Genomic DNA, 51,506 nt, shown 5'->3' with positions numbered 1-51,506 from the left:
GATCCCGGCGCCGATCCACAGCAGCCCCTTGTGCTCCCGGACGCCCTGCCAGATCCCCCCCGAGCAGGGCCAGGCCGGCGGCGACGCCGCTCGCGCGCAGCACCGAGCCGGTCTCCGCGGACGGCGGGGCACCTGCCAGAACGTGCCCCAGCAGCAGCCCCAGCCCGAATCCCGCGGGTGCGGCGGCCAGCAGCGGCACCAGGTGCTGCCCGGCGGCCAGCCGCAGCGTCCGGCGGCGGGTGCTGCCGCGCAGCTTCAGCAGGGCGACGTCGCCGCGCCGGTCACCGGCGGTGTGGCGGCCGGCGAGCCCGAGCGCGAACCAGCACAGGATCACCGCCTGCAGGACGCCGGTGAGCACGCCGCGGCGGATCGCGGCCCGGTCGGCGGCGATGCGGGCGAGCAGGTCCTGGGTCGGCGCGACCAGGTAGTAGCCGCCGGAGCGCAGGGTGTATTCGGCGCGCCGCAGCCGCTCGTCGAGGTCGCCGCCGGCGAGTGCCTGCGCCGGGACGGTCGTCGTGTAGTCGAACGTCGGGTCGGCGAACCGGCTGCTGGCGAACGTGTCTGCGGCGACGAAGAACGGGTCTGCGGCGACGGACCGGTCGCGGCGGAAGAGCGGGTTGGCCCAGTAGAGGCCGGCGGGGTCCGCGAGCTCGTAGCGGCCGACGACGCGCAGCCGCTCCTGCGGCGCGCCGGGCTGGGTGCTCAGCAGCACCGTGTCGCCGATGCGGAGGTTGTACGCCGCGGCGGTGGCGCCGCTGACGACGGTCTCACCGGCCGCCTGCGGGCAGCTGCCCTCGACGCGCATGTGCTCGCACGCGCCGTCGCGGTATGCGGCGACGACGCTCGCCCCGCCGCTGCCATACGACATGGACACGGCGATGCCGAGGACGGGCGCGGCGTCGCGGACGGTCAGGAGCCGCTCCACACCGGCGCGGAACGTGGTGAGCGCGACGGTCGCGTCGCCGTCCGTGTCGCTCTGCCTGCGCACCGACAGCATGCGCTGGGTGGCGGGCGCGACCGCGACGTCGGCGGCGACGGCGCGGCGCTCGGCGGCGGCCGCATACCAGGGACCGGCGGCCGCGGCGGTGACGAGCAGGAGCGCGAGCGCGAACACGGTCCACGCCTGCGCGGTGCGCGCCCGCAGCGCACCCAGCACCAAACGGAGCACGGCACCCTCCTCGACCCGGCGCCCGGAGCCTACGCACCGGGCACGAATGAACCTACGTGCCGGGTACGACAGAAAACCACGCGCCGCGGAGCGGCAGAAGACCACGTGCCGCGGAACGGCAGAACACCGCGTGCCTGGTGGGACGGAAACGACGGTGGGCCCCGGCGTCGTGTGCCGGGACCCACCGTTCGTGGCGCCGCTCGCCTCCGCAGTCGATAGGGCAGTACGGAGACTGAGGGCTTGTACTGTCTTGGTTGCCGGTCCGCGACGCGCTCAAACATCGCGTCCTTTATGGACGGTCAGCCCTCCTCGGCGGCGGAGAGAAGCTCGCGCAGCAGCGCGGAGAGCTGCCGGCGGCGCGGCTCGGGCAGCCGCTCGAAGACCTCCCGCTGCTCGGCCAGGCCGACGGCGACGGCCTCGTCGACGAGCACCCGGCCGGCGCCGGTCAGCGTGACCACGAGGCCGCGACGGTCGGCGGGGTCGGGCGAGCGGGCGACGAGCCCGGCCCGCTCGAGGCGGTCGAGGCGGCCGGTCATCCCGCCCGAGGTCAGCATGAGCGACGAGGTCAGCGCCTTCGGCGACAGCTGGAACGGCTCGCCCGACCGGCGCAGCGTCGCGAGCACGTCGAACTCGCCGCGGTTGAGGCCGAGCGCTCCGTACACCCGCTCCTGCCGGTCACCGACGATCTTCGCCAGGCGGTACACGCGACCGAACGCCGCCATCGCCTCGGTCTCCAGCTCCGGTCGCTCGCGGGCCCACTGCTCCACGATCCGGTCGACGTCGTCTGCCACGTCCACCATCCTCGCACATCTTGCTTCTAAGTAGCTTACTGCTAAGCTACTTAGTCATGAGGAACCTAGCCGCGACGACCGCCATCGCCCCCGCGCTGTGGGGCACCACCTACCTCGTCACCACGGAGTTCCTGCCCGACGGCCGTCCGCTGCTCGCCGGGACGCTGCGTGCCCTGCCGGCCGGGCTCCTGCTGGTCGGGGCCGCGGTCACCGCCGCCGGGCGCCGCGGCCTGCCGTCCGGCGCCTGGTGGTGGCGCGCGGCGGTGCTCGGGTTCCTGAACATCGGCCTGTTCTTCGCCCTGCTGTTCGTCGCCGCCTACCGGCTGCCCGGTGGGATCGCGGCCGTGCTCGGCGCGCTCGGCCCGTTCGTCGTGGCGGCGCTCGCGTTCGGGCTGCTCGGCCAGCGTCCCGCGGTGCGCGTCCTGCTCGCCGGCGCCGCGGGCGTGGCCGGCGTGGGGCTGCTGGTGCTGCGCTCCGACGCCGCCCTCGACCCGATCGGCCTGGCCGCCGCGGCCGCCGGCATGGTGTCGATGTCCCTGGGCACGGTGCTGGGTCGCCGCTGGGGCACGCCGCCCGGGCTGCCGGACCGCCGCACGGCACTGCTGGCGCTGACCGGCTGGCAGCTGACCGTCGGCGGCCTCCTGCTCGCCCCGGTGATGCTCGTCGTCGAGGGGTTTCCGCCGGTACTGACGTGGACCAACGCGGCAGGCTTCGGCTACCTCTCGCTGGTCGGCACCGCGGGCGCCTACTTCCTGTGGTTCCGCGGCGTGACGTCCCTCGCGCCCGCCAGGGTCACGCTGCTCGGCCTGCTCAGCCCGGTCGTCGCGGCGGTGGTCGGCTGGCTCGCGCTGGACCAGTCGCTCTCCCCCGGCCAGCTGCTCGGCGCCGTCGCCGTCCTCGCCGCCGTCGTCGTGGGCACCCGCTCGGCGCCCTCCTCCGGTGCGGCCGCCACCCCGACCGGTCCGGACAGCTCGCCGGCGAGCCCCGCCACGCCCGTCACCCGGACCGATCGAGCGGTGCTCGGGCAGCGGCGATCGCTGATGTACCGGTAACCTGGCCCCTCCGATGGGTTCGAGCCGTGTGTACGGGGGGATCGTGTCCGAGGAGATCTGGCGCGCCTGGGCCGGGCGGGCGCTCGCCGCCGTCGCGGTCGTGGGCGCGGCCGTGGCGCTGGTCGGCCTCACCACCGGCGCCTGGGCCACCTGCACGCTGCACGGCCTGAGCACCGCCCGGGGCGACCACGGCACCGACCCGGCCCGGCGCCTCGACGTCGACCTGTTCCCCGACGGCCGGGTCGCGGCCCACGGCGAGTCCTCGATGCTGCGGACGTACGACGACGGGGCGCACGCCGCCGTCCGCTCGGCGCTCGGCCACGCGATCCCCGGCCTGCTGGACGGGTTCGCCATCGCCTGCGTGGTCGCGATCGGGCTGCTGGCGCTCGTCGGCACCGTCCGGCGGCTGCCGGCGCACCTGTGGACGGTCGCCTGCGCGGTCGCCGCGGGGGCGCTCGTGACGGTGGCCGTGCTGCGCTTCGAAACCCTGGCGGCGCTCGCCGCGTTCGCGCCCGGCGTGGCCTCGGACTTCGAGGTCCACGGCACGCCCCTCGCCGGCTGGACCACGGCCGCGCTGGTGGTGTACCTCGTCGCCGCGGCGGCCCACCCGCTGCTGCGCGAGCCCACCGACACCTGACCACCGGCGGCCACCAGCCACCGCGCGTACCCGCCAACGCCTGACCACCGGCGGCCACCCGCCGCCCCACGAGCCAGCCGACCCTGACCACCGGCAGCCACCCGCCACCCCACGAGCCAGCCGACCCTGACCACCGGCAGCCACCCGCCACCGCGCGTACCCACCAACGCCTGACCACCGGCGGCCACCCGCTGGCCCACGGGCTGGCCGACCCTGACCACCGGCGGCCACCCGCCGCCCCACGAGCCGGCAGGCGCTGACCAGCCGGCCTCACCCGCGATGCTTCGCGACACCGCCGGCGTTCACGCCTGGCCGTGCGACTCCACCGGCGTCCGGTCGCCGTCCCGGCCGGCGCGACGGCGGCGGTGGCGTTCGACGGCGAGCCCGCCGACGGTGAGCACCAGCAGCGTCGCGAGGGCCGCCCACATCGGCCAGTGGCCCGGCTGCGATCCGTAGGCGCCGACGGTGACGTACGCGGTGGTCGCCGGCAGGATGCCGACGAGGGTGCCGAGGACGAAGTCGCGCAGCCGCACCGACGTCAGCCCGGCGACGTAGTTGACGGCGGTGAACGGCACGATCGGGATCAGCCTGGCGACCACGATGGTCCGCAGCCCGTTGCCCGCCAGCAGGCTGTCGAGGCGGTCGATGCGGCCGCCGGTCAGCCACCGCACGGAGTCGCGGCCCAGCAACCGCCCGAGGTGGAACGCCGCCACCGCCCCGAGCATCGCGCCGCTGACGACGACCGCGACCCCGGCCGGCACCCCGAAGAGCGCCCCGGCGGCCAGCGTGAAGACCGTCTTCGGCAACGGCGAGAGCGACACCACGGCGTACAACACGCTGAACGCGACCGGCGCCCACCATCCGAGCCCGAGGACGTCCTCCCGCAGCCGCTGCTGGTCGGGCACCCCGATGAGGACCGCCGCCGCCACCACCAACGCCACCAGCGAGAGCAGCCCGGCGACGTGCAGCAGCGCGGCACGAACGGTCATGATCCCATCATGCCTTCACCTGCCGGTCCGCGCTCCGGTGGCGGGGTGAGGGCGGTGCGGAGGAGGTGTTCGGCGGTCGCGGCCAGGGCGGCGTGGTCGAGGGTGTCGTCGAGGACGGTCTGCAGGAGGAGGCCCTGATAGATGGCGATGAAGATCCTGATGACCGAGTCGGCGTCGAGGTCCGGCGGCAGCGCGGCGCCGGCGAGGAGGCGGGCGGGGCGGTCGACGCCGGAGCGGACGAGGTCGCGGATGCGCTCGGAGCGGACGGTCTCGGCCCAGACCTGCAGGGAGAGGCGGAGGGCGTCGCGGGTGGCGGGGTCGCCGAGACCGCGGAGCAGGTCGGTGTACGCGGTGACCGGGTCCTCCTCGCGCAGGCGGCGTTCGCGCTGCTCGTGGCGTTCGGTGACGATGGCGGCGATCATGTCGTCCTTGCTGGTGAAGTACCGGTAGACCAGGCCGGCGCTCACGCCCGACTCGCGGACGATGTCCTGCACGGAGGTGCGGTGGAAGCCTTCGCGGGCGAAGCAGGCGGCGGCCGCGTCGAGGATCTGCCGGCGGCGGGCGGCGAAGTGGGCGTCGTCGACCTTCGGCATCAGCCGGCCACCAGCGCGCGGGCGACGCGGTAGAACTCGGCGGTCGGCTCGGCGGCCTGGCGGGGCGCGGGCAGCAGCAGCGCCGCGGCCGCGCGGGTCGACAGGTCCTCCTCGAGCCGGAGCCCGCGCGCGGCCAGGTAGGCATGGACGGCGGCGGGGTCGAGGCCGAACGTCCAGGGTTCGCCCTGCCGGCGCACCGCGGCGTGCCACTCGGCGGCGCCCGGGAACTGTGCGGTGCCGTCCAGGACGCCGCGGTCGACGTACGTGAAGATGACGGTGCTGCCGGCGGGGCACAGCGTGGCGAGGGCCCGCAGGGTCGCGTCGACGGCCTCGGCGGACAGGTAGTTGGTGACGCCCTCCCAGATCACCACGGTGCGCTTCGACGGGTCGAGGCCGGCGGCGCGCAGGACCGTGGCGAGGTCGTCGGTGATGAGGTCGGCCGGGGCGAACACGACACCCGGCCGGGCGTGGCGGCCGAGGCGGCGCCGCTTCGTGGCCTGGGTCGCGGGGTGGTCCACCTCGAACCACGTGGCGCCGCCGGGGAAGCGGTGGGCGCGGCTGTCGAACCCCGCGCCGAGCAGCACGACCTGGTGGGCGCCGCCGGACAGGGCGGACGCCAGCCAGCGGTCGATGAGCGCGGTGCGGACCACCGCCGAGGCGCGCGGGCCGCCGGACCAGCGCCGGTCGATGTAGCGCACCAGCGCCGCGTGGACCCCCGGCAGGCGGCACAGCCCGACGACGGGCCGGTGCCGCGGGGCGAGGAGCCGCCACGCGAGAGGGTCGTGGAACAGGCTCCCGCCCGGGCGTGCCGACTCCAGGGCCCGGAACCCGGCGACGTGCTCGGCGGTGCGACTGCTGCGGTCGATCACGCCTTCAGAATAATGAACGAACACCCATTTTTGAAGGGATGCCGTAGGCGGCGTCGAGGACCTGCATGGCCGCGCCGGCCGCGATGACGTCGGCGCCGAGGTCGGCGAGCGTGACCGAGACGTCCATCCAGTGGGAGCCGGGGATCGCGGCGCGCGTGGCGGCGCGGTACACCTCGGGAAACCGCAGCAGGTCGGCACCGGCGAGCACGATGTGGTCGACGTCGGTGGTCTGCAGCAGGTTGACGATGCCCGCCGCGAGCACCCGCGCGGCGTCGTCCACGCGCCCGTCCGCGAAGGCCGTGTCGTGCAGGATCTCCAGGCAGCCCGACCGCCCGCAGACGCAGCGCGGCCCGTCGAGCTGGACGACGGTGTGCCCGAACTCGCCCGCGTTGGTGTGCGCGCCCCGGTAGGCGGCGCCGCCGAGCCACAGGCCCGCGCCGACACCGGACTCGACCATGATCAGTGCGCCGTCGCGGAACGCGGGTCCGCGCCGCCACGCTTCGGCGGTCACGCCCGCGGTGACGTCCTTGTCCAGGTGTACGGGCAGCGCGAGCGCCTCCTGCGCGAGCCGGCGCAGCGGCACGTCGTGCCAGTGCCGCAGCCGGTGCGCGCCGCGGACGATGCCGGCGGCGTGGTCGAGCGGCCCGACCATCCCGATGCCGACCCCGACCAGGTCCTGCCCGGCCGGCATGGAGGACCGGAGCGCGTCCAGGAGCTGGCCCGGCGTGAAGTCGGGGGGAAGCGGCACGACCCGCGAGGCGAGGACCGTGCCGGCGAGGTCGGTCAGCACGGTGCGCAGCGTGGTGCGGGCGACGTGCACGCCGACCGCGTGGCGGCTGCCGGGCACGAGCCGGTAGATGCTGGCCGGCTTGCCGACGCCCTGCCGGCGGACCCCGCACACCTCGACGAGGCCCTGCTCGGTGAGCCGGCCGAGGACCTTCGACACGGCCTGCGGAGTCAGCCCGGTCGCCTCGGCGACGCCGGCCCGGTCGAACTCGGCCCGCGTCCTCGCGAGCGCGACGACGAGCGACTCGTTGTAGTCCCGCAGGTGCTCGAGGTGCACGCGATTGGGTGTCGCGCCGGGCGTGTCCATCACCACAGTCTATTACGCAACAGCGTTGCTAAACTGCCCGCATGGACCACCTCACCGCGTCCCGGCGCTGGACGGCGCTGCTCGCCCTCGCGCTCGGCGGCTTCGCCATCGGGCTCACCGAGTTCGTCGCGATGGGGCTCCTGCCGGACATCGCCCGCAACCTGCTGCCGTCGCTCTATGCGCAGTCCAGCGCGAAGGCCGTCGCGCACGGCGGTTGGATGATCACCGTGTACGCCCTGGGCGTGGTCGTCGGCGCGCCCACCATCGCGGCGCTGACCGCGCGGGTGCCACGCAAGCGGCTCGTCGTGGGGCTCCTGGCGCTGTTCGCGGCCGGGACGGTCGCCTCGGCGCTCGCCCCGACGTTCGAGCTGGTGCTGGCCGCCCGGTTCGTCGCGGCACTGCCCCACGGCGCCTACTTCGGCGCCGCCGGCCTGCTCGCCGCCGCCATCATGGGCCCGGGCAACCAGGCGAAGGGCTTCGCGGTCGTCCTCGGCGGCCTCACCGCGGCCAACCTCGTCGGCGTCCCCGCCATCACCAGGCTCGGCCAGACGGCGAGCTGGCGCACCGCGTACATGGTGATCGCCCTCATGTTCGTCCTGACGCTCCTCGCGGTCCTCGCCACCGTGCCCGCGGTCGCCGCCGCCGTCGACGGCTCGCCGCGCGCCGAGCTGGCCGCGTTCCGGGCGCCGCAGGTGTGGCTCGTCGCCGCGGTCGCGGCGCTGGGCTTCGCCGGCTTCTTCGCCATCGACAGCTACATCGCCCCGGTGACCACCCACGTCGCCGGCCTGCCCACCGGCACCGTCCCGTGGGTCCTCGTCGCCGTCGGCCTCGGCATGACCGTCGGCAACGCCGCCGGCGGCTACTTCTCCGACCGCGACCTGCGCCGCAGCATCCTCGGCGGGTTCGTCATGTTCATCGCCGCGATGGTGGTCTTCGCCCTGGTCGCCGGCTCCACCGCGGGCCTGTTCGCCGGCGCCTTCCTCATCGGCGCCACCGGCCTCTTCCTCGGCCCGGCGATGCAGTCGCGGCTGATCAGCGTCGCCCCCACCGCCCAGCTGATGGGCGCCGCGGTCAACCAGTCCGCCATGAACATCGCCAACAGCCTCGGCGCCGCCCTCGGCGGCCTCGTCATCGCCCGCGGCTGGGGCTACCTCGCCCCCGCCTGGGTGGGCATCGCCCTGGGCGTGGTCGGCCTGGGCCTCGCCGCGGTCAGCTTCCTGGTCGAGGACCGCACCACCCGCCGCTCCGCCCCCGCTCCGGAGCCCGCCCTGACCGCCCGCTGACCCGCCCGCCGACCGACCGGGCATCGGTGGCGGTGAGATCCTGCGCACGCTCGCGGATCCGCGCCCGACCGGTACGATCTGAACGTGTTCAAAAACGTGCGGGGCGGGTCGATACTGCTGGCCGGGCTGGTCGGGTCGGTGGTGCTGCGCGGGGCGCTGTGGGTGCTCACGGTGTCCGCCGTGGGGCCGTTGCTGGGGCCGGTCGCCGTCCTCGCCGGTGAGACGGTCGGGCGTGCCGCCGGGACGGCGGTCTGGGCCGGCGACATCGTGGCCTCGGTGCTGTGCGCCGCCGCGACGGGCGTCGCCTGTCACGGGCTGCATGCCGACCGGGCGTGGGCGTTCCGGCTGGGGCGGGGACTGGCGTGGTTCTACGTCGCCGTCAACGCGATCGCCGCCGCGGCCTGCGTTGCGCTGATGCCGGGGTGGGGGCAGCTCGCAGCGCCGTTCGCGCTGTACGCCGTGTCGCTGCTGGTCGCCGTCGCCGCACTCCGCCGGTTGGGGGCGGAGCGTGGCTCAGCGATGGTCGTCGGGATCGCCGCCCTGCGCCGGACGGCCGCCGCCGCGGCGGGCCGCTGAAAAGGCCCGCCGCGCGGCCGCTGCTCCGGTGGGGCGTTGACCGGTCACGCCGCGGAGAGGCGGCGGGCGATGGCGGGGATGACGATGGCGGCGGCGACGAGATGGGTGAGCATCAGGAGGGCCTTCGTGGCCGTGGTGGCGTCGGCGATGGCGTCCGGGACCAGCGACAGCACGGTGAGCACGACGGTGGTGCGGACGAAGGTGCGGCGCGGGTGGCGGGCCTTGTACGACAGGGCGACCGCGAGGACCACGCCGACCAGCGAGAACACCGCGGTGAGGGTGGCGAACCCGGACACGGGGATCGGGGCGCCGCCGACGTTCAGGCTGATGCCAGCGGCGTTGCCGGCGGCGGCGACGGCCGAGGTGGCGGCGCTGGCCACGGCGGTGGCGGCGAGGCCGGTGACGACGAGGGCGGTGGTGGTGCGGGGGCGGGCGGTGGTGGTGAACGTCGCGGACATGATGACCTCCGGTGTGCGGACCGGCCCGGTGCCGGTTCCTGACCACAGGTCGAACGGCGCCCACCCCGGATCGACAGGCCGGCCGAAAATCATGGAGTGAGTTGTCCGGCCACGGCGGCGAGGAGGTCGGCGCCGGTGAAGGGCTTCTCGACCAGGTGGACGCCGGGGTCGAGGATGCCGTTGCTGGTGAGGACGGGCTGGGCGTAGCCGGACATGAACAGCACCCTGGTCTCGGGGCGCTGCCGGCGGAGGCGCTCGGCGAGGACGCGGCCGAGCATGCCGGGCATGACGACGTCGCTGAGCAGGAGATGGATGGGGCCCTCGTGGGCGGCGGCGACCTCGAGCGCGTCGGCGCCGTCGGAGGCGGCGAGCACGGTGTACCCGCCGCGGCCGAGGATGCGGGTGGTCACCTCGCGCAGCGCCTCCTCGTCCTCGGCGACGAGCACCGTCTGGCCCTGGCCGGCGGGACTGCCGGCGCAGGGCTGCTCGCCGGCGTCGAGCGGCTCGGCGTCGCTGGCGGGCAGCAGGATGGTGATGGTCGTGCCGAGGCCCGGTTCGGAGTACAGGCGGACGGTGCCGCCGGCCTGCACGACGATCCCGTAGACGGTGGCCAGGCCAAGGCCGGTCCCGGCGCCGCTGGGCTTGGTCGTGAAGAAGGGCTCGAACGCCTTGTCCTGCACGTCGCGGGGCATGCCGGTGCCGGTGTCGGAGACGCGGAGCCGCACGTACAGGCCGGGCTTGAAGCCGTCGCGGGTCAGCGAGTGATCGCCGTCGACGGTGACGGTGCCGGTGTCGATGGTGAGCCGGCCGCCCTCGGGCATGGCGTCGCGGGCGTTGACGGCGAGGTTGACCAGGACCTGCTCCAGCTGGCCGGGGTCGGCGACGACGGCGGGGAGGTGGTCGGACAGTGCGGTGCCGAGCTCGATGTGCTCGCCGATGGAGCGGGTCAGCATCTGCTCGATCTCGGCGATGACCCGGTTGACGTCCAGCGGCACCGGCCGGACCACCTCCCGCCGGGCGAAGGCCAGCAGCTGGTGGGTGAGCTCGCTGCCGCGCTGGCCGGCCCGCAGGATCTGCTTCGCGTCCTCCTCGAACGGGGTGCCGGCGCCGTCCTCGACGATGAACTCGGCGTAGTTGAGGATGACGGCGAGCAGGTTGTTGAAGTCGTGCGCGACACCGCCGGCGAGCTGCCCGAGGCTCTCCAGGCGCTGGGTGCGCTGCAGGCGGACCTCGTCCATCTGCCGGTCGGCCTCGGCCCGGAGGCGCTCCTGCTCGGCGCGGGCGGCGATCTGCTCGGTGACGTCGCGGATGCCGGCGAGCGTGATGATGCCCTCGTCGGTGGGCAGGACGCTGCGGGTGATGTCGACGGGCACGAGGGTGCCGTCGCGGCGGCGGGCGACCGGGCCGGCCCAGCCGTCGGCGCGCTCCCCCTCCGGCAGCAGGCGGGTGACCGGCACGTCGAGCATGTCGTAGCGGGGCTGACCGAACAGCCGCTCCGCCTGGGTGTTGACCAGGGCGACCCGGTCGCGCTCGTCGACGCCGATGAGCGCGTCGGGCCCCGCGTCGATGACCGCCTGCATCTGGGCCTCGGCGCGTTCGCGCTCGCTGATGTCGCGGGTGGTGGTGGTGACGCCGATGGTGCCGCCGTCGGCCGCCTCGAGGGGGGACACGAGCATCGACACGGTGAAGAGCGAGCCGTCGGCGCGCAGCCGCAGCGTCCGGTACGGGTCGACGCGCCCCCCGGCGGCGACGATCGAGCGGATCTCGGCCTCGTCGGCCTGGCGCGCCGGCGGGATGATGAGGTCCTTCGACCGGCCGAGCATCTGCCCGGCGGTGTAGCCGTAGAGCCGCTCGGCGCCCGGGTTCCAGGACAGGATGATGCCGTCGAGGTTGGTGGAGACGATCGCGTCGTGCGACGACTGGACGATCGAGGCGAGCAGCGACCGGGCCCGGTCCACGCCGGTCGCGGCGCTGAGGTCGTGCAGGACGGCGAAGATGTGGCCCTCGACGACGGAGAGGACGACCTCGGCCGAGAACTGGGTGCCGTCGTGACGGACCGCCCGCAGCGGCTGACCCTGGCGGCGGTCGGGTTGGACGGCCCCGAGGTACGCGCGGACCCGCTCGGTCATCGTCGGCGTGGCGGGCGGCACGAGCACGTCGACGGAGGCACCGACCAGGTCGTCGGTGCCGAACATCGCCCGGGCGGCGGCGTTGGCGAACACGATCCAGCCGTCGCCGTCGGCCACCACGATCGCGTCGGGCGCCACTTCGAGCAGGCCGCTGGCAAGCGTTTCCGTCCATCGCACCTGACCGCCCCCGCACCTCCGCCTATCCACCCAGAGTAAGGTGATCAAAACAGACAGTAGGCGAGTTTCGGAAAGCGGCGACATGAGCGTAGACCCGAACCGGCCTAGCGCGGCCCGCATCTATGACCACTTTCTCGGTGGGACGCACAACTTCGCCGTCGACCGGGAGGTCGCCGAGCGGGCGTACGCGCTGGTCCCGGACCTGCCGCAGGTCGCGCGGGACAACCGGGCGTTCCTGCGCCGGGTGGTGCGGCTCGCCGCGGCCCGCGGGGTGCGGCAGTTCATCGACATCGGCTCCGGCATCCCGACCGAGGGCAACGTGCACGAGGCCGCCCGCGCCGCCGACCCCGGCGCCCGGGTCGTCTACGTCGACGCCGACCCGACCGCGGTGATCCACTCCCGGCAGATCCTCGGCGACGACCCGCTGACCGTGGTGCTGCAGGCCGACCTGCACCAGGCCGGCCGGATCCTCGACGACCCGGCGGTGCGGGCGCTGGTCGACTTCGGCGAGCCGGTCTGCCTATTGTTGGTCGCGATGCTGCACTTCATCCCGGACTCGGCGGACCTGCACGCGGCGCTGCGCCGCTACCGGGACGCCGCCGCCCCGGGCAGCCTCCTCGCGATCACGCACGGCACCGCCGGGTCGCGCACCGACCGGCTCGAGGCTCTCGCCGACCTGTACGTGCGGACCGGCACACCGCTGGTGCTGCGCGACCGCGCCGCGATCCTCGCCCTGTTCGAGGGCTGGGAGCTGGTCGAGCCCGGCCTGGTCCACCTGCCGGCGTGGCGCCCCGACCCGGGCGGCCCGCCGGTCGCGGACCCGGAGGCGTACGCCGGCCTCGGCGCCGTCGGCGTCCGGACGTGATCACCGGCCACATCACGGGCGCGGACCTCGACGCGCACCGGGTGGAGCTCACCGGCTACTGCTACCGCATGCTGGGCTCGCCCTTCGACGCGGAGGACGCGGTGCAGGAGACCATGCTGCGGGCCTGGCGCGCCGCCGGCAGGTTCGACGAGCGGCGGGCGACCCTGCGGACGTGGCTGTACTCGATCGCCACCAACGTGTGCCTGGACGTGCTGCGCGCCGCCGGCCGCCGCGCGCTCGCCGCCGACCTGGCGCCCGCGGCCGTGCCCGGCTCCGGGTTCGGCGCGCCGCTGCCGGAGTCCGCGTTCGTCTCCCCCGTCCCGGACGCCAGGGTGCTGCCCGCCGCCGATCCCGCCGAGCTCGCCGTGCGGCGCGAGACGATCCGGCTCGCGTTCGTGGCGGCCCTGCAGGTCCTGCCGCCGAAGCAGCGCGCGGTGCTCATCCTGCGCGACGTCCTGGCCTGGTCCGCGGCGGAGGTCGCGACGTTGCTGGACTCGACGGTGCCGGCGGTGAACAGCGCCCTGCAGCGCGCGCGGGCCGCGCTGCCGTCCGTCCCGCACCAGCGGCAGCCGGCGGGGCAGCTGGATCAGCGGCTGCTGGACCGGTACGTGCACGCGTTCACCAACCACGACGTCGACGCGCTCGTGTCGCTGCTGCACGAGGACGCGACGATGTCGATGCCGCCGTTCTCGTGGTGGCTGTCGGGCCGGGACGCGATCGCGGCGACGATGCGCGCCTCCGACGCGTGTCGCGGCGACGTGCTGATCCAGGTGCGGGCCAACGGCGGGCCGGCGTTCGGCCAGTACCGCGACGGCCGCCCCTTCGCCCTGCTGCTGCTCACCGGCGGCCCGCTGATCACGTCGTCGGTCGCGTTCCTCGGCCGCGCGGACCTGTTCCCGCTCTTCGACCTGCCGGCCGGCGCCGTCGCCTCCGCTGCCCCGCGGCAACGGCACTAGCCAAGCGCTGCGGGCCGCTCACGCCAGCTTCGACAGGGCCTCGTAGGCGGTCTCCGCCTCGGCCCGCACCTCGGCGCGCACCGCCTCAGGGTCGGCGCCGGCCCGGATCCGGTCGCGGATCTGGGCGTGCAGGGCCCGGTCGACGCCGGCGAGCACGGCCGCCCGCCAGCGCGATCCGCCCAGCGCCCCACCCAGCACATCGGCCAGGGCCTCCTCCGCCAGCTGCGCCAGCAGCCGCGCCCGGGCCTGCAGCGCCGGCGAGTCCTCGACGACCTGCCAGAACGCCCCCGCGTCCGGCGACAGGCCGAGCGTCGGCTCGCCCCGGTCGAGCTCCTCCAGGAACAGCCGCCGGACGGCGCCGACCGGCGACTCGTGCGGGGCGCGGTCCCGCACCGCCGCCGCCAACCGCTGCACGACCTGCTCCTGCCGGTCGAAGAAGAGGTCCTCCTTGGTCGGGAAGTAGTTGAAGGCGGTGTTCACCGACACGCGGGCCGCCTCGGCCACCTCCGCGACCGTCACCCGGTCGAACCCCCTGGCCAGGAACAACGCGAGGGCCGCGTCCGCGATCGCGGCCCTGGTCGCCGCCTTCTTCTCCGCCCGCAACGCCATGACCGGAATTCTAGCGTCACTTAAAATTTGGTGTGACACCAATTTTCGCCGTACGGTGGCGGCATGTTGAACTTCGGGATCTACCCGGGCGGCCTCGGCGCCGACATGGACGGCGTCGTCACCCCCGGCCCGCCGGAGGACGCGGCGCGCATCGACGAGCGGCTCGACGAGCTGCGCCCGCACCTCGTCCGCGGCTACGTGCACTACAGCGACGCCCTCGGCGGCCACCAGGAGGCGCCGCCGCGCCCCGCCCGGCACGCGACCGGCGGGCGGCGGCTCGACCTGGTCGCCTGCTTCCGCGAGCCCGGCGACGACCTCGACGGCTGGCTGGCGTTCCTGCGCGGGCTGGTCCGCGCGCACGGCGGCGTCCTCGCGACGCTGCAGGTCGGCGAGGAGGCCAACCACGACGGCCCGGGCGGCGACGGCGGGTCCCCGCACGCGCGGCGGGCGGTCGTGGAGGGCGTCCTCGCCGCCCGCGACGAGGTGGACCGGCTCGGGCTCGACGTGCTGGTCGGCTGCAACTCCACGCCGGTCTTCGACCCCGCGCAGGAGTTCTGGACCGGCCTGGGGCGGCTCGGCGGCGGCGAGTTCCGCGACGCGCTCGGCTACGTGGGCCTGGACTTCTTTCCTGACGTGTTCCGTCCTGTACCGGCGGACGCCTTCACCGGCGCGGTGACGGCCGTGCTGCGGGGGTTCCGGGACGTCAGCCTCGCCGCCGCGGGCATCCCGGCCACGGTCCCGGTCCACGTGACGGAGCACGGCTGGGCGACGGGCGCCGGCCGGTCGTACGAGCGCCAGGCCGACGTGCTGGAGACCGTTGTGCGAACCGTGGAGGGGCTGGCCGTTCCGCTGAACATCACGACATACGAGCACTTCTCGCTGCGCGACGCCGACTCGGCCAACCCCTCCACGATGTTCCAGTTCGGGCTCGTGCGCTCGGACTACACGCCGAAGCCCGCCTTCGAGCGGTTCCGGGCGCTGATCGCCGGGCGGACGGTCACGGCGACTCGCCCAGGGTGACGGTGAGCTGCTGCTCGGCGCCGTCGCGCTTGACGGTCATCTTGAGCTGATCGCCGGCCTTGGCGGCCTGGATGGCGTTGATGAGGTCGGTCGCGTCCTTGATCTGCGTGCTGCCGATCTTCGTCACGATGTCGCCGGTCTTCATGCCGGCCTTGTCCGCCGGGCCCGCGGCCACGACGCCACCGATCAGGGCGCCGCCGTCGCCGTCGCCGAGCTGCACGCCGAGGTACGGGTGGCTGACCTTCCCGCCCTTCGCGAGCTGGTCGGCGGCGGAGCGGGCCCGGTTGGCGGAGATCGCGAAGCCGACGCCGATGTTGCCGTTGCTGTTCTCGCCGGCGGTGAGGATCGCGGTGTTGATGCCGACGACCTCGCCGGCCAGGTTGACCAGCGCGCCGCCGGAGTTGCCGGGGTTGATCGCCGCGTCGGTCTGGATCGCGTCGGCGATCGACTTCGCGCCCTGCTCGCCCGAGCTGATCGTGCGGTGCAGCGCGCTGACGATGCCGGCGGTCACCGACCCCTGCAGGCCGAGCGGGCTGCCCACGGCGAGGACCGTGTCACCGACCCGGAGGGCGTCGCTGTCGCCGAACTTCGCGGCCGTCAGCCCCGACACGTTCTGCGCCTTGATGACCGCGATGTCGCCGGCGGGGTCCGTGCCGACGACGGTGGCGGTGGCGGTCTTGCCCGTGCTGAACGTGACGGTCAGCTTGGTCGCGCCGGCCACCACGTGGTTGTTGGTGATGATGGTGCCGTCGGTGCTCATGATGACGCCGGACCCCTCGCCCTCGCCGGTCGTGATGTCCACGACGCTGGGCAGGACCGCCTCGGCGACGGCACCGACGGAGCCGCGCTCGAGGTTGGGGGCGGCGTTGCGGGTGATGACGGTGGTGGGCTCGGCGCTGTCGCCGGCGAACTTGGTCGCGACCAGCCCGCCGCCGAACGCCGACACGACCGCGATGACCACGCCCGCCACGATCAGGCCGGCGACCCGTCCCCCGCGCACCGGCTGCTGCGGCCCGTACGCGGGCTGACCCGAGGCGGGGTGACCGGACACCGGGTAGCCCGAGACCGGGTAGCCGGAGACCGGCTGGCTGCCGTACCCGGGATGGCCGTTGTGGGGCTGCTGGCCGGGCGCGGTGACCGCGGGGAACGCCGCCGTGGTCGAGCCGATCCCGGGCGACCCACCGGCCGGGAACGCGCCCGTCCGCTGCGCCGGCCACGTCTGTGCGCCCGGCGCCGGGTGACTCTGCAACGGCGCCGTCTGCTGCGGGTAGCCCGGCAACGGCGCCGTCTGCTGCGGGTGCCCCGGCAATGGCGCCGTGTGCTGCGGGTGCCCCGGCAATGGCGCCGCGTGCTGCGGGTGCCCCGGCAACGGCGCCGTGTGCGCTCCGGCGGCGGGCTGCGGGTGGCCCGGCAGCGGTGTCGTGTGTGCCCCCGCGGCGGGCTGGCCGACCGACGGCGGGAACGGACCCGCCGGCACCTGCCCGGGCGCCCCCGTGCGCGGCTCGCCCCCGACCGGCCTGGCCCAGATCGGCTCAGGCGGCGACGCCTGCGAGGACCCGGCAGGAGGCGACGCCAGCGGCTCAGGAGCCCCGCTGGACGGCGGGAGGTCGGAGGCGCCCGGGGAGCCGTCCGCGCCCGGCGGCTGGCCGGGCGTCGCAGGGCGTGGTGCGGTGGGCGGTGCGCTCCACTGGCGGTCCTCGTCACTCATGATGTCCACCTTGCACACCACACCTCCGCCCAAACTGGACTTCGGCTGGGAACTCGCCGTGAGCCGTCCCCACTCGTGTACGGTCGACCGCCATGACCGATTTCGTCGTCCACCCGATCGGCTGGGTGGAGTCGCCGCTGCGCGACCGCGCCGCCGCCCCGAGGCAGGGCGACGAGGGAGCCCCGGACGCCTGGCTCCGCTTCACCGACGCCGCCGCGCCGGGCCTGCGCGACCTGACCCCCGGCACCGAGGTCCTCCTGCTCACCTGGCTCGACCGCGCCGACCGCACCACCCTGACCGTCCACCCGCGCGGCGACCTGACCCGCCCGGCGACCGGCGTCTTCAGCACCCGCTCCCCCGACCGCCCCAACCCGATCGGCCTGCACCGCGTCACGATCCTCGCCGTCGACGGCACCCGCCTCCACGTCGACGCCCTGAAGGCCCTCGACGGCACCCCGATCCTCGACGTCAAGCCGATCCTGGACCCGGTCGGTGACCGCTGACCCCGTCGACTGGCCGGGGGTCCGCGGCCGCATGCTCGGGCTGACCCCGCCGGCCGGCGACGCCTGGCCGCCGCTCGAACCGCCGCTGACCCCGGCCGAGCTGGCCGCGGTCCAGCACCAGCTCGGCGTGGAGCTGCCGGCGGACTACCGGCGGTTCCTGCTGCACGTCGGCCGCGGCGGCGCCGGACCGGACGGCGGGCTGCACCCGCTGGAGCACGACGCCGACGGCTGGTCGTGGCGCGTCCACACGGACTGGGACCCGAACGACCTGACCACCCTGGCCGAGCCGTTCCCGCTGCGGTCGTCGGACTGGCGCACCGCGGAGGAGCTGCTGGACGACTGCCCCGACTGGGACACGTTCAGCCCGCGTAACGACTACGAAGAAGCGTGGCAGGCGTGGCACGACCGTCATGAGGCCACGATGTACAACCCCCGTCGCACCCACGGGGCGTTCAGCATCGCCAACGACGGCGCGGGAACGCTGCGCTGGCTGATCGTCACCGGGCCGGAGCGCGGGCACGTGTGGCTCGACCACCGGCTGGACGGCCGGGGCATGGCGCCGGCCTGGCTGCCGCACCACCGCCGGGTCACGTTCGGGCAGTGGTACCTGCGCTGGCTCGAGACAGCCGAAGCCGGGTCGAAGGCTACGCGCGCGCCGCGGTGAGCGGCGAAGGGGCGGGTGCCGCGGGGACCGGTCGGCGGGACACGAACAGCAGGCCGAGCGCGGCGAACAGCACCGTCACCACGATCGAGCTCGCGACCGGGGAGAACCAGGCGTCGGCGTGGCCGGTGAACTTCAGGTGGCCGTCGACCAGGAGCGGGGTCGCGATCGCGTTGGTCATGCTGTGCAGGACGACGCCGGGCCAGATGGAGCCCGTCCGGACGCGCAGCTCCCCGTACACCAGGGAAGCGGCGGTCAGACCGGCGAACATCAGCGCGACGAAGAGCGGCATCGACAGGGACGTCACCAGGCGCATGTCGGCGTCCGAGGTCCACACCAGGTAGAGCGGCAGGTGCCAGGCGGCCCACACGACGCCGACGAGCAGGTGCGGGGTGACCCGGCCGGGCAGGCCCAGCGCCATGGCCGTGCGGGTGCCGTACCCCCGGAAGACGAACTCCTCGATCGGGTTCTTCACCACCTGGACGGCGAGCACGGTCAGGAACGCGGCCAGGAGCGGATCGCCGCCGGTCAGCGACAGCGTCACCCCGCCGGCGGCGAGCCCGGCGCCGACCGTGACGACGGTGACCACGGGGTAGAGCGCGGTCGCCGCGCCGAACCAGCGGGCCCGGTGCGGGAAGCGCAGCGTGAGGCCGAGGCCGCCGGCGCCGTCGCGGGAGGCGAAGTACAGCACGAGCGCCGTCACGACCGGGCCGAGGATGAACAGCAGCATGCCGGTCGTGCCGCCGCTGTCGCTGAACGCGGCCTCGTTGGTGAGCGGGGTCCCGCTCGCGCGGTCGGCGGCGACGCCGAGCCACCCGGCGCCGACCACGGCTGCGGCGAAGAGGACGAAGTTGAGCCGGACGCGAGTCATGGGTCCCCCTGCTACGGATCCTGGAGTGTTTCGAGGCATTCGCCGGCCCAGGCGGCGGCCGCCCGGGAGTGGTGGATCCCGGCGAGGATGGTCATCCGGATGTACGGGAAGTCGGGTGTGTCGCCCTCCTCGGCGGTGAGCCGGGCGAGCAGCTGCTCATACTCGGCGCGCTGCGCCTCGGCGGCGTCGCGGGCCCCGCGCAGCAGCTCCCGGCACCGCTCCCGGCCGAGGACGCGCCCGAAGAAGAGCCGCAGCAGCAGCCCGTTTCGCGGCGGGTTCTCCTGCACGGGCTCGTTCAGCAGCTCGATCAGCCGCGCCGTCCCGGAATCGGTGATGACGAACACCGACGAGCGGGCCCGGGTGCCGCCCCGGCGCTGCACGTGTCCCGCCTCCTCGAGGGCCTGCAGCGTCGGATAGATCTGCCCGAAGCTCTCGCTCCAGAAGTGCCCCAGCACGTCCCGGATCGCTTCCCGCAGCGCATACGCCGTCATCGGCTCGACGCTCAGCGCCCCCAGCACCGCCACCTGCGTCTGACTGGATCTGCTCATGACCACCCTCTTATATCTGCCAGATATTTCTAACAGATACATTGACCCAAAGACAAGCGGCACGCCTCCGGGGAGACGTGCCGCTTGAGTGCGGTGCGGTGCGGACGGTCAGGCGGTCCAGTCGGGCCGCAGCGGGTAGGAGGACTCGCCCAGGCGGGTGGTCTTCGTGCCGAGGATCTGGTGCAGCTGGATCTGGTTGCGCTCGAAGGCGAACCGGGAGCCCGCCATGTACAGGCCCCAGACGCGGGCGGTGCCGATGCCGACCTCGTCGACGCAGGCGTCCCAGTGCTCCACGAGGTTGCGGTTCCAGCCCGCGAGCGTGTGGGCGTAGTGCACCCGGAGGTTCTCCTCGTGCTGCACCTCGAAGGCCGCGTCGTGGACGGCGCTGACGAGCTTGCCAGGGCTGGCCAGCTCGCCGTCGGGGAAGACGTACCGGTCGATGAACGCGCCCGGCCGGTGCGAGGTGCGGTTGTCGGAGCGGGTGATGCAGTGGTTGAGCAGCCGGCCGCCGGGCTTGAGCCGGTCGCGCAGCGTCTTGAAGTACACCGGGTAGTTGCGCAGGCCGATGTGCTCGGTGAGGCCGATGGAGCTGACCGCGTCGAAGTGCTCCAGCGGCGCGTCGCGGTAGTCCAGGTGGCGGACCTCGGCGAGGTGGGACAGGCCCTCGCGCTCGATCGCCGCCTGCGCCCACGCGGCCTGCTCGCGCGACAGGGTCACGCCGAGGGCCTTGACGCCGTACTCGCGGGCGGCGTGACGGACCATGCCGCCCCAGCCGCAGCCGACGTCGAGCAGGCGCATCCCGGGCTTGAGCGAGAGCTTGCCGGCGACCAGGTCGTACTTGTTGGACTGGGCCTGCTCGAGCGTGTCGCTCGGCGAGCGGTACACCGCGCAGGTGTAGGTCATCGACGGGCCGAGGACCTTCTCGTAGAAGGCGTTGGAGACGTCGTAGTGGTGGTGGATGGCCTCGGCGTCGCGGCCGCGGCCGTGGCGCAGCCCCTGCAGGGTGCGCTTCCAGTTCGGCACGTGCTCCTGCGGCGGGGGCGGCACCGGGCGCAGCCGGTCCCAGCCGAGGCCGCGCACGAGCCGCAGCGCGTCGGCGGGCGACGGCATCCGCAGCTCGAGGCCGCCCTCGAGGGCCTTGAGCGCCTCGTATGGGTCGCCGGGGTGCACGCCGCGCAGCTCGAGGTCGCCGGACACGTAGGCGCGCGCCATGCCGAGGTCACCGGGGGCGGTGAGCAGGTAGGTGAGGCCGCGTTCGGAGGCGACGTGCAGGCCGATCGGCGCCGTGTCGGGCCCGACGGCGCTGCCGTCGTAGGCGGTGATGCGCACGGCCGGCTCGCCGCTGGTGACGGCGCGGACGATCTCCGCGACGGTGGGCATCGGCGGACGCTGCCGCGGCGCCGATGAACGCTTGTTGGTGATGGTCATCGTCGTCCTACTACCTTGTCGTAGAGGTCGGTCAGTCTGTGGCCGGGGTCGTAGCGGTCCTTGACGGCGCGGTACGCGTCGGCACCGTAGAGCCGGTCGAAGGTCTCGCGGTCGTAGTACGCGTCGGAGTACAGCGACTTGTGGCCGCCGAGCTCGGACACCTTGTCCTCGATGGCCCGGTTGACATCGCCGTCGGCGGCGCCGGGCACGATGGGCACTGTTCCCCAGAAGCCGACGTTCACGTACGCCTCGCCCGCGTGCATCGGGTACAGGGGCCAGGCCGTCCCGGAGCGCAGCCGCAGCGGGCACAGCCAGATCGGTGCCATCGGCACGTTGCCGGCGAACCAGTCCAGGAACTTGCCGGTGAGCGCCAGGGGCAGCTCGACGTCCTGCACGACCCGCTCCCGGTCCGGGTTGCCCCGCAGCCGGTCGATCCTGGCCGCGACGCCGTAGCGGTTCTCCAGCCGCACGATGCGGTGGTAGACGTCGCTGCGGCGCAGCCTGGTGGGCCAGAGCCGGCGCAGCAGGGGCTGCTGCGCGCCGAACGCGGACGAGCACCAGAACCAGTCGGTGTCCCACCGCCACAGGTAGTCGTAGGCGGTGAGGTTGTCGGTCGCCTTGGCGCGCAGCGACTGGTAGTAGATCGACTGGCCGGTGTAGTCGCTGGTCGGTCCGGTGCCGCCGAACCGGCCGAGGACGAGGTAGGACTCCCCCGGCCGGAACACGACGCCGTCCATGACGTCGACGTCCACGCCGTCCCAGCTCCCGGTGCGCATGACCACGCCGACGGCCTCGAGGAGCTCCTCGACGTCGTCGAAGCGGATGTTGCGCAGCTCGACCTGCGGCGCGATGGGCTGCAGCTCGATGCGCAGCCGGGTGGCGTAGCCCAGGCTGCCCAGCGAGTTGGGGAACGCCGCGAACAGCTCGGCGTGCTCGTTGTCGGGTCGGGCGGTGACGATCTCACCGGTGCCGGTGAGGATGTCGAGCTCGATCACCGACTCGTGCGGCAGCCCGTGCCGCCAGGACGTGGCCTCGATGCCGAGGCCGGTGACGGCGCCGCCGAGCGTGATGGTGCGCAGCTGCGGCACGACCAGTGGCATCAGGCCGTGCGGCAGGGTGGCGTCGACGAGGTCCTCGTAGGTGCACATGCCCTGCACGTCGGCGGTGCGGGCGGCCGGGTCGATCTCGATGACCCCGTCGAGGCCGCTGACGTCCAGGCCGGCCGGGCCGGCCGCGGATCTCGGTCGGAACAGGTTCGATGTCTTCTTCGCCAGGCGGACCGGGCTGCCGTCCGGGACCGCAGCGTACGAGGCGCGCAGCACGGCCACCGCCCGCTCGTGCTCCGGTCTCCCCTTCGGGTTGATCCGTCTCACTCGATCACCTCCTTTCCTGTGAAGGTCCCCGTGACCTTGCACATTCCAGGTGCTCAAGAGTTGAAACTTGCACATTCGGCAAGATCATCAAACAGCAGGTGATCAACCTCACGGCACGCGCCGGTAACTTGACGCAGCGGTACCCATCCGCTCAGACGGACCGCAGCAGCAGCTCCTCGATGCCGCGCAGGTGGGCCTCGACGGCGGCGGCGGGCAGCACCGTCGTGTCGGCGAAGAGGGTGAGGTCGAGGGTGCCGGGGACGGCGTTCACGTGCAGGAAGTAGCGGGCGCCGTAGTGCTCGACCCGCTCCCACTTCAGGGTGGTCGCCGGTCGCAGCGCCTCGATCGCCTCGGCGGTCACGGCCCCGCCGGCGGCGACCGGGGTCTGCGCGTCGAACCGGCGGTCGTTGAACGACACCGACAGGTCAACCTCGCCGCCGCGCGCTGCACCGACCGTGGCGAGCAGGTCGTCGAGGGCGGCCGGGTCGTACTGGGCGTGCAGGTAGGCCTGTAGCGACGCCTGCATCGCCCGTCCGATCACCGGCGCCAGGTCGTCGTCGCCGACGTCGATGACGCAGAGCCCGTCCTGCGACGCGGGGCCGACGGCGTCGGCGAGCCCGGGGCGGAACCGGTTGCTGACGATCACCTGCAGCACCGCCTCCCGGGCGCCGGTCTGCCGGGCGAGCTGGACGGCGGCCGCGGCGAGGATGACCGCGGAGGTGCTGACCTGGTGCCGGCCCGCGAGGAGAGGGACGGCGAGGTCGCCTGCGGGCGAGCTGAGCGTGGCGGCCCAGAACGGCGGCTCGTCCGCGGGCCGCTCGCGCTCGGCGGGGAACCGTTGCAGCGGCACGCTTTCCAGGTGCCGGCTCCAGTACCGCAGCGCCTTCTGGCTCTGCCGGCGGCCGGCCGCCGACTGCTGGTGCAGGGCCTGGTCGTAGGGCTGCCGGTCGTCGGCGTCCGCGAGAGGCTCTCCGCGCAGGCACAGCACGACGTCGCGGACGAGCGCGGTGAGCCCGCCGCGGTCGGTGACGAGGTGGCAGATGCCGAACACCGCGTGGGTGACGACGTCGCCGACCCGCACCGCGCCGGCCCGCAGCGGCCACTCGTGCGGGTAGTCGTACGCGGGCGCGGTCAGCCGCTCCTGCAGCGCCTTCGCCGCGGCGGGCGCGGTGTCCGCGGTGGCGTCGACGACGTGGACCTCGATCGTGCCGGCAGCGGCGAGGTCCTGCACCGGCGTGCCGTCGTCACCGGCGCGGACCCGGGTGCGCAGCGACTCGTGCCGCTCCATGACGGTGCGGACGGTGCCGGTGATCCGCGACAGCGGCGTGCCGACGGAGATGCCCTCGCCCTCGAGGTCGGTCACCCAGCTCATGTTGAGCACCGCGTCGTCGGGGACCATCCGCTGGATGGCCCGCCAGATCGCGACCTGTCCCCAGCTCAGCCCGCAGATCCCGCCCCGGCTGCCGCTGAACTCGACCAGCGTTGCTGTCATGCGTCGAAATTCAAGCCCCACGATTCAATCGACGTCAATACATGGCCGTCCCGACTATCGCGCGCGCAGCCCGTCGAAGATCAGGTCGAGGGTCCGGTCCCGCAGGGCGTCGTCCCACTGGTTGCGCTCGGCACCGAGGCAGGCCGCGCTCAGCAGGGCGAGCAGCTCGGGCATCCGCAGGTCCGCCCGTACGCCACCGGCCGCCTGCGCCCGCAGCAGCAGCGCCTCGATCGCGGCGCGCATGTCGCCGCCGGTGCCGCCGAGCCCCTCCTTCGGGTCGAGGCCGGCGCCGGAGACCGCGTCCGCCAGGGCCTTCTTTCGGGCGGACACGTCGACGATGCGGGTGAGGAACGCGAAGAACGCCTCGACCGGGTCGGCGGCGGCGAGCAGCGGGCCGGCGGACTCGGCGAGGCGGCACACCCGCTCCACGACGATGGCCTGCAGCAGGGCCTCGCGGGTCGGGAAGTGCCGGTAGATCGTGCCGAGGCCGACCCCGGCCCGCTCGGCGACGGCCCGCATCGACACGGCGAGGCCGTCCCTGGCCAGGACCTCCTCGGCCGCCTCCAGGACCCGCACCCGGTTGCGCTCGGCGTCGGCTCGCACGTACACCACCCGTCGTTGACAAACGGAACTGTTGTTCCGTATCTTTCGGAACGCGCGTTCCGAATCTGCGATCATACGGGGGTCCGGCATGGGTCACGCAACGTTGGGCGCCTCCGGGCTGCGGGTGTCCGCGGCCGCGCTCGGCACGATGAACTTCGGCACCGGCGGCGGCGTCCGGGGCTGTGACGAGCCGGAGGCCGCCCGGATCGTCGGCGCGTTCCTCGACGCCGGGCACAACCTGATCGACACCGCCGACGCCTACGCGGGCGGCGAGTCCGAGCGGATCGTCGGCCGGGCGATCCGCGGCCGCCGCGACGAGGTCGTGCTCGCCACCAAGGCCGGCATGCCACAAGGTCCGGGCCCGAACGACCGCGGGCTGTCCCGACGGCACCTGACCCGCGCCCTGGAGGCGAGCCTGCGCCGCCTCGGCACCGACCACGTCGACCTCTACCAGTGCCACCAGTGGGACGCCGGCACGCCGGTCGAGGAGACGCTGTCCACGTTGGACGGCTTCGTGCGGGCCGGGAAGGTGCGGTACCTCGGCTGCTCGAACGTCACCGCCGCGCAGCTCACCGAGGCGCACTGGACCGCCCGGGCGCTGCGCGTGACGCCGTTCGTCAGCGTGCAGCCGGAGCTGTCGCTGATCGCCCGCGACGCCCTCGCGGAGCTCCTGCCGGCCGCCGCCGGGCTCGGCGTCGGGGCCCTCGTGTGGTCGCCGCTCGGCGGCGGCGTCCTCACCGGCCGCTACCGGGGCGGGACCGTCGAGGACGGCTCGCGGGTCGCACGGCTGCGGGACATGGGCACCGCGGCGGCGCGCGGCTGGGCCGAGGCGATGCTGCGGCCACGGTACGACTGGCAGGCCGGCCTCGCCGCCGCCGTGGCCACCGGGCTCGGCACCACCCCGGTCGCCGTCGCCGTGGCGTGGGCGAGGCGCCAGCGCGGCGTCACGTCGGTCATCGTCGGCCCGCGCACCGTCGCCCAGCTCGCGGACAACCTCGCCGGCTTCGACCTGGACCTGCCGGCGCCGGCGGTGGCCCGCCTCGACGATCCCGGCGACCCGGCGGACCTGGTGCGGCGGTACTTCGAGATGTGGCGCACCGGCGACGCGTCCACAGTGGACTCGCTGCTGGCGCCGGACTGGACCGACCACGGCCACCCGTCGGTGCGCACCCCCGCCGACGTCGCCGCCGCGGTCCGCGCCATCGACGTCGAGCTCGACACGGTCCTCAGCGACGGCGCCACCGTCACGGCCACCGGCCGGGTCGGCGACACCCCGCTCGCGTGGGTCTTCCGCACGGACGCCGGCCGGCTGGCCTCCCTGCGGACCTACCGCGGTCTGTAGTTCAATGGCCCGGTGAGCAGAGACTGGGTCGAGTGGCATGAGTTCTACACGACGCCCGGATCGTCGCTGGGCCGCCGCCTCGAGGTGGTCCGGCGGGACCTGCGCCGGGCGCTGAGCGCCGCGCCGGCGCCCGGTCCGGGCCGAAGCGGCGAAGCCCATCGGGCCGGACCGGGCGAGAGCGTGGACGGGACCCTGCGGATCGTCAGCATCTGCGCCGGCGACGGCCGCGACGTCCTGCCCGTCATCGCCGAGCACGACCGCAGGGTCAGCGCGCTGCTGGTGGAGCTCGACCCCACGCTCGCCGCCCGGGCCCGCGAGACCGCCGACGACCTGCTGCTGTCCGATGTGGACGTCCGCATGGCCGACGCGGGTGACGCCCGGACCTACGCCGGCGTCCAGCCCGCGCACATCCTGCTGACCTGCGGCGTCTTCGGCAACGTCGACGCGGCCGACGCGCGGCGCACCGTCGCCGCGCTGCCCGCGCTGCTCGTCCCCGGCGGCATCGTCATCTGGACCCGGGCCGGCGACGCGAGCCTGGAGCTGCGGTCGCTGTTCGCCGAGCACGGGTTCACGGAGCTGTCCTTCACCGCCCCCGACGACGCTCCCTTCCGGGTCGGCATGCACCGGCTCGCCGGCCCGGTCCGCCCCGGCCCGCTCACCGGGCGGCTCTTCACGTTCCGGTGATCTCCGTGAGCCAGTCGCGCCAGGCCTTCTCGAGGGCGGCCGGGTCGGCGCCGCCGAAGTGGTGGACCGCGACCGCGTCGACGCCGCCGAACGCGGACCGGCCGAAGCAGCGGATCAGCGCGTCGCCGGTGCGGATGCCGACGAAGTGCCGGTGCCGGTAGTCCAGCACGCCCTGGACCCGCCCCACGTGCGGGAGGCTGAGGTCGACCGGGCCGCCCTCCGGGGTCGCGTCGGTGCCGAGCGCCGCCCGCACCGAGGCGAACCCGGCGTCGGCGGGGGCGTCGACCGTGACGTAGGTGACGGGCCGGCCGCGGAAGTGGAGCATGAACTGCCCGAACGTGTGCAGGTAGAAGTCGGTGTGCTGGCTGGCGCCGTCGTACTGCTGCTCCCAGTCGTCGACGAAGATGCCGCTGTGCACGTAGCGCCACGTCGACCCGCCGCCGGGCGCCGCCGCCACGACGTGCTCCAGCTGGTTGAACCAGCCGTCGGGCCCGTCCATGCGGCTCACGAGCCGGTGCGGCGGATCCCAGACCGTCACCGTGCCGCCGAACGCCGCGGCGCCGCCTTCGCGGTGCTCGTACTCCATCGGCCACAGCCAGCCCGCGGTGCCGTCGGCGAACCCGTCGAACACCGCGACCTGGTCCACCGGCAGCGCGCCCTCGCGCACGATCTCGAACTCCCTGCCCATCCCCCGATCCTAGGTTTCCGGGCATTCACCCGGTGCGGACTCGCCCGGTCCGGGCCCTTCACCGGACGCGGCCCCGCACCGTGCGGTTTCACCTGGTGCGGTCCCGCCTGGCGTGGGGCTTTCACCTGGGCCGGGCGAGTCGGCGCGCGGTCGCGGCGGGCGACGGTGGGCGCATGACGGTGAAGGATCTGGCCACCCTCACGCCGAGCGGCTACCCGGCGGTGTCCCTGCTGATGCCGACCCACCGCACGCCGCCCGCCAACCAGCAGGACCCGATCCGGCTGCGCAACCTCCTCACGGAGACCCGCCGCCGCCTGGAGGCCGACGAGGCGGTCCCGCACGACGTCGCCACCGCCGTGTACGACGAGATCGCGGAGGCCGCCGCGCACGTCGACCTGCGGCAGGTCGGTGAGGGGCTGGCGCTGTTCGCCTCGCCGGGACAGGTGCACGTCCGCCTCCTCGACACCCCCGTCAACGAGCGCGTCGTCGTCGCCGAGACCTACGAGATCCGCGACGTCGTCGCCGACGCGGCCCGCCGCCACCGGTACTGGGCGCTGGTCCTGTCCGAGCAGCCGACCCGCCTGTGGAGCGGCGACGGCGCCAACCTGGTGGAGGTGACGACGCACGGCTTCCCGTTCACGCACGAGGGCCCCGGCGGTGCGCTCGGCCTGCCCCGCGACTACGGCCAGCGGCCCAGCGCGCACCGCGACGAGCGGCACCGGCAGTTCTTCCGCGACATCGCCACCGCCCTCACCCAGGTCGACGCCCTCGACACGCGGCCCGTGTTCGTCCTGGGCGTGGACCGCTACCTGGCGTTCTTCGCCGAGGAGTGGCACGCCCAGATCGCCGGCACCGTCCCCGGCAACTACGACCGCTCCGGCCCGCACGAGCTGCACAAGGTGCTCGCCTCGCACCTGGCCGCCTACCACGCCTTCGAGCAGATCGCGGCGCTGGAGCACCTCGACGTCGCCCGCGGCGCGCACCGCGTCGCCGCCGGCCTGCCCGAGGTGTGGCAGCTGGCCCGCCAGGGCCGCGGCGCGCACCTGCTCGTCGAGGAGAGCTACCACAGCCCCGCCTGGATTCACGGCGACCACCTGCACCCCGCCGAGCAGCAGCCGAGCCAGGGCCCGGCCGGCACCCTCGTCGACGACGCCGTCGACGACGTGGTCGAGCTCGTCGCCCGCCAGTCCGGCGAGGTCACCTTCGTCGGCGACGGCAGCCTCGCCACCGACGGGCGCATCGCCCTGATCCTGCGCTACTGACCGGGCCCCGCCCGCGTCACAGCCGGAGCTGGGCGACGAACGCTGCGGCGGACTCGAGGTCGCCGCGGCGCTCGGCGAAGAAGCCGATGAAGGCGAGCTGGAAGCAGGCGCCGAGGAGCAGGCCGGCGACCGCCTCCAGGTCCGCGTCCGCGGAGACCCGGCCGAGCCGCTGCTCGGCGCGCAGGTAGTCGACGAGCCCGTCGTTGGCGCGGTGCGGGCCGAGGTTCTGGGCGCGGAGCTGGTCGCGGTGCGCGTTGAGGATCGCCGGGTCGGAGAATATCGACGTGAACATCGGCAGGCCGTCGCGGTAGAACCCGATCGCGACGGTGGCGAGCTCCGTGAGCGTGTCGCGGACCGTGCCCGTGCCGGCCCGCTCGGGCAGCGTGAGCAGCATCGGGATGAACTGCGGCCCGCGCTCGTGCAGCACCGCGACCATCAGGTCGACCTTGTCGCGGAAGTGCTTGTAGAGCGTCGCCTCGGAGTAGCCGGCCGCGCGGGCGATCTCCTTGGTGGTGGCGTTGGCCAGCCCCCGGCTCCGCAGCACCGACGCCGCCGCGTCCAGGATCACGTCTCGCGTGGCCAATCCCGCTCCTTGACAAGTTCGTGAGCACTCACCCACCATGATAAAGGTTAGTGAGTGCTCACTTACCAGGGAGGGCAGCCATGAAGCTGACCGTGTTCGGCGCGACGGGCGGGATCGGGCGACAGCTTCTCGAGCAGGGCCTGCGCCAGGGGCACGAGATGACCGCCGTCGTCCGCCGCGAGCTCGACCTGCCGGGCGTGACCGTGGTCAGGGCGGCGCTCGACGACGCGCCGGCCCTCGAGGCCGCGGTCGCCGGGCGCGACGCGGTGCTCTCCGCGCTCGGCCACCGCAAGGGCGGCTCCGTCACCGTCCAGGCCGACGGAGCCCGGGCCGCGGTCGCCGCGATGCGCGCCACGGGCGTGCGCCGGATCGTGTCCGTCGACGCCGACGGCCGCTTCACCGGCCCTGGCGACAGCTTCCTCATGCGCGCGGTGGCCAAGCCGGTCGTCCAGCGCGTCCTGCGGGACAACTTCGCCGACCTCGCCGAGGCGGAGCGCGTCCTGCGCGCCGGCGACCTCGACTGGACCCTGATCAGCCCGCCCCGCCTCACGGACGGCGGCCACCGTCCATACAGGACGGCGCTGGACCGCAGCCTCCGCGGCGGCCGGACCATCTCCCGCGCCGACGTCGCCGACGCCGTGCTCAAGTCCGCCGCCGACCCCACCCACGTCCACCACCGGGTCAGCGTCGCCTACTGAACCGCGCCGCGGCGCGCAACGCCTTCCGGAGTGCGGAAACACGACCTGCGGCCCGGACCCGGCGCGCACCGGAACCGGGCCGGACACCCGCGGCCGCCCCAAGGAGGCAAGGCGACCGCGAACGTCACCGCTCAACCGGGAAGTCCCTCGTCGACCCGGACACGGAGGTCGTGCATCCCGGATCAGGCGCGCACCGGATCCGGGCCGGACACCCACGGTCGCCCCCAAGAAGGCCAGGAGGCGTCGGGTGTCCCGCATGCCCAGGAGTCCCTCGTCAACCTGGGCAGCTCGCAGTGCCGGTCGCGGAGCCGGGTGCGGCTGGAGTGCCGCACCCGGTTCCGGCCGGGTCGGTCAGGAGACGCCGAGGCTGCCGAAGTCGACCTGGCCGTAGTACTGGCTGATGTAGACGTTCGTGAGGCGGGGGTTGCGGTAGTTGAGGGCCTTGTCGTAGGTGAACGGGACCAGGACGGCCTCGTCCATGACGATCTTGTTGATCTGGGACCAGATCTGGGCGGCCTTCTTCGCGTCGGGCTCGGCCTTGGCCTGGTCGATGAGGCTGTTGACCTCGGGGTTGTTGAGCTCGGGGTAATTGTTGTTGCCGCTGGGCAGGATCAGGCGGCCGTCGACGAGCACCGCGAGGAAGCCGGAGGCGGTCGGGAAGTCGGCGCCCCAGCCGGCCATCATGAGGCCGTAGCCCTTGGCGTGCGTGTTGGACGGCGAGCCGATGGTGGAGCGGAAGTACAGCGAGGCGTCGGTCGGGTCGAGACGGGCGTTGATGCCGACGTTCTTCAGCGCGGCCTGCAGCGCCTCGGCCGTCTTCGGCTCCTTGCCCGCGTTACGGGTGGCGATGACCGTGTCGAAGCCGTTCGGCTTGCCACACGCGGCCAGCTCTTCCTTGGCCTTGTCGACCTGCGGCTTGCCCGACTTGGTGTTGAACGGGTCCAGCGCCGCGTCGTGACCCGCGATGTTCGGCGGGAGCATGTTGGTGGCGATGTCACCGCCGGCGTCCGCGCCGCCGCGGGCGGTCTGCATGCTGATCTTGTCGGTGGCGTACTGCACGGCCTTGCGGCAGTGGATGTTGTCGAAGGGCGGGACCTTCGTGTTGATGGCGAAGTAGCGGATGAAGCCGGTGGTCGGCGCGTCCGCGTTCTTCTTCACCTCCGGGTTGAGCAGGATCTTCGGCTGCGAGCCCTGCTGGACGCCGGTCTGCGCGAGGTCGAGGTCGATGTCACCGGCGATCAGCTGGTTGTCGATCTCCTCGACGGCGATGCCGAAGGTGACCTCGATGCGGTCCGGCAGCGCCTTGCGGACCGAGTCGGTCTTCGGGTCCCACTGGTCGTTGCGGACGAGGACGGCCTTCTTGCCCTGGTCGTACGACTCGAACTTGTACGGGCCCGAGGAGACGGGACGGTTGCCGTACTGCTCGCCGTTGTCCTTGGCCTTCGGCACGGGGGCGGCGCCCGGCATCGCGAGCAGGTACGGGAAGTCGCTCAGCGGCTCCTTGAGCGTGAACACGATGGTCTTGTCGTCGGGGGTCTGCACCGACTTCAGGCCCAGCTTGTCGGGGTCGGTGTCCTTGTACGGGCCGGGGTACTTCTGGCCCTGGTCGAGCACGTCGACCAGGTAGGTCGGGCCGCCGGACAGGACGTCCTGCGCGAAGACGCGCTCGACGCCGTACTTGACGTCCTTCGACGTGATCGGCGTGCCGTCCTCGAACTTCAGCCCGTCGCGCAGGGTGAAGGTGTACTTCTTGCCGCCGTCCTCGATCTTCGGCAGCTCCGTGGCCAGGTCGGGGGTGAGCACGAGGCCGTCCTCGCCGGGCTTGGCCTGGTTGGTCAGCAGGGTCCGGACGAAGAACCCCTTCATGAAGTTCCAGACGTTCGCGTAGTACGTCCGCACCGGATCGTACGAGTCGGGGCTGTCGTGGTTGGTGACCTTGAGCGTGCCGCCCTTCTTGTCCGAGGGGTTGACCACCCCGGTCAATGCGGCGTTGAAGCCCGCGGCACCTTTCTGACCGGCGCCCTTGCTGGTATCGTCGCTGCTTGGACCGCCTCCGCAGGCGGACAGCACGAGCGACGCGGTGACCGCTCCGGCCACCAGCGCACCTGTTCTGATATTCACGTGTGTTGAACCTTCCCGGATGCCACGACTGTGCGGTCGTGGAGGGTGTTTCGGCACACGGGCAGCACGCATCGCCAGGCGTCCACGATGGACCCTCTACTGTGGACGGGCACGGGCATGCACCGCGCCCACCATGTGGGTCGTCGAGTCGTCTGTACGGGGTTACGAATCTGCTCGCGTAACGGCGATGTGCGTCGCCGTTCATTGAGCAAAGACCTCGGGCACGGCGAAGCGGTTGCGGTGGGCCAGGTCACGCTTTGGTCAAGCAGCGCCGCGCCGGCTCAGTCGAGGAGCGCGATGTTCGCCGACTCCTCCGGGTCGGGGTCCTCGACGGCGAGAAACGCGGCGAGGACCTCGACCGCGACGTCGGGCGCGAGCCGCTTGAGGCTCATCGCGAGGACGTTGGCGTCGTTCCAGAGCCGGGCGCCCCGGGCGATCCACGGGTCCCAGGCGAGCGCGGCGCGGACGCCGGGCACCTTGTTGGCGGCGATCGCCGTGCCGGTGCCGGTCCAGCACATGACGACGCCGAGGTCGGCGCGGCCCTCGACGACGGCGCGGCCGACGGCGGTGCCGAGGTCGGGCCAGGGCGCCCCGGGCACGGCGACGTCCAGCACCTCGTGCTGCTGGGCGAGGTGCTGGACGACGGCCGTGGTGGTCTCGTTGGAGTCGTCTGCGGCGAAGGCGATACGCACGCCTTCAAACCTAACCGTCAGTCGTCCAGGTCGCCGCCCGATGAGCCGGCTTCCAGGGACGACATCATCGACTTGGCCGCGGTGACGAAGTCGGCGCGGACCTTGTCGGGGGTGAGCGTGGTGCCGGCCGGCGCGGTGATGTTCAGGCTGAGGTAGAGGTTGCCGTCGTACAGGTCGAGCTCGTACAGCAGGGCCTTGTCGGCGGTGGTGTACATCGCGAACGCCTTGGTGCCGATGCCGGACACGTCCGCGACGGTCGCGCCCGCCGCGACGCTGGCGTCGGCGGCCTTCTTCACCGAGTCGTAGTGGGTGCGCACGTCCGACTCCGTCGACGGCACGTCGATCATGACGGTCAGGGTGCCGGCCGTCTCGTACGTGACGACGCAGCCCGGGTAGGTGCGGCCGAACGCCTTGGTCTCCTTCGGTTTCTGGTCCTTGACGGTGCCGAACGAGGACAGGCCCTGGGCGGCGGAGACGGTCGCGCAGGCGTCGGCGGGCTTGGCGTAGGTGGTGGAGTCGGCAAAGAAGTACAGGGCCACGCCGCCGCCGCAACACAGCAGCAGCAGCGAGCCCGCGATGATTCCGAGGATGAGGAAGACTTTCTTCACGCGGTGATGCTGGTGTACGGCTCAGCGAAGATCAGTCGCGTAGCGGCCAATGTCGTCAACCCGCCTCTGGGAGCCGGCGCGCAGCCGCTGCGTGAGGGCGACGCACACCAGGACCACCACCGCGGCAGCGACCGCGCCGGCCGGCACGGCCTCGTGCAGCAGCAGCGCCGACCACGCGAGCGTCAGCACCGGCTGCGACAGCTGCAGCTGGCCGATCTTCGCCACCCCGCCCCGGGCGAGCCCCGAGTACCAGGCGAAGAAGCCCAGGAACATCGAGATCACGGTGACGTACGCGAAGCCGGCCCAGGCGCCCGCGGACGCGTGCGGCAGCTGCCGCCAGGCGGAGACCGCGGTCACGGCGACGGTGCACGGCAGCGACAGGACGAGCGCCCAGCAGATCGTGCGGGCGCCGCCGAGGTCGCGGGCGAGGGCGCCGCCTTCGGCGTAGCCGAGCCCGCACAGGGTGACGGCGGCGAGGAGGAACAGGTCGGCGGGGCCGACCGAGCCGCGCACCGCGCCGCTGGCGACGAGGAACACGAGCACGGCGGCGAGCCCGGCGCCGCCGGCGACCCAGAACGCGGGCGTGGGACGTTCGCCGCTGCGGAGGACGGCGAAGCCGGCGGTGATCGCGGGCAGGAGGGCGATGACCACGGCGCCGTGCGAGGCGGTGCTGGTGACCAGGGCGAGGGACGTGAAGAGCGGGAACCCGACGACGACCCCGAGCGCGACCACGGCGAGCCGCCGCCACTGCGCGGCGGTGGGGCGTGGCGCGCGGGTGACAGCCAGGTACGCCAGGGCCAGGAGCCCGGCGCCGACGGCCCGGCCGAACGCGACGAACCACGGGTCGAGATCGCCGACGGCGACCCTGGTGGCGGGCAGCGACATGCTGAACGACAGGACGCCCAGCAGCCCCAGGACCACGCCCGTTACCGTCCCGGCGGGAGTAACGCTACTCTTGTCTCTCATGAATGACGATAACGCAGCCGTCCGCGTTATCCAAGATCTCCGGGTGCAGGCGGCCACGCAGGCCCCGGGGTCGCGGCTGCCGACGGTGCGCGAGCTCAGCGCCCGTCACCAGGCGTCGCCGGTGACCGTGACCCGGGCGATCCGCGCGCTGACCGCCGAGGGCGTCCTGGACGCGCAGCCGGGCCGCGGCACGTTCGTCGCGCGCCGCCCGCGCGCCGCGCAGGAGCAGGACCTCGGCTGGCAGTCGATCGCGCTCGGCGCCCGGCCGCCCGGCGAGGACGCGATGCAGGCGCTGCTGGCCGTGCCGCGCCCCGGCATGATCCCGCTGTCCAGCGGCTATCTCGACGCGGACCTGCAGCCGGTGGCGGCGCTCGGCGCGGCCCTCGCCCGGGCGGCCCGGCAGCCGGCGGCGTGGCAGCGCGGGCCGGTCGAGGGCCGGGAGGACCTGCGGGCCTGGTTCGCCCGGACGGCCGGCGGCGAGCTGCGGGCCGACGACATGAACATCTGCCCCGGCGGGCAGTCGGCGCTGTCGACCGCGTTCCGTGCGCTGTGCGCGCCCGGCGACCCGATCCTGGTGGAGGCGCCGACGTATCTCGGTGCGCTCGCCGCCGCGCGGGCCGCCGGGCTGCGGGTCGTGCCGGTGCCGGCCGACGCCGAGGGCGTGCGCCCCGACCTGCTCGAGGCCGCCTTCCGGCGCACGGGCGCGCGGCTCTTCTACTGCCAGCCGCTGTACGCGAACCCGCACGGCGCCACCCTCGCGGCGGCCCGTCGCCCGGACGTGATGGCGGCGGTCCGCCGGGCCGGCGCGTTCCTGCTGGAGGACGACTACGCCCGGGACCTCGCGATCGACGGCGACCCGCCGCGCCCGCTCGTCGCCGACGACCCGCACGGGCACGTGGTGTACCTGCGGTCGCTGACGAAGTCCGCGGCGCCCGGGCTGCGGGTGGCGGCGATCGGTGCCCGCGGGGCGGCCGGCGCGCGGCTGCGGGCGGCGCGGGTCCTCGACGACTTCTTCGTCGCCGGCCCGCTGCAGCAGGCGGCCCTGGACCTGGTGACGTCGCCGGCGTGGCCGCGGCACCTGAAGGCGCTGCGCACGGAGCTGCGGGCGAGGCGCGAAGCGCTGACGGAGGCCCTCGCGGTGCACGTACCGACGCTGCGGACGCCCCTCGTGCCGGCCGGTGGCCTGCACGTCTGGGCACGGCTCCCGCAGGGCATGGACGACGTGGCGGTCACCAACGAGGCGGCGGCCCGGCAGGTGGTGGTGTTCCCCGGGCGGCCGTGGTTCGCGGCCGAGCCCGACGGCGCCTACCTGCGGCTGACGTTCGCCGCGGCGCCGCCGGACCAGCTGCGCGAAGGTGTCCGCAGACTGCAAGGGGCCGCCGGATGAACCGGCGGCCCCCGCAGTGGACGGTGTGACTAGTTGATGGTGATGACGAGCAGGGTCGGGTTCAGGTTCCTGACGTTGATGTAGTTGTTCGTCAGCGTCAGGTTGTTGAACGTGACCGCGCCCCGGGCGGGACCCTGGCCGGCCTCCGGCAGCTCGTTCGCCCAGATCGCGTAGCCGGACTTCGCGTCGAACGCGTCACCGGAGCGCTGGGCGCCGGAGATCGACACGTTCGTGAAGATGGTGTCCGTGATCGGGTTCTGCGGGGAGCTGCCGACGTAGTTCGTCTGGAACATGATGCCGGAGTAGGTCGGGTCGATGATGTCCACGTCGTTGACCCGGATGCCCTGGAACACCTTGGATGCGGAGAACACCCAGATGGCTCCGAAGACCTGGCTGCCCCAGAAGTGGCCGCCGGCGCGGACGATGGAGATGTTCGAGAACTGGGTGGGCGGGCTCGCACCGAAGCCGTTCATCGGGTAGCCGAAGTCGAGCGAGCTGATGGTGATGCCGCTGTAGACCAGGGTGTCCGCGATGTAGATGTTCCGGAACGTGTTCGCGTACCCGCCGTAGACCGCGAGCCCGGCGGCACGCCAGGTCAGGGTCGTGGACAGGTTCTCGTAGACGTTGTCCTTCTCGTCCGAGCCACCCGCGTCGATCGCCGAGAACAGCGCGAAGGCGTCGTCACCGGTCGAGCGGGCGTCGTTGTTGGTCACCAGGTTGTTCGTGCTGCCGTTGGTCATGTTGATGCCGTCGGCGAAGGTGTCCCGGATCCGCGAGTTCTTGATCGTCACGAAGTCCGTGTTGGCACCCCAGTACATGCAGACCATGTGCTCGGTCCAGATGTTGTCGATCGTCATGTTGGCCACGTTGGACCAGTCGAAGACCTTGCCGGGACCGTCGTTGCGGATGATGTAGTTACCGAAGTACGCGAAGCCGGAGAACGTCGAACCGTTGGCGGTCGAGTCGGCCCGGAAGCCCACGTCGGTGTTGTCCTGCGTGGACGGTGCGTAGAACCGGGTGAACCACGGGCCGGCGCCGATGACCTTGATCGCCTTGCCGTAGACCTGGAACTTGCTGGCCGTCTGGTAGTCGCCGGGCGGCAGGTAGACACCGAGCGCGGTGGTGCTCTGCCGGGCCTGGCTCAGGGCGTTGTCCACGTCCTGGTGGGTGAAGCCGGCCGGGACGATGTACTTCGTCGGGTCCGGGTTCGGGATGACCGTGGCCTGCTCGAGGTTGATGAAGTCGACCGCGATCGGGCCCGAGTTGGCGGCGTCCTTCTGCAGCTTGATCGTGGCACCGGCCGCGACCGTGGTGCCGAGCAGGACGTTCGCCTCGTCGTAGATGTGGCGCGGGCCGGTGCCGGAGTTCTGCGGCGCCGTCTCGTTGCCGTACAGCCACGCGTACTTCGACGTCAGGGCGATGTTCTTCAGGTACGTGCCGTTGACGTAGATGTTGAGCGTGGTGTTGGTGTTGTCCGGGATCGAGAACCGCACGACCAGGGTGTTGGTCTGCGCCTTGGTGGTCCACTGGACGTAGTTGCCGGTGCTGTTCAGGTTGACCGCCCGGCGGCCCGAGGCCTCGCCGGCGATGTCGCCGACGGTGCGGTTCGGGCCGACGACGGTCGCGCCGCCGCCGACGGTGCCGTCCTCGGCCTCGTACATGTCGTACGGCATGTTCGCGCCGCGGCCGACGAAGAACGAGGTGGTGGACGTGTTGTTGGCCTGCTTGACCGACAGCTCGTTGGTGTCCGCGGCGATCACCGTGGTCACCGTGTACTTGCCGTTCGCCGCGGTCCACGTGCCCAGGTTGACCGGGGCGGTGGTGGCGCCGGCGTTGATGACGCCGGTGTAGGAGCCGGTCAGCGTCTTGACGGTCGCGCCGCTGGTGGCGTCCTTGATGGTCACCGTGATGCCGTGGGCGCCGCCGGCGGAGGCCTGGGTGCCCTGGTTCTTGATGGCGACGGTGAACGTGACGGTGTTGCCGGCCGACGGGTTGCTCGGCGACCAGCCCGACGGCGACGCGAGCAGGTCGGACGTCTGCACCGGCGCGACGGTGAACGCCGACCCGGTGAACGTGTTGTTCGTGTCGTCCTGCTCGACGACCGTGTTGCTCTCGTCGACCTTCGCGATCGGCGTGTAGGAGCCCGCGTCGCGGGCGCCGATGCTGGCCGTCACGTTGGTGCTGGCACCGGCGGCGAGGGCGCCGACGTTGGCCGTGCCGACGAGCGTGGTGCCGAAGTAGAACTTGACGTTCGTCGCCGCGGAGCCGGCCGTGCCCTGGTTCTTCACCGTGGCCGTGAGGCTGACCGCGTCGGTCTCGATCGGGTTCGCCGGCGAGCTGGAGATGGCGGTGACGACCAGGTCCGGGTTCGGCGCCGCGACGCCGTAGACCTGGAACTCCGCGATCTGGCCCGACGGGGCGCCGGTGTTCGAGTTGATCTTCAGCTGGACGTCGGCGACGCGGGCGGTCAGCGTGATGTCGACGCTGTTGCCGGTGGCCGGGTCGAAGCGGTAGTCGCGGGCCGGCACCAGGCTGGTGAGCCCGGACGCGCTCTGCTCACGGCCGAGGACCTCGATGTTCTGGGTCCGGGCGCCCCACGCGGTGCTGGGGTCGAGCTTCAGCGTGAGCTTGCTGATGTCGGCGTTGGCGCCCAGCGTCGAGGTCAAGGTGGCCGGGAAGCCGCCCGCACCCTCCCAGTAGGTGGTGACGCTGTTGTCGTTGGCGTTGGCCGGCACGAACGTGAAGACCGAGCCGTTGGCGGTGATCGGCTTGCCGAGGGCCAGGTTGGTGCCGGGCGGCGGGTTGCCGGTGCCGGTGCGGGTGACGGTGTTGCTGGCGGCGGAGTTGTTGCCGGCGCCGTCGACCGCCTTCACCTGGTAGGACACCGTCGCCGTGTCGGGCTGGTTGTCGGTGTACGTGAGGACCGTGCCGGCCACGTTCGCCCGGTAGGAGCCGTTGGCGTAGATGTCGTAGCGGGCGATCGAGCCGCTGTTGTCCGTCGACGCGCCCCAGGTCAGCTTGATCTGGCCGCTGGCCGGCTGGGTGTACGCGAGGTTCGTCGGCGCGGTCGGCGCCTGCGTGTCGACGACGGTGCCGGTACGGGTGACCGTGTTGCTCTGCGCCGACTGGTTGCCGGCCGCGTCCCGCGCCTTCACGAAGTACTGCACGGTGGCGGTGTCGGGCTGCGTGTCGGTGTAGGTCAGGACGGTGCCCGCGACGCTGGTGCGCAGCGCGCCGTTGGCGTAGACGTCGTAGCCCGCGATCGAGCCGCTGTTGTCGGTGGAGGCGGACCAGGTCAGCTTGATCTGGCCGCTGGCCGGCTGGGTGTACGCCAGGTTCGACGGCGCGGTCGGCGCCTGCGTGTCACCGGTGGACGGCCCGTACACCTCGAGCTCGGACAGCTGCGCGGCGGTCCAGCCCGTGTTCGCCGAGATGCTCACCCGGATGTAGCGGGTGGTCAGCTGGGTGAACGGGATGGTCACCGTGTTGCCGGTGCCCTGGTTGAACTCGTACGCCGCGGAGCCGAGGATGTTGGTGAACGTGCTGCCGGTGGTGCTGCCCTGCAGGGTCAGCGTCTGGGTGCGGGTGCCCCAGTTGGTGGGCAGCTTGAGCACGACGGAGCTGACCGGCACGGCCGAGCCGAGGTCGACCTGCACCCACTGCGGCAGCGCGCCGGTGCTCTCCCAGTAGGACGCCTGGTTGCCGTCGCCGGCGTTGGCGGCCGTGTACTGGCCGTTGGTGCTGCTGGAGGAGAACGTCTTGCCGGCGGCGAGGTTGGTGCTCGACGACGCGACACCGTAGATCTCGAACTCGGAGATCTGCGCGGCCGGCCAGCCGGTGTTGGCGGTGAGGTTCAGCCGCACGTAGCGCGCGTTCGAGGCCGTGAAGTCGATGGTGACGGTGTTCTGCTGCGCGGGGTTGAAGCTGTACCCGACGGAGCCGACGATCGTGCTGAACGAGGTGCCGTCCTGGCTGCCGGTCACCGACAGCGTCTGCGTCCGCGTCGCCCAGGCGGTGTCGTTGGGCAGCTTCAGCTTGATCTGGTCGATGTTCTTCGCGCTGCCCAGGTCGATCTGCGCCCACTGCGGGAAGGCGTTGTTGGCGCTCTCCCAGTAGGAGGCCTGGTTGCCGTCGTTGATGTTGCCGATGCCGTTGGCGCCGTTCGTGCTGCTCGACGTGGCGGGTCGGCCGCTGGCGAGGTTGGTTCCACCGGCGGCCTGCGCCGGCAGCGTGTGAGCCGTAACCGCGACCAGGGCTGCCACGGCGAACGCCGAGAGCACCCTTCGCGTCACGTGCCTCTTACTCATCGCGATCCTTCGTTCAGGGGTGTGGTGCGGTGCGGGGAGTTGGCGGCTCCGCGAGGGACGTTGTGGATCCCTCGTGCAGTGGCGGTGCGGTCTTCAGTCAACGGCGGCTGACCCGGTCTTCGGACCGGGTGTGTGGTGGGGCGCGAACGGGCACAGCGGTGCCTCCGGAGACGGGGGATGCGCGGTGGACCTGTTGGCGGACGGGTCACGGCGCGACTCTGACGGCGTCTTGTTGGAATCTTGCATCGGGTTGGCCCAAATGTTGCAGACATGCTACCGATAAGTCAACGGGTGTCACTGGAATCGGCAAGCGCGCGGTTCTGTGGCATCCCGTGGGGTTCCCGCGTTGGATCGTGGGCACCTCGACACACGGCCTGAACGGAGTTTCGAAACGTTCTGGATTCGTTGCCCGCAGGTCTGGTGTTGCCGGGATGTTTCGTGGTTGATTCGTCGGACTGACCGACGAATGAGCTGCGTCGATGGTGTTTGGATGGGGGTCGTTCGATGGCTAGCAAGGAGCGGGCCGGCGCCGGTTCCGTCGACGAGCCCACGGACCAACTCGCCCTGCGCCGCGCCAATCTGAGCCGGACCCTGCGGCACATCCGCATCAACGGACCGCGGTCCCGGGCCGCGATCGCCGCCGCAACCGGCTTGCACAAGGCGACCGTGTCGAGCCTCGTCGACGAGCTGCTGAGCCGGCGGCTCGTGCGCGAGATCGGCACCGAGCACTCCGGCAGCGCCGGGCGCCCCGGCCGCGGCATCGCCCTCTCCCCCGACGTCGGCGCCGTCGGCATCGAGATCAACGTCGACTACCTCGCGGTGCACGGCAGCGACCTCACCGGGCGCACCGTCATCGAGAAGCGGGTCAGCTTCGACGCCAAGGGCCGCGACGTGGAGCGCTGCCTCGACGACCTGACCCAGGCCGCCCAGCGGACCCTGGCGGAGCTCGTCCGCCGCGGCGTGACCCCGGTCGGGCTCACCGTCGCCGTGCCCGGCCTCGTCGACGTGGGCCGCGGCGTGGTCGTGCTCGCCCCCAACCTCGGCTGGCGCGACGTCCCGGTCGCCACCCGCCTCGCGCACGGCCTCGACCCGGACCTCTGGATCATGGTCGACAACGACGCCAACCTGGCCGCGCAGGCCGAATACACGTGGGGGGTCGCCGCCGGCACCGACGACCTCGTCTACCTCACCGGAGAGGTGGGCGTCGGCGGGGGTGTCATCGTCAACGGCCGGCTGCTGCGCGGCGCCGACGGCTTCTCCGGCGAGGTCGGCCACCTGCCGGTCGAGCCGGGCGGGTCGAAGTGCGGCTGCGGTCGCACCGGCTGCTGGGAGACCAAGGTCGGCCTCGCCGAGCTGGTCCGCCGCGCCACCCCGGACGTCGCCTACGGCCTGGAGCAGGGGCCCATCCCGGACCCCGAGGAGCGGGTCGCCGAGGTGCTGCGGCGGCTCGCGCGCGGGGACAAGGCGGTGGCGGCGGCGGTCGCGGAGGTCGGGCACTGGCTCGGGCACGGCGGCGCGATCCTGGTCAACCTCTTCAACCCGCGGGTGATCGTGCTCGGCGGCTACTTCGCGGAGCTCGCCGACCACCTGATCCCGTCCGCGCAGGCGAACCTGGCCCGGATGGCGGTCGCCAGCACGGCGGCGCGCTGCCACTTCGTCGCGTCGCACCTGGGCTTCACGGCGGCCGCCCGCGGCGGGGCCGGGGTGATCGTCGAGCGGATGATCGAGGATCCGACGGCCGTGTCGCTGGCGCCCGCGCCTACCCTTGCGGTCGCACGGTGATCATGAAGTCCCTGAGCTCGTAGCTCGAGATGTCCGGCTTCTTCGTGACCCGCGGCGGTTTGAGCATGGTGAGCCGCGGCTGCGCGAAGAGCTTGCTGAGGAAGATGTCGGCCTCCTGGACGGCCACGTAGGCGCCCGGGCACTTGTGCGGGCCGTCGCCGAAGGACAGCCCCGGACCCTCGTCCACGCGTTCCAGGTTCGCGGTGCTGACGTCGATGTCGACCAGCCTGCCGTCCGGGATGTCCTCCACGGGGCCGGTCGTGCGCCGCTTGAGGTTGCCCACGACGGGCTCCAGCCGCAGCAGCTCGTGCAGCAGCGCCACCCTCGTGGTGTCGTCGCCGCCGGTGTACCGGTCGCGAAGGGCGTCGTCGGTGAACAGATGCCAGGCGACGACGTTGACGAACTCGCGGGTGGTGACCATGCCGGCCGCGGCGAAAGTCAGGCACTCACCGAGGATCTCGCCGTCGCGGCAGCCCTCGTCGATCAGGTGCGAGATCAGGTCGTCCCTGCGCTGCCGGCGCCTGACCTTGACCGCCGGCCGCACGTCGGCGAGGTAGATGCCGAGGAACTGGATGTTCTGCTTGAACACCCAGTAGATCCCGTTGAGGCTGGTGAACCCGGGCTTGCCGAACTTCTCCGGGAAGAACCGGTCGAGCCGCCGGTCCAGGCCGGGACGGCTCTCCGTCAGGCCGATCACCGCGCACACGACCTCGATCGCCATGCGGAAGCTCAGCTTGGCGAGGTCGGCCGTCCCCTGCTGCCGGAGCGTCTCGATCTGCTGGTCCGCCGCCCGCTCCATGAGATCGCGGTAGTGCTCGTCGACCCGCCGCGGGGTGAAGTACCGCGCGGTCTGCCTGCGGTGCTCCCGGTGCTCCTCGCCGTCGCGATACAGCACCGGGCGGCGGATGCTCGGCGGCAGCTTCTCGACCGTCTCCACGCCGAGGCCCGCCTGGACCGTGTCCGTGCTGCGCAGCACCGCCCGGGCCCGCGCATACCCCATCACCCGGACGGCGCCGGCGTCGGGTTCGTAGCTGCGATCGATCTTCCGGCTACTCATGGTGACCCATACGATACGGGCTCGCCGGGTTCGCGTGTTGCTCGTACGTCTGTACGAATGCGGGTGTAGCATTGATCGCATGATGGACGTCGCGTACCAGCCTTCGATGCTGGACACGGTCATGCCCGCGGTGGGGCCACTCACCGGCGGCATGGTGCGCCACGAGCTCAGCCGCGGCGCCTGGGTCGACCACCTTCCGGGCTGGGTCCTCGGCTCCGACGCGGTCCTGTCGACGCTGCTGCACGAGGTGGACTGGCGGGCCGAGCGGCGCAAGATGTATGACGGCGTCGTCGACGTCCCGCGCCTCCTGCGGTGGTATGGCGAGCGCGACGAGCTGCCGCACCCACTGCTCACCGAGGCCCGCCGCGACCTGACCCGGCACTATGTCGAGGAGCTCGGCGAGCCCTTCGTCACCGCCGGCATGTGCCTCTACCGCGACGGCCGCGACAGCGTCGCCTGGCACGGCGACACCATCGGCCGCGGCGCCCGCTTCGACACGATGGTCGCGATCGTCTCCTTCGGCTCGCCCCGCACTCTCCTGCTGCGCCCCCGCGGCGGCGGCGACAGCATCCGCTTCCCGCTCGGCCACGGCGACCTGATCGTCATGGGCGGCTCCTGCCAGCGCACCTGGGAGCACGCGATCCCCAAGACCGCCCGCCCCGTCGGCCCCCGCGTCAGCGTCCAGTTCCGCCCCACCGGCGTCGCCTGACCGAGGCTTTCTCGCCGGATTCGATCTTTCGATGGATGCGGGAGCGGCGCGCATCCCGTATCGTGAGAGCGGCTCTGATTGTGAGAAGGTGAGCCAGATGAACGAGGTCGATCGTTTCGCGGTATTCCCGGAGTTGCACATCACGGTCGACCCGATGCCAAACCAGGCGCTCCGCGTCAGGGTTGCGGGCGAGGTCACCATGGAGAACGTCGCCCAGCTGCGCACCATCCTCCACCGCGCCATCGACGACGTCCACGCCACCGCCGTCGAGGTCGACCTGAGCCTCGTGTCGTTCATCGACTCGACCGGCATCGGCAAGCTGGTCGCCGCCCGCGCCCACGCCCGCGGCAACCACAGCGACCTGTACATCGTCCACCCCAGCCCCGGCGTCCGCCGCGTGCTCAGCCTCCTCGGCCTCCTGGAGATCCTGAGCGCCCCCGACACCACAGGCACCGCCGCCTGACGGCGTCCCGCCTCCTTTGAAAGATCGGCGTTGCCCGGATTGAAGCTGGGCGTCCGTCGCTGTGGAGTGGGCAGGCTGCGACCGGAGTGATGGTGCGGACGTTGCCGGCCGGGAGTCCGTTGACGGTGCGCCCGGCCGGGCCGTCAACGGCCACGCCTGCCTCGTCTTCATCGAATCATCGGGCCGCCCGCACCTGCCGGGATCAACTCGATCACCATGAAGGGCAGACCTCGGTTCACGGCAAGGATGCCGGCGTGCGGGGTCGTGGGTCCCGGTGTCGATCCGGGCACACCGCCCTTATGAGGGGCGGCCGGACAGCCAGCGTCCGTACCCACGGTGGGTCCACAGTGGACGGCATTCGGAAGGGCGATCGTCGGGAGTCGAACCCGAACCACCAGGGCCACGACCTGGAGTGCACAGCCGGTACACCACGAACGCCATGGAAGTGTGGAACTGCTTGCGTACCCACGGAGGGATTCGAACCCCCAACAGTCTGCTTGTAGGGCAGATGCTCTTCCGTTGAGCTACACGGGCCTGGAACGCGTGGACCGACTCGGGATCGAACCGAGCAGGCGAGGATTGCAAATCGACGCTGCACACCAGTGCTCAGCCCAGAGAACTGCGCGCCCTGTACGGGATTTGAACCCGTGAATCTCCGCCTTGACAGGGCGGCGTCCACTCCTGACTGGACCGACAGGGCTTGCGTACCCGGCGCGACGCCTCTTCCGTTGGGCTGTCCGGGCATGTCGTACGAAAGCTGGGAGCGGAGGATTCGAACCCCCACAGCGAGGACCAAAACCTCGTGGCCTGCCGTTAGCCGAGCTCCCAAAAACGCAGAGTCGGGAGCCGGGGAATCGAACCCCGCGCTTCCTGGTCCCAAACCAGGTCCGGTCACCAAGCCGGTCGCTCCCGAAGCGAATGCCATCCACTGTGGAGTTGTCAAAGCACAACGCAGGGGCGACAGGATTCGAACCTGCAGCCGTCGGTTTTGGAGACCGGTGCTCAACCAGTTGAGCTACGCCCCTATGAGAAAAAGAAAACCGCCCGGTCCCTGGAGGGGGCGGGCGGTGGGGAGGCTGAAGAATCTAGCCTCGGCACCATCCCGCGGTGTGCGGCATGTCGGCCCAGTGCGCGACGGGGGCCATGGGCAGCGCGGCAGCGCGCGCCGGCGCTTGCGGTGCGGTCCAGTGGCTCATCATCGTGACTCCCGGGATCTGTCGTTGTTGACATGGACAACGATAGGCGCGCGCCGACGCGCTGCCAATCGATTAAAAGGGCGGATTACAGCGCGTCCAGGGCACGGTGGACGACGCCGCCGGCGGCGCGCAGGGCGCGGCGGGCCGAGTCGACGTCGACGCGGGCGAGCAGGGTCACCAGTGCCACCTTGGCCTCGTCGCCGGCGGCGGTGAGCGCGGCCTGGCACGCGTCGGCGGGCAGTCCGGTGGCCTGGACCAGCATGCGGACCTGCCGCACCCGCAGCTTGGCGTTGCTGGCGACCATGTCGGTCATGAGGTTGCTGTACGTGCGGCCGAGGCGCACCATCACGGCGGTCGACAGCGCGTTGAGGACGAGCTTCTGCGCGGTGCCGGCCTTCATGCGGGTGGAGCCGGTGACGACCTCGGGGCCGGTGTCGACGGCGAGGTGGATGTCGGCGTACTCGGCGAGGGCGGCGTTGGGGTTGGCGGAGAGCAGGACGGTGCGCGCGCCGCGGTCGCGGGCGGCCCGCAGCGCGCCGCCGACGAACGGGGTGCCGCCGCTGGCGGTGACGCCGAGCGCGACGTCGCCGGCCGTGAGCACGCCGCCGGCGGTCGAGAAGCCGGTCTCCGCGTCGTCCTCGGCCGCCTCGACCGCGTCGGTGAGGGCGCGGGTGCCGCCGGCGAGGTGGGCGACGACGTGGCCGGGCTCCACACCGTACGTGGGGCGCAGCTCCGTCGCGTCGAGGACGGCCATCCGGCCGGACGTGCCGGCGCCGAAGTAGTGCAGCCGGTGCCCGGAGCGCAGCGCGTCGACGCAGTCGTCGACGGCCTCGGCGAGATCGGGGAGCACGGCGGCGACCGCGGCGGCGACGGTCGCGTCCTCGGCGTTGATCAGCTCGAGGATCTGCAGGGTGGGCAGCTGGTCGATCTGGTGGGACCGCGCGTTGCGTTCCTCCGTCGGGGCGATCGGCGGCGAGACGGTCACCAGGGTCCCCGCTCCGGTCGCACCCGCCGGCTACGGACCGCTTCTCGGGTTTTCTCCACGGCCGCCTTCGTCTGTGCGTACGTCTTCTGCGCGACGCCGACGAACACGCAGTCGACGACGGTGAGCTGCGCGAGCCGGCTCGCCATCGCCCCGGACCGGAACGTGGTCTCGCGGGCCGCGGTGGTGAGGGTCAGGTCGGCGATGCGGGTGATCGGCGACTTGGGGAAGTTGGTGAGCGCGACGGTCGTGGCGCCGCGCCGGCCGGCCTCGCCGAAGGCCTCGATGGTGTCGACGGTCGTGCCGGTGTGGGAGATCCCGATGGCCACGTCGCGCTCGTCGAGCAGTGCCGCGCTGGTGAGCGCCAGATGCAGGTCCGACCAGGTGTAGGCGACGAGCCCGACGCGGTGCAGCTTCATCTGGAAGTCGCGGGCGACGAACGCGCTGGCGCCGACGCCGTAGATGTCGACCCGGCGGGCGGCGGCGACCGCGTCGATGACCCGCTGCAGGATCTCCAGGTCGAGCTGGGCGGCGGTGTCCTCGACGGCGCGGGCGTCGGCGAAGGCGATCGTCTTGACGACGGTGGCGAGGTCGTCGGTCTGGCTGATGTCGCTGCCGGGCGCCTCGCCCGGGGCTCCGTCGTCCTGCGCCCGCCCCGCCTCCGCCGCGAGCCGCAGCCGCAGCTCCGGATAGCCGGAGAAGCCGATCGCGCGGCAGAACCGGATGACGGTCGTCTCCGACGTCTCGGCCCGCTTCGACAGCTCCGTGATGGTCAACTGGGCGGCGGTGGCGGATTCGTCGGCGACGATCCGTCCGACTCGCTGCTCCGCCGGGGAAAGCGAGGGCAGCAGCCCCCGGATCTTCACCGCGGTGGACGTGGCGCCGCCCTCGGCGGACTGCCGGCTCACCTTCATGTGGGAAAGTTTCCGTTCTCACGCGCTTTTCGTCAATGCAGTACGGTGTTCCGGTGCGAGCACCCCTGGTAGTCGGCGTGGACGCGGGCGCCACCAGCACCCGTTGCGTCGTCGCCACCCTCGACGGCGAGGTCCTCGGCCGTGGTCGCGCGGCCGGCGCCAACCGGAACTCCAGCGGAGGCCGCCCGGCGCAGGCTCTGGAGCAGGCACTCCGCCAGGCACTCAACGGTATCGACCCGGCCGCCGTGGCGTCCGGGGTGGTCGGCACGGCCGGCGCCGCGGCCGCGGGGCGGGCCGAGGCCCGGGAGGCGGCCGAGGAAGCCTGGCGGGCGGCCGGCGCGGCCGGGACGCTCCGCAGTGTCACGGACCTCGAGGTCGCGTTCGCCGCCGGCACCCCGGACCGCGACGGCCTGCTGCTGCTGTGCGGCACCGGCGCCGCGGCGGTGGCGTTCCGCGACGGCACGCCGTACAGGCGCTGCGACGGTTACGGATGGCTGCTCGGCGACGAGGGGTCGGCGGTGTGGCAGGGCCGCCAGGCGCTGCGGGCGGTGCTGCGCGCCCTGGACGGCCGCGGCCCCGCGACCAGGCTCACCGGACCCGTGACGGAGGCCCTCGGGGCGGACGCCGCCGCGGACCCGGAGGAGCACGCGCAGGCGTTGATCAGGGTGGCGTACCGGCAGCCGCCCGCCGCGCTCGGTCTCCTGGCGCCCCTCGTCGGGCGGGCCGCGCTGGACGACGACGCGGTCGCGTGCGAGGTCGTGTACGAGGCCGCCGGGCACCTGCTGCACGCCCTCGACACGGCCGCCGGCGCACCCGGGGAGCGGGCGCGGCCGGTCGTGCTCGCGGGCTCCGTGCTGCTCACCGAGGGCCCGGTCGCGGACCTGGTACGGGAAGGGGTCCGGCTGCGGTTCCGGGTCGAGCCCGCCGAGGCCCGCGACGGCGCAGCCGGCGCGGCCGCCCTCGCGATCGCCGCCCTCACCGGGGCGCCGGTGGCTCCCGCCGTACACACGCGACTGACGGCACCGGGCAACGATTTCGTCAATATTTGAGCCGAACCCCTGGCAGGAACCTTCCTACTCTTGAAACTTCCGTTGGAAACCTTCATTCTCGATCCAACGAGCGCCCCCTCGACCCCCAACGAAGGAGCACGACGGATGAACACGCTGACCCGCAGGGGCGTCCTGCAGACTGCGGCCACAGCCGGTCTGCTGGCCACCGCCCCGGCCGCGCTGAGCGCCTGTGCCACGAGCGATGGCGGCGGGGACTCCAAGGCCGCCCAGGGTGACAAGAGCAACGTCAACCCGCTCGGCGTGAAGGAGGACGCCCCGCTCGAGGTCGTCATCTTCAACGGCGGCTTCGGCGAGGACTACGCCAAGGCCCACGAGGCCATGTACAAGGAGAAGTACCCGAAGGCGGAGATCAAGCACTCCGCCACCCAGGAGATCGGCAAGACGCTGCAGCCGCGGTTCGTCGACGGCAGCCCGCCCGATATGATCAACAACTCCGGCGCCGCCCAGATCGACTTCAACGGGCTCGTCTCGCAGAACGCGCTCACCGACCTCGCCCCGCTGCTCGACGCGCCGAGCCTCGACATCGCCGGCAAGAAGGTCCGCGACACGCTGCTGCCGGGCGCGCTGCTGCCGGGCACCTACAACGGCAAGGTGTTCGCGCTCAACTACGCCTATACCGCCTACGGCATCTGGTACGACGAGAAGCTCCTCGCCGACAAGGGCTGGCAGTACCCGAAGACGTGGGACGAGATGATCGCCCTCTGCAAGACCATCAAGGCGGCCGGCATCGCGCCGTGGACGTACCAGGGCAAGCACCCGCGGTACATGAGCTGGCCCATCCTGTCCGCGGCGGCGAAGCTGGCCGGCCCGGAGGTGCTGCTCGCCATCGACAACCTCGAGCCCAACGCGTGGAAGCACGAGGCGATCAAGACCGCCGCCGACGCGTACTCGCAGCTCGCCCGCGACGGCTTCATCCTGCCGGGCTCCGAGGGCCTGGACCACATCCAGTCGCAGACCGAGTGGTCGAAGGGCAACGCCGTCTTCATCTCCTGCGGCTCGTGGCTGGAGAGCGAGCAGAAGAAGGTCACGCCGCCCGCGTTCAAGATGGCGATCGCGCCGACGCCGAGCCTGAGCAGCGGCGACAAGCTGCCGTTCGAGGCGCTGCGGGGGACCGCCGGCGAGCCGTACATCGTGCCCGCGAAGGCCAAGAACGCCAACGGCGGCATGGAGCTGATGCGCATCATGCTGTCGAAGAAGGGCGCCGCGGACTTCACCCGCAAGACCTCGAGCCTGACCTGCGTCGCCGGCGCCGAGGAGGGCGTCGAGCTGCCGCCCGGCCTCACCAGCGTCACGAAGGCGCTCAAGGCGTCCGGCGACAAGGGCTTCAACTGGGTGTACAACTCCTTCTACCGCAAGCTGGAGCGCAACCTCGTCGACGCGGCCTGCGGCGACCTGTTCACCAATCGGATCAACGCCCAGCAGTTCGTGGAGGCGTGCCAGAAGGGCGCCGACGAGATCGCCAAGGACACCTCGATCACGAAGTACAAGCGGAGCTGATCCATGCGGCACGGTCGGCGCCTGTTCGTGCTCACGTTCCTCGTACCGCCGCTGGCGCTGTACGCCGTGTTCGTCATCTCGCCCTACCTGCAGGCGTTCCAGATCTCGCTGACCAACTGGCGGGGCCTGTCGCCGGAGTACGAGTACGTGGGGCCGGAGAACTTCAGCCGGCTCCTGCAGGACCACTACGTGTGGAACGCGCTGAAGAACAACGCCATCATCCTCGTGGCACTGCCGGTCGTCACGATCGTGCTGGCGTTGTTCTTCGCCTCGATGCTCAGCGTCGGCGGCCGCTCCGGCAAGGCCGGCGTGCGGGGCGTGCGCGGCGCCGCCTTCTACCGCGTCGTCTACTTCTTCCCCCAGGTGCTGTCGGTGGCGATCATCGGCGTGCTGTGGAAGGAGGTGTACGCGCCGCGCAGCGGCATCCTCAACGGCTTCCTGCGCGCCATCGGGCTCGACGGCCTCGCGAAACCCTGGCTCGGCGACCCGGACCTCGCGTTCTGGTGCGTGCTGGCGGTCATGGTGTGGAGCAACGTCGGCTTCTACGTCGTGCTCTTCAACGCCGCCATGCAGTCGATCCCCCGCGAGATCTACGAGGCGGCGATGCTCGACGGCGCCGAGCGCGGCGAGACCCTGCGCAAGATCACCGTGCCGCTGCTGTGGGACACGATCCAGGTGGCGTGGGTGTACCTCGCGATCCTCGCCATCGACGGCTTCGCCCTGGTGCAGATCATCACCCTGGGCGGCCCGGGCAACAGCTCCGACGTCATCGGCCTGCGCCTGTACGACACGGCGATGGGCGATTACAAGTTCGGCTACGCCTCCGCGATCGGGGTCGCGATGTTCTTCCTGACGCTGTCCATCGCGGTCGTCGCGCTGCGCCTCTCCCGCCGGGATCGGATCGAACTGTGAAAAGCCGCTTCCGTGTCGTCAACGCCTTCTCGCACACCTTCCTCGTCGGCTGGGCCGTGCTCACCACGTTCCCGCTCATCTGGGCGATCCTCAGCGCGTTCAAGGACGACAACGAGATCCTCACCAGCGCCTGGAGCCTGCCGGCCAAGCTGCGCTTCGAGAACTGGAGCCGGGCCTGGACCGAGGCCAGCATCGGCCGGTACTTCCTCAACACGGCGATCGTCGTCGCCGGCGCCCTGGTGGTCACCATGCTCCTCGGTGCGATGGCCGCCTACGTACTGGCGCGGTACACCTTCCGGGGCAGCCGCCTGGTGTACTTCCTGTTCGTCGGCGGCATGATGTTCCCCGTCTTCCTGTCGCTCGTCCCGCTGTTCTTCGTGGTGAAGAACCTCGGCCTGCTCTCCACCCATCTCGGCCTGATCCTGGTGTACAGCGCCTACTCGCTGCCCTTCACCGTCTTCTTCCTCACCGCGTTCTTCCGGACCCTGCCGAGCGAGGTCGCCGAGGCCGCGATGATGGACGGCTGCACGCACTACGGGCTGTTCTTCCGCGTCATGCTGCCGATGGCCCGCCCCGGCCTGATCAGCGTCGGCATCTTCAACCTGCTCGGGCACTGGAACCAGTACGTGCTGCCGATCGTCCTCATGCAGGGCGAGGACGCGGAGAAGCACTGGGTGCTCACGCAGGGCCTCACCGCGCTCGCCATCAACCAGGGCTACGCCGGCGACTACAGCGCCCTCTTCGCCGGCATGGCCATCGCGATGCTGCCCGTGCTCATCCTGTACCTCGTGTTCCAGCGCCAGGTGCAGTCCGGGCTGACCGCCGGCCACCTGAAGTGACTCCCCCGCCGGGGCATCCCGTGAGAGGCGATACACCTACGATCACCGGATGACCTCGCAAGCGCGGACAGTGCCCGACGTCGTACGCCGCCGGCTCACCCCGCCCGGACCCGCCACCCCAGGGTTCTGGCTGGCGGCGATCCTGGTCACCGCGATCGGGCTGCTCCTTCGGATGGTGAACCTGTCCCATCCGAGGGAGCCGATCTTCGACGAGGTCTACTACGCCAACGAGGCGTGGGACCTGCTCCAGCACGGCGTCGAGTGGAACCCCGAGGACAACACCCCGCAGTACGTG

The 51,506-nt window shown here is 72.4% G+C and carries 47 protein-coding genes, 5 tRNA genes and 1 pseudogene; 22 read left to right on the top strand and 31 right to left on the bottom strand.

What is annotated here, in order from left to right:
- Positions 1-1,168, bottom strand: a 1,168-nt coding sequence (locus tag ABZ321_RS53385) for an FtsX-like permease family protein (protein WP_354904080.1), incomplete at its 3' end; no start/stop codon positions are given.
- Between the two features lie 299 nt (positions 1,169-1,467).
- Positions 1,468-1,968 (bottom strand): MarR family transcriptional regulator, encoded by a 501-nt coding sequence (locus ABZ321_RS53380; RefSeq protein WP_354904079.1) that lies wholly within the window; start codon positions 1,966-1,968, stop codon positions 1,468-1,470.
- Between the two features lie 47 nt (positions 1,969-2,015).
- On the opposite strand from ABZ321_RS53380, the gene ABZ321_RS53375 reads away from it, so the two are divergent.
- Together ABZ321_RS53375 and ABZ321_RS53370 are read left to right on the top strand one after the other, a co-directional pair.
- Positions 2,016-3,011, top strand: coding sequence for an EamA family transporter (locus tag ABZ321_RS53375; protein ID WP_354904077.1), 996 nt, complete (start codon positions 2,016-2,018; stop codon positions 3,009-3,011).
- Between the two features lie 43 nt (positions 3,012-3,054).
- Positions 3,055-3,648, top strand: a complete 594-nt coding sequence (locus ABZ321_RS53370) for a hypothetical protein (RefSeq protein WP_344502419.1) — start codon at positions 3,055-3,057, stop codon at positions 3,646-3,648.
- Positions 3,649-3,950: 302 nt separating this feature from the next.
- On the opposite strand, the gene ABZ321_RS53365 is transcribed toward ABZ321_RS53370, so the two are convergent.
- Genes ABZ321_RS53365 through ABZ321_RS53350 form a run of 4 tightly spaced genes read right to left on the bottom strand, consistent with a single transcriptional unit; the run spans position 3,951 to position 7,192 of the window.
- Positions 3,951-4,637 carry a TVP38/TMEM64 family protein gene (locus tag ABZ321_RS53365; RefSeq protein WP_354904075.1) on the bottom strand — a complete coding sequence of 229 codons (687 nt, stop codon included), beginning with the start codon at positions 4,635-4,637 and terminating at the stop codon, positions 3,951-3,953.
- Positions 4,634-5,230 (bottom strand): helix-turn-helix domain-containing protein, encoded by a 597-nt coding sequence (locus ABZ321_RS53360; protein ID WP_344502421.1) that lies wholly within the window; start codon positions 5,228-5,230, stop codon positions 4,634-4,636. Before ABZ321_RS53360 ends, ABZ321_RS53365 begins: the two co-directional genes overlap by 4 nt.
- Entirely contained in the window at positions 5,230-6,099 is an 870-nt protein-coding gene (locus tag ABZ321_RS53355) for an SAM-dependent methyltransferase (protein WP_344502422.1), read from the bottom strand. The genes ABZ321_RS53360 and ABZ321_RS53355 overlap by 1 nt, the downstream gene beginning before the upstream one ends.
- A 4-nt stretch (positions 6,100-6,103) precedes the next feature.
- Entirely contained in the window at positions 6,104-7,192 is a 1,089-nt protein-coding gene (locus ABZ321_RS53350; protein WP_354904074.1) for an ROK family transcriptional regulator, read from the bottom strand.
- Between the two features lie 41 nt (positions 7,193-7,233).
- Here ABZ321_RS53350 and ABZ321_RS53345 point away from each other — a divergent pair, with 41 nt between their 5' ends.
- Positions 7,234-8,475 carry an MFS transporter gene (locus ABZ321_RS53345; RefSeq protein WP_354904072.1) on the top strand — a complete coding sequence of 414 codons (1,242 nt, stop codon included), beginning with the start codon at positions 7,234-7,236 and terminating at the stop codon, positions 8,473-8,475.
- Positions 8,476-8,559: 84 nt separating this feature from the next.
- The gene (locus ABZ321_RS53340; RefSeq protein ID WP_354904071.1) at positions 8,560-9,051 is read left to right on the top strand and encodes a hypothetical protein; all 492 of its coding nucleotides are present in this window, start codon (positions 8,560-8,562) and stop codon (positions 9,049-9,051) included.
- A gap of 44 nt (positions 9,052-9,095) precedes the next feature.
- Here ABZ321_RS53340 and ABZ321_RS53335 read toward each other — a convergent pair whose 3' ends face one another.
- Together ABZ321_RS53335 and ABZ321_RS53330 are read right to left on the bottom strand one after the other, a co-directional pair.
- Positions 9,096-9,509: a DUF6069 family protein gene (locus ABZ321_RS53335; protein ID WP_344502427.1), complete on the bottom strand. Its 414-nt coding sequence runs from the start codon at positions 9,507-9,509 to the stop codon at positions 9,096-9,098.
- An 89-nt stretch (positions 9,510-9,598) separates the two neighbouring features.
- On the bottom strand, positions 9,599-11,815 hold the full coding sequence (locus tag ABZ321_RS53330; RefSeq protein WP_354904069.1) for a PAS domain S-box protein: 2,217 nt from the start codon (positions 11,813-11,815) through the stop codon (positions 9,599-9,601).
- Positions 11,816-11,897: 82 nt separating this feature from the next.
- On the opposite strand from ABZ321_RS53330, the gene ABZ321_RS53325 reads away from it, so the two are divergent.
- Positions 11,898-12,680 (top strand): SAM-dependent methyltransferase, encoded by a 783-nt coding sequence (locus ABZ321_RS53325; protein WP_354904068.1) that lies wholly within the window; start codon positions 11,898-11,900, stop codon positions 12,678-12,680.
- A complete protein-coding gene (locus tag ABZ321_RS53320; protein ID WP_344502431.1) occupies positions 12,677-13,636 on the top strand; it encodes an RNA polymerase subunit sigma-70 in 960 nt (319 codons plus the stop codon). The genes ABZ321_RS53325 and ABZ321_RS53320 overlap by 4 nt, the downstream gene beginning before the upstream one ends.
- Before the next feature lie 18 nt (positions 13,637-13,654).
- On the opposite strand, the gene ABZ321_RS53315 is transcribed toward ABZ321_RS53320, so the two are convergent.
- Positions 13,655-14,245, bottom strand: coding sequence for a helix-turn-helix domain-containing protein (locus ABZ321_RS53315; RefSeq protein ID WP_354904067.1), 591 nt, complete (start codon positions 14,243-14,245; stop codon positions 13,655-13,657).
- Between the two features lie 63 nt (positions 14,246-14,308).
- On the opposite strand from ABZ321_RS53315, the gene ABZ321_RS53310 reads away from it, so the two are divergent.
- Positions 14,309-15,265, top strand: a complete 957-nt coding sequence (locus ABZ321_RS53310; protein WP_354904065.1) for a hypothetical protein — start codon at positions 14,309-14,311, stop codon at positions 15,263-15,265.
- Here the strand turns inward: ABZ321_RS53310 and ABZ321_RS53305 are convergent.
- Positions 15,243-16,973, bottom strand: a complete 1,731-nt coding sequence (locus ABZ321_RS53305; RefSeq protein ID WP_354904064.1) for a trypsin-like peptidase domain-containing protein — start codon at positions 16,971-16,973, stop codon at positions 15,243-15,245. The two genes, ABZ321_RS53310 and ABZ321_RS53305, sit on opposite strands and share 23 nt — an antisense overlap.
- A gap of 92 nt (positions 16,974-17,065) precedes the next feature.
- On the opposite strand from ABZ321_RS53305, the gene tsaA reads away from it, so the two are divergent.
- Together tsaA and ABZ321_RS53295 are read left to right on the top strand one after the other, a co-directional pair.
- The gene (tsaA, locus tag ABZ321_RS53300; RefSeq protein WP_354904063.1) at positions 17,066-17,476 is read left to right on the top strand and encodes a tRNA (N6-threonylcarbamoyladenosine(37)-N6)-methyltransferase TrmO; all 411 of its coding nucleotides are present in this window, start codon (positions 17,066-17,068) and stop codon (positions 17,474-17,476) included.
- On the top strand, positions 17,466-18,140 hold the full coding sequence (locus tag ABZ321_RS53295) for an SMI1/KNR4 family protein (RefSeq protein ID WP_354904061.1): 675 nt from the start codon (positions 17,466-17,468) through the stop codon (positions 18,138-18,140). Before tsaA ends, ABZ321_RS53295 begins: the two co-directional genes overlap by 11 nt.
- On the opposite strand, the gene ABZ321_RS53290 is transcribed toward ABZ321_RS53295, so the two are convergent.
- The 6 genes from ABZ321_RS53290 to ABZ321_RS53265 all read right to left on the bottom strand — a co-directional run bounded on the left by ABZ321_RS53290 (position 18,121) and on the right by ABZ321_RS53265 (position 24,461).
- Positions 18,121-19,008, bottom strand: coding sequence for a CPBP family intramembrane glutamic endopeptidase (locus ABZ321_RS53290; protein WP_354904059.1), 888 nt, complete (start codon positions 19,006-19,008; stop codon positions 18,121-18,123). The genes ABZ321_RS53295 and ABZ321_RS53290 overlap by 20 nt on opposite strands.
- Positions 19,009-19,019: 11 nt before the next feature.
- Positions 19,020-19,556, bottom strand: coding sequence for a PadR family transcriptional regulator (locus ABZ321_RS53285; RefSeq protein ID WP_344502437.1), 537 nt, complete (start codon positions 19,554-19,556; stop codon positions 19,020-19,022).
- A 108-nt stretch (positions 19,557-19,664) separates the two neighbouring features.
- Positions 19,665-20,984 (bottom strand): class I SAM-dependent methyltransferase, encoded by a 1,320-nt coding sequence (locus tag ABZ321_RS53280; RefSeq protein ID WP_354904058.1) that lies wholly within the window; start codon positions 20,982-20,984, stop codon positions 19,665-19,667.
- Positions 20,981-22,348, bottom strand: a complete 1,368-nt coding sequence (locus ABZ321_RS53275; RefSeq protein WP_354904081.1) for an FAD-binding oxidoreductase — start codon at positions 22,346-22,348, stop codon at positions 20,981-20,983. The genes ABZ321_RS53280 and ABZ321_RS53275 overlap by 4 nt, the downstream gene beginning before the upstream one ends.
- 160 nt (positions 22,349-22,508) lie before the next feature.
- Positions 22,509-23,849 carry a condensation domain-containing protein gene (locus tag ABZ321_RS53270; RefSeq protein WP_344502439.1) on the bottom strand — a complete coding sequence of 447 codons (1,341 nt, stop codon included), beginning with the start codon at positions 23,847-23,849 and terminating at the stop codon, positions 22,509-22,511.
- Between the two features lie 54 nt (positions 23,850-23,903).
- On the bottom strand, positions 23,904-24,461 hold the full coding sequence (locus tag ABZ321_RS53265; RefSeq protein WP_354904057.1) for a helix-turn-helix domain-containing protein: 558 nt from the start codon (positions 24,459-24,461) through the stop codon (positions 23,904-23,906).
- A gap of 79 nt (positions 24,462-24,540) precedes the next feature.
- Between ABZ321_RS53265 and ABZ321_RS53260 the strand changes: the two genes are divergently transcribed.
- Both ABZ321_RS53260 and ABZ321_RS53255 read left to right on the top strand, forming a co-directional pair.
- Positions 24,541-25,794 carry an aldo/keto reductase gene (locus tag ABZ321_RS53260; RefSeq protein WP_344502441.1) on the top strand — a complete coding sequence of 418 codons (1,254 nt, stop codon included), beginning with the start codon at positions 24,541-24,543 and terminating at the stop codon, positions 25,792-25,794.
- A 12-nt stretch (positions 25,795-25,806) separates the two neighbouring features.
- Positions 25,807-26,478 carry a class I SAM-dependent methyltransferase family protein gene (locus tag ABZ321_RS53255; protein ID WP_354904055.1) on the top strand — a complete coding sequence of 224 codons (672 nt, stop codon included), beginning with the start codon at positions 25,807-25,809 and terminating at the stop codon, positions 26,476-26,478.
- Here the strand turns inward: ABZ321_RS53255 and ABZ321_RS53250 are convergent.
- On the bottom strand, positions 26,465-27,166 hold the full coding sequence (locus tag ABZ321_RS53250; protein WP_344502443.1) for a hypothetical protein: 702 nt from the start codon (positions 27,164-27,166) through the stop codon (positions 26,465-26,467). The two genes, ABZ321_RS53255 and ABZ321_RS53250, sit on opposite strands and share 14 nt — an antisense overlap.
- A 173-nt stretch (positions 27,167-27,339) precedes the next feature.
- On the opposite strand from ABZ321_RS53250, the gene ABZ321_RS53245 reads away from it, so the two are divergent.
- A complete protein-coding gene (locus ABZ321_RS53245; protein WP_344502444.1) occupies positions 27,340-28,428 on the top strand; it encodes a hypothetical protein in 1,089 nt (362 codons plus the stop codon).
- A gap of 16 nt (positions 28,429-28,444) precedes the next feature.
- On the opposite strand, the gene ABZ321_RS53240 is transcribed toward ABZ321_RS53245, so the two are convergent.
- Positions 28,445-29,011, bottom strand: coding sequence for a helix-turn-helix domain-containing protein (locus tag ABZ321_RS53240; RefSeq protein WP_344502445.1), 567 nt, complete (start codon positions 29,009-29,011; stop codon positions 28,445-28,447).
- 80 nt (positions 29,012-29,091) lie between these two features.
- Between ABZ321_RS53240 and ABZ321_RS53235 the strand changes: the two genes are divergently transcribed.
- Positions 29,092-29,709, top strand: a complete 618-nt coding sequence (locus tag ABZ321_RS53235) for an NAD(P)H-binding protein (protein WP_354904053.1) — start codon at positions 29,092-29,094, stop codon at positions 29,707-29,709.
- A gap of 351 nt (positions 29,710-30,060) precedes the next feature.
- On the opposite strand, the gene ABZ321_RS53230 is transcribed toward ABZ321_RS53235, so the two are convergent.
- The 4 genes from ABZ321_RS53230 to ABZ321_RS53215 form a co-directional block, all read right to left on the bottom strand.
- Positions 30,061-31,830: an ABC transporter substrate-binding protein gene (locus ABZ321_RS53230; protein WP_354904051.1), complete on the bottom strand. Its 1,770-nt coding sequence runs from the start codon at positions 31,828-31,830 to the stop codon at positions 30,061-30,063.
- 281 nt (positions 31,831-32,111) lie between these two features.
- Positions 32,112-32,522, bottom strand: coding sequence for an RpiB/LacA/LacB family sugar-phosphate isomerase (locus ABZ321_RS53225; RefSeq protein WP_344502448.1), 411 nt, complete (start codon positions 32,520-32,522; stop codon positions 32,112-32,114).
- Positions 32,523-32,539: 17 nt separating this feature from the next.
- A complete protein-coding gene (locus ABZ321_RS53220; protein WP_354904050.1) occupies positions 32,540-33,130 on the bottom strand; it encodes a hypothetical protein in 591 nt (196 codons plus the stop codon).
- A 21-nt stretch (positions 33,131-33,151) separates the two neighbouring features.
- The gene (locus ABZ321_RS53215) at positions 33,152-34,096 is read right to left on the bottom strand and encodes a DMT family transporter (protein ID WP_354904048.1); all 945 of its coding nucleotides are present in this window, start codon (positions 34,094-34,096) and stop codon (positions 33,152-33,154) included.
- Between the two features lie 43 nt (positions 34,097-34,139).
- Between ABZ321_RS53215 and ABZ321_RS53210 the strand changes: the two genes are divergently transcribed.
- On the top strand, positions 34,140-35,483 hold the full coding sequence (locus tag ABZ321_RS53210) for a PLP-dependent aminotransferase family protein (protein ID WP_354904046.1): 1,344 nt from the start codon (positions 34,140-34,142) through the stop codon (positions 35,481-35,483).
- Between the two features lie 29 nt (positions 35,484-35,512).
- Here the strand turns inward: ABZ321_RS53210 and ABZ321_RS53205 are convergent, their stop codons facing one another.
- Positions 35,513-39,790, bottom strand: coding sequence for a discoidin domain-containing protein (locus tag ABZ321_RS53205; protein ID WP_354904045.1), 4,278 nt, complete (start codon positions 39,788-39,790; stop codon positions 35,513-35,515).
- A gap of 504 nt (positions 39,791-40,294) precedes the next feature.
- Here ABZ321_RS53205 and ABZ321_RS53200 point away from each other — a divergent pair.
- Entirely contained in the window at positions 40,295-41,572 is a 1,278-nt protein-coding gene (locus ABZ321_RS53200; protein WP_344502453.1) for an ROK family transcriptional regulator, read from the top strand.
- Here ABZ321_RS53200 and ABZ321_RS53195 read toward each other — a convergent pair.
- Positions 41,550-42,629, bottom strand: coding sequence for a cytochrome P450 (locus ABZ321_RS53195; RefSeq protein ID WP_354904044.1), 1,080 nt, complete (start codon positions 42,627-42,629; stop codon positions 41,550-41,552). The two genes, ABZ321_RS53200 and ABZ321_RS53195, sit on opposite strands and share 23 nt — an antisense overlap.
- 82 nt (positions 42,630-42,711) lie before the next feature.
- On the opposite strand from ABZ321_RS53195, the gene ABZ321_RS53190 reads away from it, so the two are divergent.
- Positions 42,712-43,338: an alpha-ketoglutarate-dependent dioxygenase AlkB gene (locus tag ABZ321_RS53190; protein ID WP_344502800.1), complete on the top strand. Its 627-nt coding sequence runs from the start codon at positions 42,712-42,714 to the stop codon at positions 43,336-43,338.
- 97 nt (positions 43,339-43,435) lie between these two features.
- Positions 43,436-43,801, top strand: coding sequence for an STAS domain-containing protein (locus ABZ321_RS53185; protein WP_344502455.1), 366 nt, complete (start codon positions 43,436-43,438; stop codon positions 43,799-43,801).
- A 462-nt stretch (positions 43,802-44,263) separates the two neighbouring features.
- Here the strand turns inward: ABZ321_RS53185 and ABZ321_RS53180 are convergent.
- From ABZ321_RS53180 to ABZ321_RS53150, 7 genes are all read right to left on the bottom strand, one after another.
- Positions 44,264-44,335, bottom strand: a tRNA-Val gene (locus tag ABZ321_RS53180).
- A gap of 90 nt (positions 44,336-44,425) precedes the next feature.
- Positions 44,426-44,501 (bottom strand) — tRNA-Asp (locus ABZ321_RS53175).
- A 57-nt stretch (positions 44,502-44,558) separates the two neighbouring features.
- A tRNA-Gln gene (locus ABZ321_RS53170) sits at positions 44,559-44,629 on the bottom strand.
- Between the two features lie 11 nt (positions 44,630-44,640).
- Positions 44,641-44,713, bottom strand: a tRNA-Pro gene (locus ABZ321_RS53165).
- A 40-nt stretch (positions 44,714-44,753) separates the two neighbouring features.
- Positions 44,754-44,826, bottom strand: a tRNA-Trp gene (locus ABZ321_RS53160).
- Positions 44,827-45,082: 256 nt separating this feature from the next.
- Positions 45,083-45,982 carry an N-acetylmuramic acid 6-phosphate etherase gene (gene murQ, locus ABZ321_RS53155; protein WP_344502456.1) on the bottom strand — a complete coding sequence of 300 codons (900 nt, stop codon included), beginning with the start codon at positions 45,980-45,982 and terminating at the stop codon, positions 45,083-45,085.
- Positions 45,979-46,893, bottom strand: coding sequence for a MurR/RpiR family transcriptional regulator (locus ABZ321_RS53150; protein ID WP_344502457.1), 915 nt, complete (start codon positions 46,891-46,893; stop codon positions 45,979-45,981). The genes murQ and ABZ321_RS53150 overlap by 4 nt, the downstream gene beginning before the upstream one ends.
- Positions 46,894-46,946: 53 nt before the next feature.
- Between ABZ321_RS53150 and ABZ321_RS53145 the strand changes: the two genes are divergently transcribed.
- The 5 genes and pseudogenes from ABZ321_RS53145 to ABZ321_RS53125 form a co-directional block, all read left to right on the top strand.
- Positions 46,947-47,942, top strand: a complete 996-nt coding sequence (locus tag ABZ321_RS53145; protein ID WP_344502458.1) for a BadF/BadG/BcrA/BcrD ATPase family protein — start codon at positions 46,947-46,949, stop codon at positions 47,940-47,942.
- A 105-nt stretch (positions 47,943-48,047) separates the two neighbouring features.
- On the top strand, positions 48,048-49,460 hold the full coding sequence (gene ngcE / locus ABZ321_RS53140; RefSeq protein WP_344502459.1) for an N-acetylglucosamine/diacetylchitobiose ABC transporter substrate-binding protein: 1,413 nt from the start codon (positions 48,048-48,050) through the stop codon (positions 49,458-49,460).
- A 3-nt stretch (positions 49,461-49,463) separates the two neighbouring features.
- Entirely contained in the window at positions 49,464-50,372 is a 909-nt protein-coding gene (locus tag ABZ321_RS53135; RefSeq protein WP_344502460.1) for a sugar ABC transporter permease, read from the top strand.
- Positions 50,369-51,211 (top strand): carbohydrate ABC transporter permease, encoded by an 843-nt coding sequence (locus ABZ321_RS53130; protein WP_344502461.1) that lies wholly within the window; start codon positions 50,369-50,371, stop codon positions 51,209-51,211. Before ABZ321_RS53135 ends, ABZ321_RS53130 begins: the two co-directional genes overlap by 4 nt.
- A 49-nt stretch (positions 51,212-51,260) precedes the next feature.
- A pseudogene (locus ABZ321_RS53125) lies at positions 51,261-51,506 on the top strand (phospholipid carrier-dependent glycosyltransferase); the annotation flags it as partial.

The organism is Dactylosporangium sp. NPDC006015 (assembly GCF_040614215.1).
In the GTDB taxonomy this organism is placed as follows: Bacteria; Actinomycetota; Actinomycetes; order Mycobacteriales; family Micromonosporaceae; genus Dactylosporangium; species Dactylosporangium maewongense.
The sequence above is the reverse complement of the archived record's forward strand: the minus strand, read 5'-3'. Positions and strand labels throughout refer to the sequence as shown.

What these genes read in the sequence shown, in the direction of transcription:
- ABZ321_RS53260 (WP_344502441.1), top strand. Translation starts at nt 24,541, where the DNA reads ATGGGTCACGCAACGTTGGGCGCCTCCGGGCTGCGGGTGTCCGCGGCC.
- ABZ321_RS53200 (WP_344502453.1), top strand. Translation starts at nt 40,295, where the DNA reads ATGGCTAGCAAGGAGCGGGCCGGCGCCGGTTCCGTCGACGAGCCCACG.
- ABZ321_RS53325 (WP_354904068.1), top strand. Translation starts at nt 11,898, where the DNA reads ATGAGCGTAGACCCGAACCGGCCTAGCGCGGCCCGCATCTATGACCAC.
- ABZ321_RS53205 (WP_354904045.1), bottom strand. Translation starts at nt 39,790, where the DNA reads ATGAGTAAGAGGCACGTGACGCGAAGGGTGCTCTCGGCGTTCGCCGTG.
- ngcE (WP_344502459.1), top strand. Translation starts at nt 48,048, where the DNA reads ATGAACACGCTGACCCGCAGGGGCGTCCTGCAGACTGCGGCCACAGCC.
- ABZ321_RS53350 (WP_354904074.1), bottom strand. Translation starts at nt 7,192, where the DNA reads ATGGACACGCCCGGCGCGACACCCAATCGCGTGCACCTCGAGCACCTG.
- ABZ321_RS53190 (WP_344502800.1), top strand. Translation starts at nt 42,712, where the DNA reads ATGGACGTCGCGTACCAGCCTTCGATGCTGGACACGGTCATGCCCGCG.
- ABZ321_RS53215 (WP_354904048.1), bottom strand. Translation starts at nt 34,096, where the DNA reads ATGAGAGACAAGAGTAGCGTTACTCCCGCCGGGACGGTAACGGGCGTG.
- ABZ321_RS53185 (WP_344502455.1), top strand. Translation starts at nt 43,436, where the DNA reads ATGAACGAGGTCGATCGTTTCGCGGTATTCCCGGAGTTGCACATCACG.
- ABZ321_RS53135 (WP_344502460.1), top strand. Translation starts at nt 49,464, where the DNA reads ATGCGGCACGGTCGGCGCCTGTTCGTGCTCACGTTCCTCGTACCGCCG.
- ABZ321_RS53310 (WP_354904065.1), top strand. Translation starts at nt 14,309, where the DNA reads ATGTTGAACTTCGGGATCTACCCGGGCGGCCTCGGCGCCGACATGGAC.
- ABZ321_RS53360 (WP_344502421.1), bottom strand. Translation starts at nt 5,230, where the DNA reads ATGCCGAAGGTCGACGACGCCCACTTCGCCGCCCGCCGCCGGCAGATC.
- ABZ321_RS53285 (WP_344502437.1), bottom strand. Translation starts at nt 19,556, where the DNA reads ATGAGCAGATCCAGTCAGACGCAGGTGGCGGTGCTGGGGGCGCTGAGC.
- ABZ321_RS53380 (WP_354904079.1), bottom strand. Translation starts at nt 1,968, where the DNA reads ATGGTGGACGTGGCAGACGACGTCGACCGGATCGTGGAGCAGTGGGCC.
- ABZ321_RS53315 (WP_354904067.1), bottom strand. Translation starts at nt 14,245, where the DNA reads ATGGCGTTGCGGGCGGAGAAGAAGGCGGCGACCAGGGCCGCGATCGCG.
- ABZ321_RS53375 (WP_354904077.1), top strand. Translation starts at nt 2,016, where the DNA reads ATGAGGAACCTAGCCGCGACGACCGCCATCGCCCCCGCGCTGTGGGGC.
- ABZ321_RS53270 (WP_344502439.1), bottom strand. Translation starts at nt 23,849, where the DNA reads ATGACAGCAACGCTGGTCGAGTTCAGCGGCAGCCGGGGCGGGATCTGC.
- ABZ321_RS53280 (WP_354904058.1), bottom strand. Translation starts at nt 20,984, where the DNA reads ATGACCATCACCAACAAGCGTTCATCGGCGCCGCGGCAGCGTCCGCCG.
- ABZ321_RS53250 (WP_344502443.1), bottom strand. Translation starts at nt 27,166, where the DNA reads ATGGGCAGGGAGTTCGAGATCGTGCGCGAGGGCGCGCTGCCGGTGGAC.
- ABZ321_RS53245 (WP_344502444.1), top strand. Translation starts at nt 27,340, where the DNA reads ATGACGGTGAAGGATCTGGCCACCCTCACGCCGAGCGGCTACCCGGCG.
- ABZ321_RS53290 (WP_354904059.1), bottom strand. Translation starts at nt 19,008, where the DNA reads ATGACTCGCGTCCGGCTCAACTTCGTCCTCTTCGCCGCAGCCGTGGTC.
- ABZ321_RS53345 (WP_354904072.1), top strand. Translation starts at nt 7,234, where the DNA reads ATGGACCACCTCACCGCGTCCCGGCGCTGGACGGCGCTGCTCGCCCTC.
- ABZ321_RS53150 (WP_344502457.1), bottom strand. Translation starts at nt 46,893, where the DNA reads ATGAAGGTGAGCCGGCAGTCCGCCGAGGGCGGCGCCACGTCCACCGCG.
- ABZ321_RS53335 (WP_344502427.1), bottom strand. Translation starts at nt 9,509, where the DNA reads ATGTCCGCGACGTTCACCACCACCGCCCGCCCCCGCACCACCACCGCC.
- ABZ321_RS53365 (WP_354904075.1), bottom strand. Translation starts at nt 4,637, where the DNA reads ATGACCGTTCGTGCCGCGCTGCTGCACGTCGCCGGGCTGCTCTCGCTG.
- ABZ321_RS53195 (WP_354904044.1), bottom strand. Translation starts at nt 42,629, where the DNA reads ATGAGTAGCCGGAAGATCGATCGCAGCTACGAACCCGACGCCGGCGCC.
- tsaA (WP_354904063.1), top strand. Translation starts at nt 17,066, where the DNA reads ATGACCGATTTCGTCGTCCACCCGATCGGCTGGGTGGAGTCGCCGCTG.
- ABZ321_RS53235 (WP_354904053.1), top strand. Translation starts at nt 29,092, where the DNA reads ATGAAGCTGACCGTGTTCGGCGCGACGGGCGGGATCGGGCGACAGCTT.
- ABZ321_RS53305 (WP_354904064.1), bottom strand. Translation starts at nt 16,973, where the DNA reads ATGAGTGACGAGGACCGCCAGTGGAGCGCACCGCCCACCGCACCACGC.